This is a genomic window from Streptomyces sp. NPDC046727 (assembly GCF_040645635.1).
In the GTDB taxonomy this organism is placed as follows: domain Bacteria; phylum Actinomycetota; class Actinomycetes; order Streptomycetales; family Streptomycetaceae; genus Streptomyces.
In genome coordinates this window covers 57,672-115,342 of the sequence record NZ_JBEYYR010000020.1, presented here as the reverse complement: position 1 = coordinate 115,342, position 57,671 = coordinate 57,672, and the positions used below count along the sequence as shown (strand labels likewise).

Genomic DNA, 57,671 nt, shown 5'->3' with positions numbered 1-57,671 from the left:
GCCGCGCGCAGACCGCCGTCGGTGTACTCGATGTCCACCACCCGGTCGTCGAACGCCTTCGCGTACACCCCGCACTCGTCGTACTGCCCGCACTCCTCCGCCACCGCGAAGTCCAGCCCCGCCTCCTCGCGGCGCCCGGCCAGTTCCGCGGTGTTCTTCTGTCCGATGGCCAGGTGCCGGGCGTGCGCGTGCCGGGAGAGCAGGGTCATGAAGGCGGTCGCGTCGGCCGCGGTGAGCAGCCCCCGCGAGCGCGTGTAGCTGTCGTAGTTGTCCGGCTCGACGGCGTCGAAGCCCTTGTCCGCGCAGCCGTCGAGCCAGCGGTTCACCCGCTGCGCCACCCGGTCCCGCTTGGCCGGGGTACGGATGTCCAGCAGCGGCTCGTCCCAGTCCTCGTCGATGACGGTTCTGCCGCGCGCGTCGCGCAGCAGCAGGTCGGCCGGCCAGGAGGACCGCTCGGCGGGCTGGGCCTGGAAGGCGTTGACGTAGCAGATGTTGTACAGGCCCGGGGCGGGGGAGTCGGACCGGTCGCGGCTGACGATCCGCACGCCGGCGGGCGGGGGATAGGAGCCGCCGATCTGGTAGTCGAAGCCGGCGCCCCGCGGCGGCAGCCGCACCGCGGTGGGCTTCGGCGAACCGTCCTTCTCCCGCTCGCCGGACCCGCAGCCGGCCAGGGCGGACACCGCGACGATCAGGGCCGCCGACAAGGCGCCCAGGGCCGTACGCGACCCCGAGGCGCGGAGAACACCCGTGGGGGGCAAGTCCACTCCATCCTGCCCACGCCGGGCGGCGCGGCACGTGTCAGGATCAAATCGCCCGTGTGTTCCACTCGTCAAATCGGCCCGGAGTCAGGTCGTAGGCTCGCTCGTGACCATCGTCCCGAAGGCAGGAGCAGCAACGATGCAGTACGTGAAGCTCGGTTCGACGGGCCTGGACGTCTCGCGGATCTGTCTGGGCTGCATGACCTACGGGCTGCCGGACCGCGGTACGCACGAGTGGACCCTCGACGAGGAGGCGTCCCGCCCGCTCATCCGGCAGGCGCTGGAGGCGGGCATCAACTTCTTCGACACCGCGAACGTCTACTCCGACGGCACCAGCGAGGAGATCGTCGGCAAGGCCCTGCGGGACTTCGCCCACCGCGACGAGATCGTGCTGGCCACGAAGGTGAACGGCCGGATGCGCCCCGGCCCCAACGGCGCCGGCCTGTCCCGCAAGGCCATCATGAGCGAGATCGACCACAGCCTGCGCCGGCTCGGCACCGACTACGTCGACCTCTACCAGATCCACCGCTACGACCACGCGACCCCCGTCGAGGAGACGATGGAGGCGCTGCACGACCTGGTCAAGGCGGGCAAGGTGCGCTACATCGGGGCGAGTTCGATGTACGCGTGGGAGTTCTCCAAGGCGCAGTACACCGCCGAGCGGCACGGCTGGACGAAGTTCGTGTCCATGCAGAACCACTACAACCTGCTCTACCGGGAGGAGGAGCGGGAGATGCTGCCCCTCTGCGCGGACCAGGGCGTCGGCGTGCTGCCGTGGAGCCCGCTGGCCCGCGGCCGGCTCACCCGGGACTGGGGCACGGTCACCGAACGCAGCTCCGCCGACAACTTCGGCAGCCGGCTGTACCTGGAGGGCGACCGGGCGATCGTCGAGGCCGTCACCCGGATCGCGGAGGACCGGGGCGTGCCGCGCGCCCAGGTGGCCCTCGCCTGGCTGCTGCACCGGGACACGGTGGCCGCGCCCATCGTCGGCGCGGCCAAGCCGCACCACATCGAGGACGCGGTCGCCGCGGTCGAACTGGAGCTGAGCGAGAAGGAGATCGAGGAACTGGAGCAGCCCTACACCCCGCGGGCGATCAGCGGCCACTGACCGGTCGGTGCGGTCCGTTCAGTGCGGTCCGTGCGGTGCGAACTCCGTGCCGCACGGACCGGCGCCCTCGCTCTGTGCCAGCGCCACCCGCGCGCCCGACATCGTCAGCGTCCGGTAGTAGCCGCCGATGCGCCGGGCCGAACGGCCCACGTAGTGCCCGATGAAGGTGCGCCGGAAGCGGTCCGCGCTGCGGTTGGGGCCCGAGCCGTGCACCAGGCTGCCGTTGAAGAACAGCACGTCACCCGGCGCCAGATCCACCGGCACCGGCGTCAGCCCGGGCGGCGGCGGCACGTACTCCCGGGCGAACGACAGCTCCGCGTCCGCCGTCTCGGGGCAGAACAGGTCCATCCGGTGCGTACCCGGGACGACTTCGAGGCCGCCGTTGTCCCGGTCCACCGGCTCACACGCCACCCACGCGGCCACACAGGTGCCCGGCTCGACCCGCAGATAGAAGTTGTCCTGGTGCAGCGCCTGCCCGCGCGCACCCGGCGGCTTGAAGTAGAACATGCTCTGCGCGGCCAGCACCTCCTCCCCGAACAGCTCCTCCAGCACCGCCCGCAGCCGCGCGTCCAGCAGGAACTCCCGGGCCACGGCGCTGAACTCGTGCGGCTGCATCACCCGCGGGTGGCGGCGCAGCGGGTCGGGGTGGTCCGGCTCCGGCGCGAAGCGGCCCGGCACCGGACCGGCCGCGTGCAGCGCGGCGAACTCGGCACGCAGCCGCGCCATTTCGTCCTGCCCGAACAGGCCGGGTACGACGGTGAATCCGTCCTCCTCGAAGCCGCGCCGCAGTGCCTCGGGCAGGATGGGGGCACCGGCGGCGCCGTGATCCGTGGCTGTCATGATCCGCTCCTCGTGTCCGCTGGGAACCGCCGCCACGCTAGGCCGGTACGACGGAGGGAAGGATGCCTGTGCGTGCTGAGGAGCTGCCCGGGACGGCTGCCCCCGGTGACCCGTCCCCGCCGCCCGGCCTGGTGGTGACCGGCCGCTACGACCAGGGACCCGGCTACGGCGTCAACCGGCCGCGGGGATCGGCGAGCTGGCTGTTCACCTTCACCACGGACGGGTGCGGCCTGCTCCGCCAGGGCACCGCCCGCGCCCGGGCCGGCGCCGGGGACCTCGTGGTGCTCGCCCCCGGCGTCGGCCACCGCTACGCCGTCGCGCCGGACGCCGAGCGGTGGCGGTTCTGGTGGGTGCACTGCCAGGCCCGGCCGGCCTGGGCGCCCTGGCTCGGCCCGCACGCGATCGCCGACGGCCTGTACGCCGTCGCGTCCGTGCCGGACGCCCTCCGGGCCCGGATCGAGGCCGCGTTCACCCGCATGCTCACGGACTCCCTCGCGCCGACCGGGGGCGCACAGCCGGGAGTGGATCCGGTGGTCGCATCGCCTGGGCTGGATCCGGTGGTTGCGCCGCGCGGGCCGGATCCGGTGGTGGCACTGCGCGGGCCGGGATCGTGGGTCGCGTCGCGCGGGTCGGAGCCGGTGGTTGCGCCGCGCGGGCTGGATCCGGTGGCTGCGCCGCATGGGTCGGATCCGGTGGTTGCGTCGCACGGGCTGGATCCGGTGGCTGCACCGCATGGGTCGGAACCAGTGACCGTGGCGCACAGGCCGGAGCCCGTGGCGCACAGTCCGGAATCGGTGGTTGCGTCGCACGGGCCGGAATCCGTGACCGTGGCGGACAGTCCGGGGCTTGTGGCGCCCAGCCCGGAATCAGGGGGCGCGCCGCCCAGCCCGGAACCAGTGACCGTGGCGGACAGTCCGGGGCTTGTGGCGCCCAGCCCGGAATCAGGGGGCGCGCCGCCCAGCCCGGAACCAGTGACCGTGGCGGACAGTCCGGAGCCCGTGGCGCCCAGCCCGGAATCACGGGGCGCGCCGCACGGCCCGGAATCAGGGGGCGCGCCGCACGGCCCGGAATCGGCGACCCTGGCGCAGAACCCGGAGCCCGTGGCGCACAACCCCGAGCCGGTGGCGTACAGCCCCGAGCCGGTGGCCGTCGCGCACGGCAGTCTGGCCTGTGAACTGGCGCTGTGCGCCCTGGAGGAGGTCGTCCTGCTCGCCGTCGCCGGGGCCCGGGACCCGGCGGCCGACGCGGGGGCGGACGCCCGCGTGCGGCGCGCCGAGGAGCTGATCGCCGCCGACCCCGGCGCCCCCCACACCGTCCGCTCGCTCGCCGCGAGTGTCGCGCTGTCCCCGTCCCGCTTCGCCCACCTGTTCACGCTGCGGACCGGGTGGTCCCCGATGCGGGCCGTGCGCGAGGCCCGGCTGCGGCACGCGGCCCGGCTGCTCGAGGTCACCGACCTGACGGTGGAACGGGTGGCGGCCGCCTCCGGATTCCCGAGCCCCTTCCACTTCAGCCGCGTCTTCCGCGCGCGGTACGGGGTCCCGCCCGGCGCATACCGGGCGGGCGAACGGCAGTGAAAGGGAGAATCGGCCGCCATTGACGAAAAGTCAATGAAGAATCTTTCGCGGGGAATCCCGAGAATCGGGAGATCCCTTGTTCGGTCGTGTTCGGCTGTGCGAAAGTGTGCGCTGTCGGCGCGCAGGCAAATACATTCCCTCTGTATGCGCCAGGCCGCTCCCGTACACCCCCCACGCTTCAAAAGAGCCGCCTCAGGTGGACGTTCGAGCTGCCTCATGCCCTCCCCATACCGATTGGTATGGACTAATTCCCGTATTGCGTCTGGAGGAGTGCGGCCGTGACCGAGGCAGGCCCGTCGGACGAGCGACTGAGCGCCGAACTGAAGAAGTGGACGGGGGCGTCACCCGCGCTGCACCCCGTCGGCGAACTCCTCGACCGGCACTGGGCGGCGGCCTTCGCCTACGCCCGGCTGTGCACCGACGGACCGCGCGCCGCCGGCATGCTCACCACCGCCGCCTTCACCCGGCTCTTCGGCGCGTCCCTCCGGCAGTCCGGCCCGACCGCCGCCTGGCGGCCCCACGTGCTGGTCGCCGTCCGCCGGATCGCGGCCGAGTGGGACACCGACGGCCGCCAGGAACTCCTCCACCCCGAGCTGCGCTCCGGCGACGGCACCGGCGAGCGGGCCGCGGCCCGGATGCTCCCGCCGGACGACCGGCGGCTGCTGTCCCGCGCCTTCCAGCGGGTGCCCGAGACCTCCCGCGCCGTGCTGTGGCACATCGAGGTCGAGGCCGAACCGCCGGCCGTGCCCGCCGCGCTGCTCGGCCTGGGCGAGGAGGACATCGCCGTCGAACTCGACCGGGCCCGCGCGCGGCTGCGCGAGGAGTGCCTGCAGGCGCACCGCGAACTCGCCCCCGACGGCGAGTGCCGGCGCTATCTGCGCATGCTCGACGTCACCTTCCGGCGCGGCGGCACCGACATCGACCCGGATCTGCGGCAGCACCTGGCCGGCTGTGCCCACTGCGGCCGGACCGCGGGCCAACTCGCCCGGTTCAACGACGGCCTGGGCCTCGCGCTCGCCGAGGCGGTCCTGGGCTGGGGCGCCCGCGGCTACGTGGAGTCCCGGGCGGCCCGCGCGGAGGAGCCCGCCGCACCGGCCCCGGACGCCGCCGACATCGCGTTCGGGGGCCAGGACGCCGTCGTACCGGTGGGCGGGGAAGCCTTCGCACCGGCCGAACCCGCCGCCCCCGCCCCGTCGGGCACATCCCCCGCCGGCGCCGAGCCCGTCGCACCCGCACCCGTCTCCCGCCGTTCCGCCCAGCGCGCCGCCCGGCGGGTCCGGCGCCGCAATCTCGCCCTGGCCGTCGGCATCGTCAGCGGTCTGGTCGTCCTGCCGCTGGTGCTGTGGTCGGTGCTCAGCCCCGGCGACGCCCCGGCTCCCGGCGCCGCCGGCACGCCCTCCCGGACGCCGGGCGAGGACGCGGCCTCCCCGGGCGCGTCCTGGGCCGGGTCGAACGCCGCGGCCCAGGGCGGCGTCCTGCGCGGCAGACTGCGCAACCTGGCCTCCGGGCTGTGCGTCGGTGTCGTCGGCGAGAAGGCCGTCCAGGACGCCGAGACGGAACTCACCACCTGCGCCGCCACCGCGAGCCAGCAGTGGACGTACGAGACCGACGGGCTGCTGCGCAACGCCGCCGCCCCCGACCTGTGCCTCGACTCCCACCTCGGCTACTCGGTGCGTCTCGCCCCCTGCGCGGCCACCGGCGAGGCCGCCCGCGACATCCGCTACGACCTCACCCTCCAGGGCGCCCTGGTACCCCAGGCGAACCGGAAGCTGGCCCTCACCCCGGCCGCCACCGACGGCTCCGGCGCCCTCGTCCTCAAGAACCGTGCCGCGGGCACCGCCCAGCGCTGGGCCGTCGACACGGCCCACGCGGACCTGCGGATGGAGAACGTCAACTGGGACCGCGACACCGTCCCGGCGGCACCGGCCCCCAGCGCCCCCCTCGCGACGTCCGAGCCGGCCGCCCCCACGCCGTCCAGGACCCCGAAGCCGAGCCCGGAGCCGACGGAGAGCACCACCACCGGCCCGTCGCCCTCGCCGACCGTCACCGCCGACCCGTGCACGATGTACCCCGAGTACTGCGAATGGGGCGGCGGTGGGCGCACCGGGGGCGGCGGGCACCACCGGCACTGAGTCAGTGCGGCGGCGGGGGCGGGATCGTCCCCAGCGCCGGGGCCGGTTCCGGCCACACCAGCAGCACCGGGCAGGGCGCGTGGTCGACGGCGAACCGGACGTGCGGGCCGAGGCTCTTCGGCCCGAGCCGGGACCGGTCCCCGTCCCGGGCCAGCACCAGCAGCCCCGCCCCCTCGGCGGCGGCCACCACCTCCCGCTCGACCCGGCCCGACCGCTCCTCGCGGACACAGGGCCGGCCCAGCCGCCGGGCGGCGGCGTCCAGGAGAGCCGCCGCCGAACCGGTGCCCAGCTCCTCCAGCCGGTCACCCGGATCCCTCTCCGGGTGACCCCGTCCGAGCAGCCCGGCGAAGGCCCCGTGGGCCACCGCGGGCACCTCGGGTCCGCTCACATGGAGCAGCACCACCTCGGCGTCGTCCGGCGCATGGGCCCGTACGGCGTCCACACAGGCGGGCCAGGTGCCCTCCACGAGCCAGGCGATCACGCGCATCCCCGCCGCCTCCTTCCGTTCCGGCGCACCGCTACAGAACCTGCAGCGACCCCCACAGTGCCACCACCGCGACGGCCAGGGAGGACGGCACGGCGAGCAGACCGAGCCGGGTGAACTCCCCGAGGTCCACGTCGTGCTCGTGCTGGTGCACGATCCGCCGCCACAGCAGCGTGGCCAGCGACCCGGCGTAGGTGAGGTTCGGACCGATGTTCACGCCGAGCAGCACGGCGAGGACCGCACCCGGCCCGGCGGGCGCCGCCAGCGGCAGCAGGACCAGCACCGCCGGCAGGTTGTTGATCAGATTGGCCAGCAGGGCCGCCAGCGCGGCGGTGCCGAGCAGCGCGGGCAGCCCGGTGCCGTCCGGCATCACATGCCCGAGCACGTCCGCGAGCCCGTTGTCGACCACCGCCCGCACCACGATCCCCAGCGCCAGGACGAACGCGAGAAACGCCGGGGCCGCCGCCCGTACGACGGTCAGCGGGGTCGCCTTCCGCCGCGCCAGCGCCCGCCCGGCCAGCACCAGCGCGCCCGCGGCGGCCACCCAGGCCGGTTCCACGCCGAACGCCGACGCCACCACGAACCCGGCCAGTGTGCAGGCGACGGTCACCAGCGCGAACAGCGGCAGGCCGGGAGCCTCGCCGGTGTCCCCGCCGGCCGGGGCCGCCGCGGCGAGGTCCCGGGCGAAGAACCGCCGGAACACCAGGTACTCGACGCCGATCGCGGCCAGCCACGGCAGCGCCATGAGTGCCGCGAACCGGGTGAAGCTCAGCCCGCTCGCCGCGAACGCCAGCAGGTTCGTCAGGTTGGACACCGGCAGCAGCAGCGACGCCGTGTTCGACAGGTGCGTACAGGCGTAGACATGCGGTTTGGGCCGTACGCCCGTCCGTGCGGCCGTGGCGAAGACCACCGGGGTGAGCAGCACGATCGTCGCGTCCAGGCTGAGCACGGCGGTGATGGCCGACGCCAGCGCGAACACCGCCGTCAGCAGCCGCACCGGACGGCCCCCCGCCCACCGGGCCGTCCACGCCCCGCACGCCTGGAACAGCCCCTCCACGTCACAGAAGTGGGCGAGCACCAGCACCGCCGCCAGGAACCCGACCACCGGGCCGAGCCGCTCCGCCTCGGCCCGGGCGTGGTCGAGCGAGATCGCACCGGTGGCGACCGCGATCCCGGCGGCGGGCACGGCCAGCGCCGCCTCCGGCCACCCGAACGGCCGTACGACAGCCCAGGCCAGCACGGCCACCAGCAGGACGGCGGACAGGGCTTCGGCGAGCGGAGTGTTCAGGGCGGGTTCCTTCCGGAATCGATCACTGGGTTCCCGCCCATGAAAACACCCGCCCGGGAGAACGGACGACTTCTGGGCGTCCTGCTACGACCGGCTGCCCGCCGCGCCCAGGAACTCCGCCCAGCCGCCCGTGGGCGACTGCCCGGGCGAGAGCGTGCGCATCTTGCGCAGCACCGCCGGGTCCTGCGCCTCCAGCCAGGCCACGAGCTGCTTGAAGGACACGAAGCGCACGTCGTCGTACCCGGCCATCTTCCCGATCGCCTCCTCGACGGCGTCCATGTAGATGCCACCGTTCCAGCGTTCGAAGTGGTTGCCGACGAAGAAGGGGGCCCGGTTGGTCTCGTAGGCCCGGCGGAAGCCGGCCAGGTAGGTGTCGCGGGCCTGGGCGCGCCAGGCGTCGTACTGCGCGCGGTCGCCGAGCGGATTGCCGCCGGACTGGTTGTACATCATGTTGTAGTCCATCGAGAGCACTTGGAAGGAGTGCCCGGAGAAGGGTATGGACTGCAGCGGGAAGTCCCAGATCCGGCCGCCCTGCACCTTGCCCGGCCAGATCTGCAGGCCGCCGGAGGAGCTGGCGTCGTACTTCCAGCCGAGCGCGGCGGCGGTGGGCAGCAGGTTGGCCTGACCCTCCAGGCAGGGGGTACGGCCGCCGATCAGCTCCTTGCGGTAGTCGAAGGGGAGCGGTTCGAGGTCGGTGAAGCCGGTGTTGGTCTTCCACTTCGTGACGAAGTCCACCGCCTGGTCGATCTCGCTGCGCCACTCGGCGGGGGACCAGTTGCGCACCCCGGTCGCGCCGCAGAAGTGCCCGTTGAAGTGGGTGCCGATCTCGTGGCCCTCCAGCCAGGCAGCGCGCACCTGCTGGAGCGTGGCGTGGATGTGCCGGTCGGCGAGGTAGCCGATGTCGGACGCGCCGACCGGGTGCTGCGGCGGCCGGTAGAGGTGCTTCTTGGACTCGGGCAGGGTGTAGATGCCGCTCAGGAAGAACGTCATCCCGGCGCCGTGGTCGGCGGCCACCTTGCGGAACCGGGAGAACAGCTTGTTGCTCACCTCGCCCGCGCCGTCCCAGGAGAACACCACGAACTGCGGGGGCCGCTCGCCCGCCTTCAGCCGCTGCGGCTTCGGCTGGTGCGGCTGGGCGCCCGTGTCGGCGGTGGAGCCGTCGCCGATCGGCTTCACCGGCCGGGCCTGCGCGGTGCCCTCGCCGTCCGCCGCTTCCGGTCCGCCGACCGAGAGGCCGGTGCCGGAGGAGCAGGCGGCCAGCGTCCCGAGGGCACCCGCCGCCGCCCCCGCCGTCAGCACCCGCCTGCGTGAGATCCCGCTCATCTTCCGTCTCCCCGATTCCCTGGTCATGGCCCCCGCGGGGCCTGTTCGCCGTGCGGTCGACCGGGTTCGATGACCGAAGGCCGGGGAAAGATCGGGGCCGGCGGCGCCTGTTGCCGTCCTGTGACAGTTGTGGCGCCGACATGACGAACCCCGCTGCCTCGGGGGTGGTGGCAGCGGGGTTCGCGTGGAGGGGGCGCCGGTCAGGGACCGGTGCCGGGGCTGAGCACCGACAGCCGGACGGACGAGGAGTTCCCGGAGACCGGCACCTGTCCGCCGGACCAGGTCACCTTCAGCGGGTCCCGCTCGTCCGGCGGGGTGACCAGCAGCGCGGCCGGTGTGGCCGGCTTCGCCCCGCTGATCTCCGGGTTGGAGAAGGTCAGCCCGGCCCAGGCGCTCTGCCCGGGCCGGAGCGTGACGGTCACCGGGGAGCCCGGTTCCCGCTTGGGGTCGGCGCCGAGCTGGCCGCCGGAGGAGTTCACGAAGGCCGCGCCCGGATACCCGCGCAGGGTGCAGGTCCGGCCGGAGCCGTTGGTGAGGACCAACGGAAAGTTCTCCTGGCCGGCGCCCGGGTCGTTGCGGCCCACAAAGGCGCGCAGCTCGGAGGTGTGGCAGCGGGAACTCGCGGCGGCCGTGGTGGCCTTCGTCGCGCCGCCGCCCGCGGAGACGGTCGCCTCCGGGGCGGAGGACGAGGCGGCGCCGGCCGGCTCGGATTCCGTGGGGGACGCCGCGCCGCTCTTGCCGTCCTGTGCGGGCGCCGCCGTACCGGAGGCCGTGATCGGGGGGTTGCCGTGGACGTCGCTGCCGTTGCCGCAGGCGGTCAGGAGGCCCAGCACGGCGACCGTGCCGACGAGCAGGGCCCCGTGCCGCACGGACCGGGGTTCGTACACCATGTCGCTCAACACTCCTGGGGGGTCACGGCACGCGACCGGGACGCGTGCCTACGGCGCCGGGTGCGCCGTCATCACCGTCCGATGCGCGGATCGCCGGAAAAGTTCGGGACATGCCGGGTTCTTTTCCCCGACTTGACCCTCGGCAGGCGTCTTTCAGGTCACCCGCAGCGAACGGAGTACGCCGTCGGTGGCGTCGCCGTCGCCCTGCTGGCGCACCTGCACGTACACCTGAGGCTGTGCGGCGCCGCCCGCCGGGACCAGTGCGGACTCGGTGACCGAGCCGCCGTCCGGGCAGGCGTCCCAGGACCGGACCAGCCCGTGCCAGTCGGCGTCCGTGACGGTGCGGGAGCCCGCGTAGCGGCAGCCGGAGTGGGCGAGCGCCCTGACCTTCGCGGTGACGTCGCCGTGCGCGCTGACCCCGACGAACACCCCGTCCACGGCGGCCTTCAGATCGGACCAGCGGGACAGGTCGCCGGCCACCACGAGCCCCGGCTCGTGCCCCGCGGGCAGCCCGAGCGTGTGCGGGTCCCAGCCGGAGTCGCGCAGCTCGCGGCCCCAGCCGGCGGGCACCTTGAGCGTCACCCGCCCGGTGCTGTCCGCGACCCGCACCCCGTCGTCGTCCCCGCCGCCGTCCCGGTGCAGCGCCACGGTCACCGTGACCGCGGCGGCGGTGGCGGCGAGCACCGCGGCGAGGACCAGGGTCACGGTGTTGAGCCGGCCGCGCACCCCGTCCAGCCGCCGCCCGGTCGATGCCGACGGCCCCGCGGCCAGCCGGTCCAGCTCCCGCGCGAACGCCAGGGCGCCGGGCCAGCGGCGCGCCCGGTCCGGCTCCAGCGCGCGCAGCAGCGCCCGCTCCACGTCCTCGCCCAGCTCCGGCAGCAGCCGCCGGGGCGGTACCACCTTGCCCGGCGGGCCCGGCACGGTGCCGGTGAGCAGCTCGTAGCCGACCGCGCCCAGGCTGTAGACGTCGGCCCGCTCGTCGATGCCCTCGCCGGGCTCGGCCTGCTCGGGCGGCCGGTAGCCCGCCGAACCCGCCGCCAGGGTCAGCACGGAGGCCTCTGCGAGGCTCTTGGCCAGGCCCAGGTCGGCCAGCAGCACCCGCCGGGTGCCGTCCGGGGCGGTGTGCAGCAGTACGTTGGTCGGTTTGATGTCGCGGTGCACGATGCCCGCCTCGTGCAGCGCGGCGGCGCTGCGCGCGGCCTCGGCCGTCAGCGCCAGCGCGTCCCGCACCGGCAGCGGACCGCCCGCCAGCAGGTCGGCGAGGGTGCCGCCGCCCGCGTACTCCATCACGAAGTACGGCCTGCCGTCCGGGAGTTCCCCGATGTCGTAGACCTGCACCACCCGGCTGGAGCCGGCCCGGCGCAGCAGCCGCGCCTCGGACAGGAAGCGCTCCCTGATGTCGAGCCGGTGCGTCCAGTTCTCGGCGAGGACCTTCACCGCCACCGGGGCCTGAAGCTCAGGGTCGTGGGCGAGCCACACCGTGGCGAAGGCGCCGCTGCCCAGCGGCCGTTCGAGGCGGTAGCGGCCGATCCGCTCCAGGGAGTGCATACGACTATCATGCCTGGCCTGAGATCGACTCGAAGGGGGGCCTTCCGTGCAGGACCAGGCACCGATGGAGGACCTCGCCCGGCGTGCCGCCGCCGGCGACAGCACGGCCCTGGACCGGCTGCTGGCCGAGTTGCGGCCCGAGGTGGTGCGCCGCTGCGCGCGCTTCCTGCCGTGCCGGGAGGACGCCGAGGAGGCCGCCCAGGACGTGCTGCTCCAGGTGGCCCGGCACATCGGCGGCTTCGAGGGCCGCAGTCGCTTCGGCACCTGGCTGTACACCGTCGTCGCCAACTGCTGCCGGCAGAAGTACCGCGAGCTGAAGCGGCGCGCCGCCGAGCAGCCGGTCGTCATCGAGCCCGCGCACGCCGTCGACCCGCGCACCACCAGTGTCATCGCCGGCTCCCGGGTCGATCTGCTGGAGGCGCTGGACCGCCTGGAGCGGGAGCATCCGCACCTGGTCGCGCCGCTGGTCTACCGGGACATCTGCCAGTTGGACTACGCGGAGGCCGCCGAGCGCGCCGGCATCCCGCTCGGCACGCTCAAGTCCCGGCTGCACGAGGCCCGCAAGCAGGTACGGCCCTGGCTGACGGCCTCCTGAGACGCCGGGACTCACTCGCCTGAGGCCTGCTCGTCCGGTACCTGCTCGTCCGGGAGCTGCTCGTCCTCCTCGAACAGCGGCAGCTCCGCCCAGATCGTCTTGCCCTCCGAGGTGTGCCGGCTGCCCCAGCGCTGGGTGAGCTGGGCGACCAGCAGCAGGCCCCGGCCGCCCTCGTCGAAGATCTTGGCCCGGCGCAGGTGCGGGGCGGTGTGGCTGGTGTCGGAGACCTCGCAGATCAGCGTGGTCGCGTCGTGGATCAGGCGGAGCCGGATCGGGTGGGAGCCGTACCGGATGGCGTTGGTGACCAGCTCGCTGACCACCAGCTCCGCCGTGAACGACGCCTCGCTCAGCGACCAGGTGTCCAGCTGCTCCACGACCTGCTTGCGGACCGGCGCGACCAGCGCCGGGTCGGCCGGGACGTCCCAGGTCGCCACCTGCGCCGCGGGCAGGCCCTGGGTGCGGGCGAGCAGCAGCGCCACGTCGTCGGCGGCGCCCCCGGACGGGAGCAGGGCCTGCAGGACGCGGTCGCAGGTCGTGTCCAGCGAGTCGGTGTCCGCGCTGTCCCGCCCGAGCGTCCGGTACAGCAGCTCCCGGCCGGCGTCCCCGTCCCCGTCCCGGCACTGCACCAGGCCGTCCGTGTACAGGGCGAGGACGGTGCCCTCGGGCAGTTCCAGCTCGGCGGACTCGAACGGCAGCCCGCCGAGGCCCAGCGGGGGACCGGCGGGCAGGTCGAGCAGCTGCGGCCGGCCGCCCGGCCGCCGCAGCACGGGCGGCGGATGCCCGGCGCGGGCCAGCGTGCAGCGGCGGGACACCGGGTCGTACACGGCGTACAGACAGGTCGCGCCGACCTCGCCGGGGCTGCCGTCGCCGGACTCCTCCGACAGCCGGACCACCAGGTCGTCCAGGTGCGTCAGCAGCTCGTCCGGAGCCAGGTCGATGTCGGCGAGGGTGCGGACGGCGGTGCGCAGCCGGCCCATGGTGGCCGAGGCCTGGATGCCGTGCCCGACGACGTCCCCGACGACCATCGCGACCCGCATCCCGGACAGCGGGATCACATCGAACCAGTCCCCGCCCACCCCGGCCCGCGCGGCCGGCAGGTAGCGCGAGGAGGCCTCCAGCGCGGCCGTGCGCGGCAGCGAGCGGGGCAGCAGGCTGCGCTGGAGCGCGAGGGCGGTCTCCCGCTCGCGCGAGTAGCGGCGGGCGTTGTCGATGCAGACGGCGGCGCGGGCGGTGATCTCCTCGGCCAGCAGCACGTCGTCCGCGGTGAACGAGTCCGGCCGCCGGTGCCGGGTCAGCAGGGCGACACCGAGGGTCAGTCCGCGCGCCTGGATCGGCACCGCCATCGAGGAGTGGATGCCCACTTCCCGCACCCGCTCGGCGCGCGTCCCGTGCCAGTCCAGCCACCGGTCGATGTCGCCGGCGGCCACCGAGGCGGTGATCGTGCGGCCCGCGGTCAGCGCGTCGCTCTGCGGGGAGGAGGCCGGGTACTCCTCCGCCTGCCCGGGCTCGATCACCGCCTCCGGTACGCCGCGCAGCACCGACTGGTGGGCGGCGCGGCGCAGCCGCACCGGCGGGGTGACCCGGGCCGGGGGCTCGCCGCCGTACTCCTGCGGGTCCAGCAGGTCGATGGTGACGAAGTCGGCGAGCGCGGGCACGCACATGTCCGCCAGCTCCTGTGCCGTACGGGTCACGTCCAGCGTGGTCCCGATGCGCACGCTGGCCTCGTTGACCAGCTGCAGCCGCTGCCGGGCCCGGTGGCTGTCGGTGACGTCGTGGGCGGACATGCACACGCCCCGCACCCGGCCCGCCGGGTCCCGGACCGGCACGATCCGGGCGAGCCAGGCGTGTGCCCGGTCCTCGCCGCCGGTGCGCAGGAAGGTCTGCACGTCCAGCGGCCGGCCCGAGGCGAGCGCCTGGAGCATGCCCTGCTCCAGTTCGTCGCTCTGCGGCTTGCCGCCGATCTCCGGGAGCCGCAGCCCCCGTACCCGCTTCTCGGGCAGTCCGACGACGGTGGCCATCGCCTCGTTCATGCGGCGCAGCCGCAGCCGGTCGTCGTACACGGCGATCGCGCACGGCGACTGGAGCAGGGCCGCCTCGGCGAGCGGATCGTGCCCGGCGGGCGGCTCCGCGCCGGGGAGCGGGGTGACCACGACCCAGCCGCCCGGCTGCTCGTCGTGCGGGGGGCGGCGGTGGGCGAGCAGCCACACGGAGACCGTACGGCCGTCCAGGTGGCGCAATCCCACCGTTCCGTCCCAGCGGGATCCCGTGGGCGGGGCGGGGGCCGGCACACCGACGCCGGCCAGCAGCTCGGCGGCGGGACGGCCCAGGACGGCGTCGGCGGAGTGGCCGAGCAGGCGCCGGGCGCCCTCGTTCCACTCCGTCAGCGTCCCGTCGTCACCGATGACAGCGCGGGCCGTCGCCGCATCGTCGAACGGATAGACCCGGGTCATCGTCGCCGCTCCCAAGCGCACACTCACAGTGAACAGGTGGCACCACGTGTGTTCCAGCCTAGTGCGTCCGGCACGCCCGTGACGCCGACCCGGGCCCCGCCCGGCCGACCGGTCGAACGCGGCCGGGGGGCGGTCAAGGGGGAAATCCGGCCCATCTGCGACGGAGGGCAGCCGCGCGGTTCCGAACCCTTGACGATCGTGTGTGGCAGGCCGTCAGAATCTGTTTGTTCACGATCAGTTGTGAGTACTTCTGGGCCCTGATGAGGGAGAGCCGCCCATGACGGTCACACGGAGATCGGTTCTGGTCGCCGCCACGGCAGCGCCCGCGGCCGGATCGCTCCTGAGCATCCCGGCGGCCCCGGCCGCGCTCGCCGCCCAGGCGTCCGGTGCCGGGGGACGCCACACCGTGCCGCTGCGCGACGGCTGGCGCTTCGCGCTGGTCGACCCGGGCGGCATCACCGACCCGACCGGCGCCTACGGACAGGCCGCCGACCCCGGCTACGACGACTCAGCCTGGCGCGAGATCGCCGTACCGCACGACTGGAGCATCGAGCAGACCCCCACGACCGAGCACGGCACCACCAGCGGCACCGGCTTCTTCCCGGGCGGCCTCGGCTGGTACCGGCTCGCCTTCACGCTCCCGCGGTCCTGTGCCGGCCGGCGGGTCTCGGTGGAGTTCGACGGCGTCTACATGGACGCCTACGTCTACTGCAACGGCACCCAGGTGGGACACCACCCCTATGGGTACACCGGCTTCGCCCTCGACCTCACCGGTCTGGTGCACACCGACGGCAGCACGCCCAACGTCATCGCGGTCAAGGTGCAGAACCAGCTGCCGAGCAGCCGCTGGTACTCCGGCAGCGGCATCTACCGCGAGGCCCGCCTGGTGATCACCGAGCCGGTGCACGTGGCCCGCTGGGGCACGTACGTCACCACACCGGAGGTCTCCGCGGACCGGGCGCTGGTCCGGGTGCGGACGACCGCGCGGAACGAGTCCGGCACCGGCACGGACGTGGAGATCCGGTCCCGGATCACCGCCCCCGACGGCTGTACCGTTGCCCGTACGGCCACCACGGTCGCCGTCTCCGAGGAGGCCACCGAGACCCACGAACTGACCGTCCCGGCGCCCCTCCTGTGGGACTTCGCGACCCCGGAGCACCGCTACACGCTGCACACCGAGCTGCGCGTCGCGGGCCGCACCACCGACACCTGCCGCACGCCCTTCGGTATCCGCACCTTCCGCTTCGACCCCGACGAGGGCTTCTCCCTCAACGGCACCCACAGCAAGATCAAGGGCGTCGACCTCCACCACGACCAGGGTGCCCTCGGCGCCGCGATCAGCGTCGACGCCGTGCGCCGGCAGATGCGGATCATGAAGTCGATGGGCGTCAACGCCTTCCGCACCTCGCACAACCCGCCCTCGCCGGAGATGATCCAGGTCTGCGAGGAACTGGGCATCGTGATGATGGTGGAGGCCTTCGACTGCTGGAAGACCGGCAAGACGCGGTACGACTACGGCCGGTTCTTCGACGAGTGGTGCGAGAAGGACGCCACCGAGATGGTCCTGGCCGCCCGCAACTCGCCCGCCGTGGTGCTGTGGTCCATCGGCAACGAGATCCCCGACTCCACCTCCACCGCGGGGCTCGCCATGGCGGACCGGATCATCGGCGCGATCAAGGCCGCCGACGACACCCGGCCGGTGGTCATCGGCTCGAACAAATACCACGGCGTGCCCGCCGCCGGCTCCGCGGCCGACCGCATGCTCGCCAAGCTGGACGGCCTCGGCCTGAACTACAACACCGCCAAGTCGGTCGACGCCCTGCACGCCACGTACCCGCACCTGTTCCTCTTCGAGTCCGAGTCCTCCTCGGAGACCTCGACCCGGGGCACGTACCAGGAGCCGGAGCACCTGAACACCGGCGAGAACCACACGCCGGGCAGGCGGGAGGTCTCCTCCTACGACAACAACCTCGCCTCCTGGACGATGAGCGGCGAGTACGGGCACAAGAAGGACCGGGACCGGAAGTGGTTCGCGGGCCAGTTCCTGTGGTCCGGCATCGACTACATCGGCGAACCGACCCCGTACGACGTCTTCCCGGTCAAGGCGTCCTTCTTCGGCGCCGTCGACACGGCCGGCTTCCCGAAGGACATGTACCACCTCTTCAAGAGCCAGTGGACGACCGAGCCCATGGTCCATCTGCTGCCGATGACCTGGAACCACGAGGAGGGGGACACCGTCGAGGTGTGGGCGTACGCCAACGTGCCCTCCGTCGAGCTGTTCCTCAACGGGAAGTCCCTCGGCGTACGGGAGTTCGACGTCAAGCGGACCACCGACGGCCGCAGCTACCTGGAGACCACCGAGGCCACCGGCGACGACAAGACCTTCACCGACGGCCCCTACCCGGGCAGCTACACCAGCCCCAACGGCAGCGCGGGCAAGCTGCACCTGACCTGGAAAGTGCCTTACCGGCCGGGTGAGTTGAAGGCCGTGGCCCGGCGGGACGGCGAGGTCGTCGCCACCGATGTCCTGCGCACGGCCGGCGCCCCGCACGCCGTGCGCCTCACCGCCGACCGGGACTCCCTCGCCGCCGACGGCCGTTCGCTGGCCTTCGTCACCGCCGAGATCGTCGACGCGTACGGCGTGGTCGCGCCCGACGCCGAGCACCTCATCGCCTTCGATGTCACCGGCGGCTCCCTGGCCGGCGTCGACAACGGCCGCGAGGAGAGTGCCGAGCGCTACCAGGCGAGCACCCGCACCGCCTTCCACGGCAAGGCCCTCGCCATCGTCCGGTCCGGTCCGAAGGCCGGCACCCTGAAGGTCACCGCCCGGTCGGACGGCCTGCGCACGGACACCGTCCGCCTGCGCACCACCCCGGTCCGCTCCGCCGCCCGCACCGCGCCCGCCGACTTCCGCCCCGACCACCCGGCGCCGCCCGGCCACCCGTACGCGGACGCGAGTTACTCCGGCCGCCCGGACACCCTGCCCGCCGCCATGCTGGACGGCGACCCGGCCACCGGCTGGTCCAACGCCTTCGTCAAGTCGGCCACCGCACTGCTGCCCGCGTTCAGCGGGGCCCGCGCGAAGGACTGGGTGTCGGTCCACTTCGGGCGTACCCGGACCGTCGACCGGGTGGCGGTCTCCTTCACGGTCGACGCCGGCCACACGCTGCCCGCACAGGCCGACGTGGCGGTGTGGGACGGACATGCCTACGTCCCGGTGACCGGGGCGAAGGCGGACTGGGCCACCGCCTCCGACAGCCCGACGGTCATCACCTTCGACGCGGTCCGCGGCTCGCGGCTGCGGCTGACGCTGACCAGCGCCCACCCGGGTCAGTCGAAGGGAGCGGTGCGCATCAGCCGGCTGGACGTGTGACGGGGCCGCCGGTGCCCCTCTCACAGCAGCGTCGGCTGCAGCGCTCCCTCGTGCGTGAGCAGCCACCGCTTGCGCTCGACGCCACCCGCGTACCCGCGCAGTGAGCCGTCCGCGCCGATCACCCGGTGACACGGGCGGACCAGGAGCAGGGGATTCGCGCCGAGGGCACCGCCCACCGCGCGGATCTCCGACCGGGCCACCCCGATCCGGGCGGCCAGCTCGCCGTACGTGGCCGTCGTGCCGTACGGGACGTCGTCCAGCGCCTGCCACACGGCCTGCTGGAACGCGCTGCCGGCGGGGGAGAGCGGCAGGCCGAAACGGGTCCGGCGGCCCGCGAAGTACGCGTCCAGCTGCCGGTGCGCCTCGGTGAACGGCCCGTCGTCGCGGTCCTCCCCACGGACCGCGGGCGCGCCGCGCTGCCCGGGCAGGGACAGCGAGGTGAGGGTGGCGTCGCCGGCCGGGGACACGGATGCCGTCAGCAGCAGGTCGCCCAGCGGGCTCGGGTGGACGGTGTGCGCGGTGCGGTTCGTCATCGGGTCCTCCTCGGCTTGCTCCGTGCTGTCGAGTCTGCTGCGCCGGGCCCTGCGCCACCGGCGGGAATCGGACATGGCCCTTGAGCCTGGCCGGTACCGTGTCGAATATGGCCTGACCTGCGGGTATTTACGCGCGAGTACCCGCACGGTACCGTGAGGGGCATGCCAGCTCTCAATGTGGAGTTCAGCGAACGGGAACTAGAGGACCTGCGACAGATCGCCAAGGAGCGCGGTACGTCGATGAAGGCCCTCGTCCGTGAGGCCGCCGCCGCCGACATCGCCCGGCACCGGGCCCTGCAGGAGGGCGCCGAGGCGTTCCGCCGCTTCTTCGCCGGCCACGCCGAGGAGTTCGCCGCGGCCTTCCCCGACGACGAGCGTCCCGCCAAGGACGAGGCCGCCTGAGCGATGCCCTCCACGATCCATATCGACGTCCCGTGGCTGCTCCAGCGGCACGAGGAGGTCCTGCCCGACCAGCCCGCCGTGGACGACTTCTCCGCGCTGGTCGCCGCCGTCGCCCGGCACCGGGTGGACCCGCCCCGGCTCGGTGTGGACTCCGACGCGGCCTGGCGCGCCGCCGCGCTGCTGCACACCCTCGCCGTGCTCAAGCCGCTGCCCGCCGCCAACGCCCGCTTCGCCTGCGCCACCGCCGTGGCCTACATGTTCGTCAGCGGCGTCGGCATCGACCCGCCCTACGGCGCCCTCGTCGACCTGGCCCGCGACCTGATCTCCGGCAAGACCGACGTGTACGGCGCCGCCGACCGGCTGCGCTCCTGGCAGATCTGACGGGGCCGTACCGCCCCGGCCCGCCCCGGCCGGCGGGGGAAGCCGCCGGGGCCGCCGGCCGGGGACGGGCCTTCCGAGGAGGACCGGTTCCCAGTCCACTACCGGGCCGCGCACTCCGGGAGCGTGCGCGTCCGCCCGGTGCGTGCGCGCGCTTCACACGGGGCGCATGAGGAATCCGGCCGCTTTCGGACAAGTCCCGGCCGCCGCCCCGATTCTGACTTTCTTTCAAACCAGTCGATGTCGTCCGTACGCCTTGTTGCTCGTGCGGCACGTGTGCAAGGGTTCAAACGCGGTGAATTTCCGCTCGCACCACGCGCCAAAGGAATCCGCTCAGTGCCCACCCCCCGCCCCCCTCGTCCTCCCTATCCGCCGACCGGCGCCGATCCCGGGGAATCCGACGAATTCCTCGCCGGCCCGCTGCGGGCCGGCTCCGACGCGGAGGCATCCCGGTCCGCCGCGCTCCTGATGGCCCGGCACTGGCAGCCGGCCCACGAGTACGCGGTCATCTGCCTGGCCGCCCCCGGACCCCTCGCCCACATGGTCACCGCCACCGCCTTCCACCAGGTCCTCGGCCGGCTGGCGCTCGGCGAACCCGCCGACGCGCTGCGGCCACGCCTGCTGGTCACCGTCCGGGACACGGTCGTGAACTGGTCCGGCACGGACCGGATCACCGCCGTACTGCCCGGCCTCGGGATACCCGGCGGGGGCCGCGGGATGCGCGCCGCGCAGACCCTGATACCGGAGAACCGCGCCCTCTCCGACCGCGCGTTCCACGGCCTTTCCCGGCTGGAACAGGCATTGTTGTGGCACACCGAGGTCGAGGCCGAGCCGCTGGGTGTTCCCGTCGCGTTGCTCGGCATGGACATCGACAGCGCGCCGGCCCCGCTCGAACAGGCCCGGGAGAAATTCCGGGAAGGCCTGGTACGCGCCCACCGGGAACTCGCGCCCGGTAAGGAATGCCGTTACTACAACCGTCTGCTGGACGTCCCGATCCGCCGGGGCGGCGCTTTGCTGCCCGACGTCCAGGAGCATCTGGCCGGCTGTGCCCACTGCCGGCACGCGGCCGAGCAACTCGGTCATTCCGAAGCAGCCTTGGGCGTGCTGCTCGCCGAGGCCGTGCTCGGCTGGGGCGCCCGCCGCTACCTCGACTCGCGCCCCGGCCGCCGTCCGGACCCCGCCCGCACCCGCGGCGGCTCCCGGCGCTCCGGCGGGCGCCGGCGCGGCGGCGGATCCGGACTGCTGGCCCGTGTGACCGCGCCCGGCGGACGGCGCCGCGCCGAGGAGGGCGGCCCGGGGCCCGCGGACCGGTTCCTCGCCGCCGGCTCAGCGCGCCGCGCACCCGGCACCGCCTGGTCGTCCCGGACGCTGCTGACCGGTGTCGGCGTGGCCTCGGCCGGACTGCTCGCCACCGTCCTCGTGGTCAGCGTGTGGCCGGACGGCGACGACGGCACCGACCCGGCCGCCACCACTGCCGTCCCGGGCGCCTCGTCGTCGCCGGGAGCCTCCACGGCGCCGGGCACCGCGGGCCTGCCCGCCGCCGGCAGGCCGGGCCCGCTGCGCAACGCCGCCGGTCTGTGCCTGGACGTCAGGGGCACGCCCGGGGCCGGGGCGAGCGCCGTCCTCGCCGAATGCACCACCGCGGCCACGCAGCAGTGGACGTACGACACCGACGGGCTGCTGCGCAGCGCGGCCGGTACCGGCCTGTGCCTGGACTCGCACGCCGACGCCGGCGTGGTGCTCCTCGGCACGTGCGCCGACGCCGGGTCCGGGCGGCGCGACGACGTGCGCTACGACCTCACCGGGCAGGGCGAGTTGCTGCCCCGCTGGGACCGGACCCTCGCCCTCGCCGCCGACGGTGACCGGCCCGGCGCCGACCTCGTCGTCAAGGTCCGGGACGGCTCGGCCGGCCAGCGCTGGACGGCCCGCACGCCGACGGCGGATGGCGGAGGCACCCGCTCCCGGTGATCACTTCATGAACACAGGGAGTCATGAAGGGGCTCGGCGTGGTCAGAGCCGGAATGTTTCAGGACGATTAACGAAGCGCTGATTTTCGGCCATGCGACCGCTTGCTGCCCCTGGAAACGGCTCTGTTCCGGGGTCACGGCGTTCGAATTCCGTGACTTCACGCCACTGATTCAACACGAAAGGTTACCGAAACCCATGGGTTCGATGTGAGTTTCGCCCGTGGACTCGGCAGAGTGGCGCTCGCCGCTCCGGCACCCGACCGGACCGGAGCCGGCACCTCGTCTGTTCGAGCGGAAGGATGCACACAATGCGGAACACCGCGCGCTGGGCAGCGGCCTTCGGCCTCACGGCCACCGCCGTTTGCGGACCCCTGATCGGGGCCGCCGTCGCTGCACCGGGCGCCGCCCCGTCGTCGCTCTACGCCCCCTCGGCCGTGGTGCTCACCACCGGCCACGGCAGCGACGCGGCCACGGCCACTCCGGAGCGCGCCGTCACCCTGAACTGCGCTCCCACGGCCTCCGGCACCCACCCGGCAGCGCCCCAGGCATGCGCCGAACTGCGCGGCATCGGCGGCGAACTCGACGCCCTGAAGCCCGCCGACGACGTGATGTGCACCAAGGTCTACGACCCCGTCGTCGTCACGGTCCAGGGTGTCTGGCAGGGCAAGCGCGTCAACTACGAGCGCACCTTCGGCAACGCGTGCATGAGGGATGCCGTCGGCGGCAGCCTGTTCGCGTTCTAGAGACCGGGATCGCACGGGTCCTCGTGGACGCCGGATCAGGCCCGCAACTGGGGAGTGCGGCCCCTGCAGCGGGGAACCTGCGATCTCGCACCGGGGCAGGCGGGCGGAGTGGGGCCGCCCGCCGGCTCCGGGCACACAGCCGCTCCCCGGGCAGGTCCGTGGGGGACCTCCCGGGGAGCGGCGAAAAACCAGCGGTTTCAACCGGGAGTTCGGCCCTCGCGCCGGTGACTCGTGTCGCACCGGGGCCCCCGGCGACCGCGCCGACAGCCACGCAGAGCGACACGGAACCGGTCCGACGGCTGTGCTCCCGACCCCCGGTTCGATCTCCATGGGCCCTTCCGGCAGGAGGGGCCCGTCCTGTTGCCCGGACGTCAGTCGCCGTCCGCCTGCTGCTGTGCTTCGGTGTTCGGAGTGATGGCGTCTCCGGCCTCGCCCGACGCGGTCCTGTCCTCGTCGCGCCTCTCGGCCTCCTCGATCTCCCGGAGCACTTCCTCCAGGGCCGTCTCCGGCCGGTCCTCGCGGTCGTTCCCACCCGGCATGGCGCCTCCTTCCGTCGCCCTGCGAGTTACCCGCCGGTGACATCCCAAGCGTCCCGCCGGACAGGGCGAGGGGCCGCCGTCTCCCTGCCGACGGCGGCCCCTCGGGTCCGTGGGTGCGGTGGTCGTCACATGTGGACGACTGGTGCGGCGCCCGCGTCCTGCCGCGGTACCCCGCGCCGGTAGCAGAGGAAGGCGATGACCGCGCCGGCGCCGAAGAGGACCGCCGACCACCAGAAGGCGGTGGTGTAGCTCTCGATGGTGGCCTGGGCCCGCACCAGCTTGCTGGTGGCGTCCCGGCCGGACAGGTAGTCCGTGGCGGCGCTCGATGCGAGGGTGTTCAGCAGGGCCGTGCCGATCGATCCGCCCACCTGCTGCATGGCGTTGACGGTCGCGGAGGCCACGCCCGCGTCCTCGGCCGCGACCCCGCCGGTGGCCAGCTGCATGGCCGGCGGCATGACCAGGCCGAGGCCCACACCGATCACGATCAGCTGCGGCAGCACCGCGCTTGCGTAGGAGGAGCCGACGCCGATGCCGGTCAGCCAGGCCATGCCGGCCGTGGCGACGGCGAAGCCCAGCGGGATGACGGTCTTCGGGCCGAGCCGGGGCAGCAGCAGCGTGGTGCCGGCCTGCGCGGTCACCATCAGCGCGCCGACCATCGGCAGGAACGCCACACCGGTCTTCGTGGGGCTGAAGCCGAGGTTGAGCTGGAGGTAGTAGGTCAGGAAGAGGAACACGCCGAACATGCCCGCGCCGGTGATGAGCACCGCGAGGAAGGAGGCGGCGCGGTCGCGGTCGAGCAGGATGCGCAGCGGCAGCAGGGGGTGCGCCGCCCGGGTCTGCCACCAGGTGAAGGCCGTCAGCAGGAGACCGCCCGCGATCAGGAAGCCCCAGGTCAGCGGCGAGTCCCAGTCGTGGGTCTCGGCGTTGGAGAAGCCGTAGACCAGGGCGAACAGGCCGCCGGCGACCAGGACCGTGCCGGGCACGTCGAGCTTGGCGTTCGTAGCGTCGCGGTGGTTGCCCAGCAGCGTCCAGCCGCCGGCGAAGGCGACGACCGCGATGGCCACGTTCACGTACAGCGTCCAGCGCCAGTCCAGCGCGTCGGTCAGCACACCGCCGAGCAGCAGGCCGACCGCGCCGCCGGCACCGGCGATCGCGCCGTACACGCTGAACGCGCGCGCCCGCTCCCGGGCGTCGGTGAACGTGGTGTTGAGCAGCGACAGTGCGGCGGGGGCGAGGAGCGCGCCGAAGACGCCCTGCAGGGCGCGGGCCGCGACCAGCATGGTGAAGCCGTTCGCGGCGCCGCCGAGCGCGGAGGCCGCGGCGAAGCCGACGACGCCGACGAGGAAGGCGGGCTTGCGGCCGAACAGGTCGGCGATCCGGCCGCCGAGCAGCAGCAGGGAGGCGAAGGCCAGCGCGTAGGCGGTGACGATCCACTGCCGGTTGCCGTCGGAGAAGCCGAGGTCGGTCTGGGCGGACGGCAGGGCGATGTTCACGATGGTCGCGTCGAGGACCACCATCAGCTGGGCGATCGCGACGACCGCGAGGATCCACCACCGCTTGGGCGAGGCCGCGCCGCCGTGCTCTATCCCCACCGCTCCCGCGCGGGAGCCTTCGGCCAGGGTCTTCTCGGGCATGGAGCCGCTCCAGGGAGGTCGTTCGGGTGCGGAAGGCAAACAGCTCGTAAACGAAACTGTTTCGTACACATCGAGCCTACGGGAGAGCGAGCGAAACGGCAACGTTTCTTTATTCCGGAGGTGACGACGAACGGCGACGGCTACCTCTCCGCCGGAGTGCCCTCGGGCACCCCGGTGCCGGGCCTGGACCGACCGGCCCGGCCCGCCGGTCGCAGTCACCCGAGGTGACGCGAGGTGCGCGGTGTTTCAGTGTGTGGCGCCCTGGATACACCGCGAGGGTTCGGCCCCGGAGTTCGCGAGCCCGTGCACGCCGTCGCAGTGAGGTCGTCACCATGTCCCATGCCCCGTCCCCCGCAGGACCGTCGAACGGCACCCGGCCGGTGCCGGCCTCGGCCGGGGAGACGGACGCCGCCTCGCGCTCCGGCCGGGGAACGGCCGCGCGGGGCGGTGCCGCCCTGGTGACGGGCGCCTCCTCGGGCATCGGTGCCGCCGTGGCCCGCCGGCTGGCCGCCGAAGGGGGCTGGCGGCTGGCGCTGAACGGGCGCGATGTCACCCGACTGGAGCAAGTGGCCGCCCAGGCCGGTGCGCTCGCCCTGCCCGGGGACCTGACCCGGCCCGGCGCCGGCCACCGGCTCACCGGCCTCGCCCTGGACCACCTCGGAGGGCTGGACCTGCTGGTGGCGGGCGCCGGCGTGGGCTGGGCAGGAGACTTCACCGGCATGCCCGCCGCCCGCATCGACGAGGTCGTCGGCGTCGACCTGCTCGCCACCCTGCACCTGGTGCGCACGCTGCTGCCCCACATGGTCGCGGCCGGATCCGGACGCATCGTGCTCATCGGGTCCGTCGCCGGCAGCGTGGGCGTGCGCGGGGAAGCCGTCTACTCCGCGGCGAAGGCCGCCGTGGCCACGTTCGCCGACGCCCTCCGCTACGAGTTGCGCGACACCGGAGTGGGCGTCAGCCTGGTGGTTCCCGGCGTGGTCGACACGCCCTTCGTCGACCGGCGGGGCACCCCCTACACACGGACCTGGCCGCGCCCGATGCCCCCCGAGCGCGTCGCGGACGCCGTCTGCGCCGCCGTACTGCACGGCAGGGACGAGGTGTACGTCCCCGGGTGGCTACGCCTGCCCGCCCGGCTGCGCGGTGCCGCGCCCGGGCTCTACCGGCGGCTCGCCGCCCGCTTCGGATGAGCGGGCCATGACCGCCCTCACGGTGCTGCTCGCCCTGCTCGCGGCCCTGTCCAACGCGGCCGCCTCGGTGCTGCAGCGCCGGGCCGCCGTGCAGGAGCCGGACCAGGGGGGCGGGGCGGGGTCCGCCGTGCGCCGGCTCGCCCGGCTGTTGCGGCGCCCCTACTGGCTGGCGGGCGCCGGGCTGCTGGCACTGTCCAGCCTGCTGCAGGCCGGGGCGCTGGCCGTGGGCAGCCTGTCCCTGGTCCAGCCCCTGCTCGCCGCCGAGCTGCTGTTCACCCTGGCCGTGGGCAGCGTCGTGTTCCGGCGCCACCCCGACGCCCGGACCTGGCTGGCGTTCGTCGCCCTGGCCGGCGGGCTGGCCCTGTTCCTGCTGGCCGCCGCGCCGTCCCCCGGCCGGTCCACCGCGCGGCCGGGGGACTGGCTGCTGGGCGGCGGCGGGGCGCTCGGCGCCGTCGTCCTGCTCGTGCTGGCCGCGCGCCCGTCGGGGGGCGCGTGCCGGGCCGCGCTGCTCGGACTCGCCTCCGCGGTGTCCTTCGCCACGACGGCGGCGCTGCTCAAGGAGGCCGTGGGGCGGCTCGCGCACGGGCCCGGGGCGATGTTCGCGCACTGGTCGCTGTACGCCACCCTGGGCGCGGGGCTCGTCGCCTTCCTGCTGCTGCAGAGCGCGCTGGCCGCCGGCTCGCTGACGGCCTCCCAGCCCGCCCTCACCCTCGGCGACGCCCTCACCAGCGTCGTACTCGGCTGGGTGCTGTTCGCCGAGAGCATCCACCTGGGCCTGAGTCTGCTGCCGGAGGCGATCGGCGTCGCCCTGATCGGCACAGGCAGCATCGGCCTGGCCCACGCTCCGTCCGTCGGCGGGGAGTGGGACGCCGGGGAGCCGACGGTGTGCTCCCCCTCCGCCGCCGTCCCGCGCACACCGAGGAGGTAGGTCACCGATGCCCCCCGTGTCCCGCCGCCCCTGGCGCACCGCCGCCGTCCTGGTGCCGGCCGGTGTCGCCGCGGCCCACATCGGCCCGGCGGCCACCTGGCTCCCGGGCGTACGGCGGGCGCTCTTCCCCGGGCTCGCCGGGATCGGCCGCCGCCGGCACATCGCGCTCACCTTCGACGACGGTCCGGACCCCGTGTCGACCCCGCGCTTCCTCGACGCGCTGGACGGGCTCGGGGTGCGGGCCACCTTCTTCGTGGTCGGCGAACACGTGGTCCGCCATCCCGCCGTGGCCCGCGAGACCGTACGGCGCGGGCACGAGCTGGGGGTGCACGGCTGGCACCACGACCGGCCCTGGCGGCTCGCCCTCGCCCGCGACGCCGAGGAGGTCGCCCGGACCGTCCGCGCGGTGCACGACCTCACCGGCGAGCGCCCCCAGTGGTACCGCCCGCCGTACGGCATCCTCACCGCGAGCCGCCGCCGGGCCGCCCGGCGGGCCGCGCTGCGGACGGTCCTGTGGTCCGCGTGGGGCAGGGACTGGACACCTGACGCCACACCCGCGTCCGTACGCGTCCGCGTCGCCGCAGGCCTGCGGGCCGGCGGCACCGTGCTGCTGCACGACTCCGACCGCTACTCCGCCCCCGGCTGCTGGCACGCGACCCTGGACGCCCTGCCGGCCATCGTCCGGGACTGCCACGAGGCGGGCCTCACGCTCGGGCCACTGCGCGAGCACGGCCCGATCCGGGGCTGTGGGTGATCGACGGACGACGAAGGGGAGCGGGTGCCGCTTCCGTGTCACCCGCTGCGGTTCACAGCTTCGTCAGGTGCTCCGGCGCATTGCGTCGGCACCGTGCTGGACGGCTTCGACGGTTCCTCCGCTCCCGGCTGCCGGCACGCGACCCCGGACGTTCTGCCGGCCATCGTCCGGGATGGGTTGAGGAAGGGGCGCCGCAGTGGTGAGAGGGCGGAGTTGCCGCCGTGTCACCCGGTGCGGCTCACAGCTCCGGCTCACAGCTCCGTCACGTACTCCAGTGCATCGCGTCGGAACAGTGCCTGGCCGCGGCTCACCCGCTCCTCGCGTTCCCGGCTGCCCGGCGCGAGTCCGTTCAGGGCCGCCAGCAGCGCGGGGCCGTTGGGGGCGAGGTCGGACAGGCCCAGGTCGGCCATCCGGCGTACGCCGTCCGCGCCGTGGCCGGGCAGCGGGCGGTGGCCGATCACGGGCAGGCCCGTGGCGAGGGCCTGGACGGCGGTCTGGCCGGCGGCGTTGTCCACCAGGGCGTAGCACGAGGCCAGCAGCCCGGGCATGTCGTCGACCCAGCCCAGGGCCACCGCCGCCGGCTCCCCGGACATGCGAGCGAGCAGCCGCTCGTCACGGCCGCACAGCACCACCGGCAGCCAGCCGGCCGCCGCCAGCAGCCGGGCGGTCGCGGCCGGGCGGGACGCCGCGCCCCACGCGCCCGCGGAGAGCAGGACCGGCGCCCGCCCGGCGAACCGCTCCCGCCACCGGTCCGCTCCCGGGGCCGCTGCCCGGAAGGCGGGCGCGACCACCGGCCCGGTCGTGATCACCGGCGCGGCGACGGCCCGCCGCACCTCCTCCGCCGCCGGGTCCGTGAGGCACAGGTACCGGTCGTTGCCCGGGTGCAGCCACTGCCGGTGCACCGCGAAGTCGAGCAGGAAGACCGTGCTCGGCACCCGCAGCCTGCCCCGGGCCCGCAGATGGCCGGTCAGCTGCGCCGCCAGGTGGAAGACCGGCACCACCGCGTCGGCGCCCAGCCGCTCCACCAGTTCCGTCAGCCGGTCCCCGGCGAGCCGGGCCAGCGGGACCCCGCTCGGGCGCGGGCCGGGACCCTGGCGCAGGAACGCGCCGTAGATTCCGGCGTACACCCAGGGCAGCCGCCGCACCGCCGTCCGGTAGCCGCGGCGCAGCCCCGCCCCCAGGCCGTACGGCAGCAGCCGCAGCACATCGACCACATGGGCCTCGTGCCCCCGCGCCGCGGCCCGCCGCGCGAGTTCGGCGGCCACGGTGTCATGGCCGGCTCCCATGCTCGCGCTCACGATCAGCGTTCGCCGCCGGCCGCCCGGCGCCTCGTGGTCGGTGGTCTCCACGGGTTCCGATTGTCCGCCGGCAGGGCACGCGGACGGCGGACCGCCGGCCGTGTCGCGCGACCGGACGGTCACCCGGGCGCACCAGCCCGCCGTGCCGGTGCCCGCCCTCCGGCTGCGAGTCGCCCGGCGCGTGCCACGCTGGAGGAACCGGCACAGGACAGCGGGTGGGCGGCGAGCACGGGAGGAGCCGTGAAGCGGTTGCGGCGCGGCCTGCACCGCGCTTGGGAGTGGCTGCGGGTTCAGGCCCTGTTCGAGCACGGGCGGGAGCTGGAGCTGATGCACCGGGCCATGGGATTCGCCACCCTGGCCCTGGTGACGCTGGCGCCCCTGCTGATCGTCGTCGCCGCGGCCGACCCCCTGGCGCGGGGCGGCTTCGCCTCCTGGCTCACCGACGGCATGGGGCTGTCCGGCCGGTCCGCGCACGTCCTCACCGACGTCATCAGCCCGCCGCGCAAGGTCATCGGCGCTACCAGCGTCTGGGGCGGCGTGCTGCTCGCCGTGTTCGGCGTGGCCTTCGGCGGCAGCGTGCAGAACGCCTACGAGCGGATCTGGGGCCTGGCGGCCGGACCCTGGCACCGGGTGTGGCGGCAGGCGACCTGGCTGGTGGTGCTGACGGGCTACCTCTACCAGGAGGTGGCGACGAAGGAGGCGCTGCACGGCGGCCAGCGGATCGCGCTGTCCACGGCCAGCGCGGTGCTCTTCTTCTGGTGGGGGCAGCGCTTCCTGCTCGGCGGGCAGGTGCACTGGCGGTCCCTGCTGCCCGGCGCGCTGGCCACCGTCATCGGCCTGGCCGGCCTGCGGGCTTTCTCCTACCTCGTCTTCACCCCGCTGATCGTCACCAACGCCCTCAGCTACGGCGCCGTCGGCACCGTCCTCGTCGTCGAGTCCTGGCTCATCGGCGTCGGGTTCGTCATCTACGGCGGCGCCCTGTTCGGCCGCTGGTTCACCGAGCACCACTGGATGCCGTCCCACCACCGCGACGAGCCGGACGGGCCGGGGGACGAGGAGGAGCCCGCCTAGGCGAGCTGCCGGCGCACCAGCTCGTGCAGCCGGCCCCCGGTGTCCGCGAGGAGTTCGGCCGGTGAGCCCTGCTGGACGACCTTCCCGTCCTCCATCACGATCACCCGGTCGGCGTCCATGACGGTCGACAGCCGGTGCGCGATGACGATCCGGGTGGCGTTCAGCTTGCGGGTGCTGTCCATGACGATGCGCTGGGTGTCGTTGTCCAGGGCACTGGTCGCCTCGTCGAAGAACAGGATCCGCGGTCGCCGGATCAGGGCCTGGGCGATCATCAGGCGCTGCCGCTGGCCGCCGGAGATCGCGCCGCCCGCCGCGACGATCGTGTGCAGCCCCATCGGCATCCGCTTGATGTCCTCCGCGAGCCCCGCCAGCTCGGCCGCCGCCATCGCCTCCTCCGGCGTGTACGGCTCGGTACCGCAGATGACGTCCAGGATCGAGCCGGTGAACGGCTGCGCGTGCTGGAGCACCACCCCGCACTGGCGGCGCACCGCGGACTGGTCGAGCGCCCCGAGGTCCTGGCCGTCGTACAGGACGCTGCCGGAGACCGGCCGGTCGAAGCCGATGAGCAGGCGCAGCAGCGTGGACTTGCCGCAGCCGCTCGGGCCGACGACCGCCACGAACTCGCCCGGCCGTGCCGTGAAGGACACGTCGTCCAGGACGAGCGGGCCGTCGTCGGCGTACCGGAAGGAGAGCCGGCGGGCCTCCACGGCGCCCGACAGCGGACCGGGGCGGGTGCTCCCCGTCCGCACCTCCGGTGTGGCCTCCAGCACCGGCTTGATCTCCTCGAACAGCGGCAGCGCCGCCACCGCCGACACGAACGCGCCGGTCAGCTGGGTGACCGAGGTCAGCACCATGGTCACCGACGTGTTGAAGGTGAGGAAGTCCGCCGCCGACATCGCGCCCTTGGCCGGACCCGCCAGCAGCATGAACATCAGCAGGGTGCACACCGGCAGATAGACCGCGCCGAGGACCGTGGTGAGGTTCTTGATCCGGCCGACCCGCTGCTGGAGTTCCCGGCTGCGGGCGAACTCCCGCGCCCAGGCCGCGTACGCGTAGTTCTCCGCCGAGGCCACCCGCAGCTTGGGCAGCCCGCGCAGGGTCTGGAACGCCTGGTTGTTCAGCTTGTTGCCGAGCACCACGAGGCGCCGCTGCCAGCGCACCTGCCACAGCCCGAGCCCCGTGAACACGGCCCCGATGACGACGAGCATCCCGATCGCCGCGAGCGCCATCGGCACGCTGTACCACAGCAGCAGCCCCAGGTTCATCGCGCCGACGGTCACCGACTGGGCGACCACCGGGCCGACGCCCGCCAGCAGCCGGCGGATCGAGCTGATGCCCATGGCCGCACTGGCCAGTTCACCGGTCGAGCGCTGGGTGAAGAAACGGGTGGGCAGCCGCAGCAGCCGATCCCAGACGGCCGGCTGGAGCGCCGCCTCGATACGGCCCTCGAGGCGCAGGATAGACAGGTTCTCCAGCAGCGTGAACGCCGCCGCGACCACGCCGCTCACCATCACCGCCAGGCACACCTGGACGATCAGGCCCTCCTGCGCCCGCGGCACGTACTCGCCGAGCACCTTGCCGGTGGCGACCGGCACCAGCGCGCCGATCGCCACCGTCACCAGGCCGGCGAGCAGCAGGTTCAGCAGGTCGGCGCGGGTGCCGCGGAGGCTGAACCGCAGCAGCCCGAGCGGCCCGAGCCGCTTGTCGGGCAGCGGCCGGTAGAACATCACCGCGCGGGACTCGAACTCCTCCGCGTTCGCCTTCTCGACCGGCGTCTCGCGGCCGGTCGCCGGCTGTACGGCCACATAGCCGCCGCGCCGCCACAGCAGCGCGACCGGTGCTCCGGACAGCGCGCGGTGCCCGACCAGAGGGCCCACGTTCTCCCGCCACCAGTGCCCGTCCAGGCGGACGGCCCGGGTGCGCACCCGGGAGGCCAGCGCCACCCGCTCCACCGGGTCCAGCCGGTCGCTCTCGGTGCCGCTCTGCGCGGGCTCGGCCAGCGTGATCCCGGCCGCCTCGGCGACGAGTCGGCAGGCCGCGTAGCCGGCGTCGGCGTCGGCGGCCGTCGTACGGCGGGCCGAGCGCTTGCCGATGGCGGCGAGCAGGGTCTGGTCGGCCTGGGCGCGGACCGCCTCACCGGCCTTGATCCCGGCGGCCGTCCGTGTCTCGTGGGTGCGCTCCAGCTGCTCGATCCAGCGGTCCAGCGCGGTCAGCAGCCGGTACTGCTGGTCGACCAGGCTCTGCCACAGCGCCGGGTCCATCAGCAGATCGGCGGCGGCCTCCGCGCCGTACAGCGAGCCGTACTGCACACTGCCGGGCGGCACCTGCATCCAGAACACGTCGTCGTCGGCCGGGGCCGCGGCCCGCTCCTCGGCCATCGGCGCCTGGAACAGCACCGACAGGCCGCGGCCGACGCCGAGGGCGAGCGCGTACTCCAGCGGGCTCGACGTCGGCGGCACGTACTGCGGGTTGCCGTACTCGTCGTACGACCACGTCTGGGTGTGCGCCGGCTGGTACAGCTCGCGCAGGCTGACGCGGTGCACCACACAGTCCCGGACCGGGCGCGCCACCAGGGTGTGCTGGGGCCCGGCGACCGGGCCGAGCAGCAGCGTGCCCGCCTCCAGCCGGCCGAGGTGGTGCCAGTGGCCCTGCTGGGCTGCGTCCACCGCGAACAGGTCCAGGGCGCCGGCCGCGACCAGCCACAGCACCTGCGGACCCTCCAGGTCCAGCCGGCCCAGGCCGGCGCAGTCCAGCCGTGTGCCCAGCGAGCCGAGCGCGCCGAGGACGAGGTCCCCTTCGTGTACGGAGGTCATCTCATCGCTCCCTGACCAGCGCCGCGTACGCGCCACTGCGCGCCACCAGCTCCTCGTGCCGCCCGCGCTCCACGACCGTGCCGTGCTGGAGGACGACGATCTCGTCGCTGTCGCGGACCGTGCTCAGCCGGTGCGCGATCACCACACAGGCGCAGCCGCGCCGCCGCAGGTTGTCCATCACGACCTGCTCGGTCTCCGCGTCCAGCGCGCTGGTCACCTCGTCCAGGACGAGGATGCTGGGCCGGCGCACCAGCGCCCGCGCGATCTCCAGGCGCTGGCGCTGCCCGCCGGAGAAGTTCCGGCCGTCCTGCTCGACCTTGCTGTGGATGCCGCCGGGCCGGCGCATCACCACGTCGTACAGCGCCGCGTCGCGCAGCGCCTCCACCACGGCCTCGTCGGGGATCGACGGGTCCCACAGGGCGACGTTGTCGCGGATGGAGCCCTCGAAGAGGAAGACGTCCTGGTCGACGAAGGAGACGGAGGCGGCGAGCGCGCCGCGCGGGATGTCCTCCAGCCGGCGGCCGTCGATGCGGATCACCCCGTCCCACGGCGTGTAGAGGCCGGAGATGAGCCGGGAGACCGTGGACTTGCCGCTGCCCGAGCCGCCGACCAGGGCCACCTGCCGCCCCGGGCCGACGGTCAGGTCGAAGCCGGTCAGCAGCGGCTGGTCCAGCGGGCTGTAGCCGAAGGTGATGTTCTCCAGCTCGACGTGCCCGTGCAGCCGCCGGGTCGAGTCGCCGCCGCCGGGGCGGGCGTAGAGCGGGTCGGCCTGGAAGTTCTCCACGTCCTTCAGCCGGGCCACGTCGGCCGCGAAGTCCTGGATGCGGCCGGCCACGCCGTTGAGCCGGGTCAGCGGCGCGGTGAAGCGGGTGACCAGCGCCTGGAACGCCACCAGCAGACCGACCGAGATGTGCCCCTCGACCGCGCGCAGCCCGCCGATCCACAGGATGAGCGCGCTGTTGAAGGTGGCGAGCGTCGGCGCGACCACGCCGAGCCAGGCGCTCGGCACGCCGAGCCGCTGCTGCTCCTCCAGCGTGGTGGCGTGCTGCCCGGCCCACTTGCGGAAGTAGCCGTCCTCGCCGCCGGTCGCCTTCATGGTCTCGATCAGCTGCAGGCCGGTGTACGAGGTGTTGGTGAGCCGCGCGGTGTCCGCGCGCAGCTTCGCCGTCCGGGTCGCGCGCAGCCGTACGACGAGCCGCATGGCCACCACGTTCAGCAGGGCCACCGCGATGCCGAGGAAGGTCAGCTGCGGGTCGTAGGTGTAGAGGAGCACGGCGTACAGGACGACCACGATCGCGTCCACGCCGGCCGCCGCCAGGTCGCGGGCCAGGGTCTCGGCGACCTGGTCGTTGGACTGGAGGCGCTGCACCAGGTCGGCGGGGGAGCGCTGGGCGAAGAACGTCACCGGCAGCCGCAGCAGATGGCGCAGGAAGCGGGCGCTGGACAGGGTGGAGGAGATGATCCGGCCGTGCAGCAGGTTGGCCTGCTGGAGCCAGGTCAGCACCAGCGTGAGCAGCACACACACCGCCATCGACGTGAACAGCACGCTCAGCAGCGAGGTCTGCCCGCCGATGAGGAACATGTCGATGTAGGTGCGGCTGAGCGCGGGCACGGCCGCGCCGACCGCGACCAGCAGCAGGCTGGCGAGCACCGCCGCCGGGAGGGTGCCGGCGGTGCCGCGCAGCCGGGCCGGCATCGCGCCGAGCACACCGGGGCGACGCCCGCCCTTGGTGAAGCCCTCGCCGGGCTCCAGCACCAGCACGACACCGGTGAAGCTGCTGTCGAACTCCTCCATGGGCACGAAACGGCGGCCCTTGGCGGGGTCGTTGACGTACACCCCGCGCCGGCCGAAGCGGCGGCCCATGCCGTCGTAGACGACGTAGTGGTTGAACTCCCAGAAGAGGATGGCCGGTGCGCGCACCTCGGCGAGGGCGGCCAGATCCATCTGCATGCCCTTGGCGGTGAGGCCGTAACCACGGGCCGCCTTCAGCAGGTTGGAGGCGCGGGAGCCGTCGCGGGAGACACCGCAGGCGATGCGCAGCTCCTCCAGCGGGACGTGCCGGCCGTAGTGGCCGAGGACCATCGCGAGGGAGGCGGCGCCGCACTCCACGGCCTCCATCTGCAGCACGGTGGGCGTGCGGACCGTGCCGGTACGGGACTTGGGGGCCGGCCGCCTGGCGGGGGCCGCTCGTCTGCGGCCACGGGTCTCCTGGGCGGTGGTCACGGGAGCAGCCAATCGACGGGGTGCTGGTCGGCGAGCCGGACGGAACCGGTGGCGAGGGTCATGGAGTCGAGCCGGAACGGCGGCCCGCCGGCGGTGGACCACCGGTATCCGCTCTTCGTGGACGAGGCCTTGTCGAGTTCCACCAGCACGGCCACCGGGCGGCCCTTGCGGGTGAACTTCTCGCCGAGCTGGCTGTCGCCGAGGAACGCGGAGATCGACTGGGCGGACTGCGCGGTGCGGTCCACCGACTTCACCGTCCCGCGGAGCACTCCGTACCGCTGTGCCGGTACGGAGGACACGGTCAGGTCGACGGAGGCGTGCGCCGGGATGGCGGCCGCGTTCTCCGCGGGCACGTACACCGTCGCGTACAGCGGGTCGGAGGCGTGGGCGACCTTCTCGATCGACGCGACACCGGTGCCGGTCCGGATGATCTGCCCGATGCCGGCGGCCAGCGTGGTCACCCGGCCCGCGGCGACGGTACGGACCACGGAATCACCCGTGTCCGTACGGACCTTGAGGACGGGAGCGGCGGCGGGCAGCCGCTCGCCCTGCCGGGCCAGGACGGCCGTCACCTGCCCGGACACGGGGCTCTGCAGCAGGTAGCTGCCCTGGGCGTGGGTGAGGACGGCCGGCGCGCCGACCGTGGAGGCGACCGAGCCGGTCACCGCCCATACCGAGGCGGCGGCCATGACGACGACGGTGACGCCGAGCGCGAGCCAGCCCTGCGGGCGGGCGAGCCGCACCGGAAGGTCCAGCTCCTCCGGTGACTGGAGCTTGGCGAGGGCCTGTTGGCGGAACTGCACGGGACTTCCCTCACCTGTGGGAGAGACGCATGTGTGTCGAGACGCGGGTGCTTTCGGGCACCCGAGAGTCCCGGAGCCGAGGGACGGCTCCGGGACTTCGGTGGCACCGAGGTGCGATCAGAGACCGGCGACCAGGCCGTTGATCGGGGCGGTGTTCAGGCCGGTGACACCCTCGACCGTGCCGACGACCGTGTTGACCAGGCCGTTGACGCCCGGGGCGATCTCGTTCACGGTGCCCAGGGTGCTGTTGAGGGTGTTGGAGGACAGACCGCCGGAGACGTTGTCCAGCTCGGCGTCCGAGATCTCGACGGTCTCAACCTGGGGGGTGGAGTTCATGATGGAACTTCCCTTCGTATGGATATTTCACAAGGGGGAGAGCGGCCCCCTCTGGGGACAGACGGACGGCCGCGACCACGGGCGCCGGGCCCCCGTCTCCGGAGGCCCGCCGGACCCCCGCGGTGCGATGGATCAAAGCACGCACGCGGGGCGCGCTTCCAATCAACCAGGGGCTCTCACCTGGGAACTTGGCCTGTGAAGGGGTTCGTCCGTGCAGGTGTGCGCACGTCATGTCGGCGACTCCTTCACATGCCGCACGGCATCGTCGCCTCGGGTGCCTTGCCCGTGGGATCGCGAATCCGGCACTCCTCGCCAAAGGCGTCCCAGGGGGCGCGCGGATGTGCAGAACCGCGGGTGCCGGTGACGTGCCTGGGTAGTGGATGTGCAGATTCCCTGAAGAGGGGATTCCGCTTCCTGTTCGGAGCTGACCGTTACTGATCGGTAGCTGTGTGTGTCAGCCCAGGATCGCGTAGACCGTGCTCGCCCGGGCGGCGAGCGCACCCGAGGCGGCATCGCTCAACGTGACATCGGCGAACGCCATCCGTCGGCCCAGCTTCGTCAGGACCGCTTCGATCAGGACATCCGCCCCGGTCACCGCCCGCTGGAACGACGTCGACTGCTGCACCGTCGTCATCGGCACGAACCCGCCCCGGGCCGCCGACACCGCGATCACCGTCGCCGTGTCGGCCGCCGCCATCAGCGCCTGGCCCGACAGCCCGCCGCCCTCCCGGGCCAGCCGGTCCGACCAGGGCAGACGCAGCACGGCCCGGTCCTCGCCCACCGCCTCCACGGTCAGCCCGAGATCGAGCACCCAGGGGGCGAAGTTGGCGGAGAGGATCTTGTCGGCTTCGGCGGTGGTCATCGTCATATGGGGGATTGTTCCCGGCCGCCCGCCACGACACGCGGAGCATGGCCGATTCGCCACGCCGGTACCGCCGTTGGGAAACGGAATTGAACACACCACGCGGCCGGTGCGTACGTACGGCCATCCAGGCGCCCCGATACCCACCCCGATGCGAACTGCCCGCGAGCGGCAGACCCCCGTCCTCAGGAGGTCGAGAAGGTTGAGTCACAAGCGAATGCCCAAGCGCAAGGCCGCGATAGCGGTGGGCGGTGTCGCGGCGCTCGGGGCGGCGGCCCTGCTGCTGCCCAACGCCAACGCCTCCCAGGACCGCAACGACGCGGCCGCGGGCGGCACGGCGGACGCCAAGACCCTGAAGGCCGGTGACGCCTCGGACCTGGCCGCCCAGCTGCAGAAGATCCTCGGTGACGCCTTCGCCGGGTCCTACTACGACAGCGGCAAGCAGCAGCTCGTCGTCAACGTGGTCAGCGGCGACAACAACGTCATCGTCCAGGCGAAGAAGGCGGGCGCGGTCGTCCGCCAGGTCGAGAACAGCACCGCCGAACTGGCGTCCGCCGCGCGGACACTGAAGACCAAGGCGACCATCCCCGGCACCTCCTGGGCCGTCGACCCGCGCACCAACAAGGTCCTCGTCACCGCCGACTCCACCGTCACCGGCGCCAAGTGGAACCGGCTCCAGTCCACCGTGCAGAGCCTCGGCTCCGGCGTGGCCACCCTGAAGAAGTCCTCCGGCACCTTCAAGACCTTCGTCTCCGGCGGCGACGCCATCTTCTCCCAGGTGCAGGGCGGCAACGTCCGCTGCTCCCTCGGCTTCAACGTCACCGCCTCCGACGGCAGCCCCGCCTTCCTGACGGCCGGTCACTGCGGGGTCGCCGCCAAGGAGTGGTCCGACTCCGAGACCGGCCAGCCCATCGCCACCGTCGACCAGGCCACCTTCCCGGGCGAGGGCGACTTCTCCCTCGTCAAGTACAACGACCCGAACACCCAGGCGCCCAGCGACGTCAACACCGGCAACGGCCAGACCGTGCAGATCAACCAGGCCGCGGACGCCACCGTCGGCGAGACCGTGTTCCGCATGGGTTCCACCACCGGGCTGCACGACGGCCAGGTCACCGGACTCGACGCCACCGTCAACTTCCAGAGCGAGACCGACCCGAACGGCGTCGACACCGTCACCGGCCTCATCCAGACCAACGTGTGCGCCGAGCCCGGTGACAGCGGCGGCTCCCTGTTCACCCAGGACGGCAGCGCCCTCGGCCTCACCTCCGGCGGCAGCGGCGACTGCACCAGCGGCGGCGAGACCTTCTTCCAGCCCGTCACCACCGCCCTGCAGGCCACCGGCGCGACCCTCGGCGGCGGCGACCAGGCCGGTGCCGGTGGCGAGGCCGGTGCCGGTGCCGGTGACCAGGCGGGCGCCGGTGATCAGGCCGGTGCCGGTGATCAGGCCGGTGCGGGCGACCAGGCCGGTGCGGGCGACGAGGCGGGTGCGGGTGACCAGGCCGGTGCCGGCGGCGACCAGATCGGTGGCGGTGCCGACCCGTCCGGCGCGGCCGGGGACCAGTCCGGCGCCGGCGCGGCGGATGACGGATCGTCCGCGGCGGATGACGGATCGTCGGCCCAGACCGGCGGCCACTGAGCAGACGCGCAAGGTCTCGTAGGGCACTCACTGAGTCGCCCCTCGCCGGAACCCGCCCAGCGGACCGGCCCCCGTGCTCCCCGACGGCCTTCCCCCTCGGTCCGGTCGGCGGGGAGTGGTCCGGCCCTCCGGCGGGAGGGCCGGACTTCGGCGCGAAGGTCAGCCGTCGTCGCACGCCCGCAGCAGCAGCACCGCCACGTCGTCCACCCGCTCCCCGGCCGCCGCACTGTGCCGGACCACCGCGTCCGCCAGGCTCTCCAGCGGCTGGTCGCCCACCTCCGCGAGCAGCTCACCGAGGTCGACCAGCGCGTCCTCGATGTCGACGCCGGGGGACTCCACCAGACCGTCGGTGTAGAGGACGAGCACCGAACCCGGGGCCAGGGACACCTCGGTCGTCGGATACACGGCCGAGGCGTCGATCCCGAGGAGCGGACCCCCGGCCAGGTCCAGCACCCGCACCCGCCCGTCCGGCCGGCGCAGCAGCGGCGGCGGATGACCCGCCCGCGCCATGACGGCCTGCCCGTTCACCGGGTCCAGCCGCAGATACAGACAGCTGGCGAACAGGTCGGCACCGAGATCGATCATCAGCCGGTTGGCGCTGCCCATCACCTCGTGCGGCGCCTGCCCCACCGTGGTGTACGCGCGGACCCCGGTACGGATCTGCCCCATCAGGCCCGCCGCGGTCACGTTGTGCCCCTGGACGTCCCCGATCACCGCCGCCGCCAGCGGCCGGGTCGGCACCAGGTCGTAGAAGTCGCCGCCGATCTCCATGCCGTGCGTGGCCGGCAGATAGCGGGCCGCAGCCTCGATGCCGGGCACCGGGGCCAGTGAGTGCGGCAGCAGCGCCTGCTGCAGGCCGTGCGCCAGGCGGTGCTTGGCGTCATAGAGCAGGGCCCGCTCCAGGGCCTGCGCGATCAGCCCGCCGAGCGAGGTCAGCACCGCCCGCTCGTCCGCCGGGAAAGGATGCGGCTCGGCGTAGGCCAGCACACAGGTGCCGACCGGCCGGCCGGACGCGATCAGCGGCAGGTACGCCCAGGCCGCGAAGCCGTCCGAGGCCTCGTGCCGGCGCGGGTACAGCCGCTCCAGCTCCCCCCGCGAGTCGAAGAACGCCGGCACCCCGCTGTTCAGGGCCTGCGTGCCCGGGGTGCGTTCGGACAGCGGCAGCCCGTCGAACCGCTCCACGACGTGCGGGTCCGGATAGCCGCGGTGCCCCAGCACATGCAGCCGCCCGCCCTGTGAGCCGAGGATCACCAGCGCCTGGCTGTCGACGGCCGGCGCCACCTCGTCCCAGACCAGCTGCACCACGTCCTGCACCCCCACCGCCTCCGTCAGCGCGCTCGCCAGGCTCAGCACCTGGGAGATCGTCACCAGGCGGGACGGGCTCCGACCCGCCTGCGGCGTCCCGCGCGCCATGTCGGCCACCGCCCGGGCCCGGGTGATGCGCACACTCAGCCCGGTCGTGCTCGGATACAACCGGAACGACAGCCACTCGCCGGGCGGGCGCAGCGCCACGAACGACACCACCTGCTGGCTGAGCAGCGCCCCCCGGTAGCGGTCCTCGTACATCGGGTCGTTCAGCCACGGCACCGACACCCAGGGCAGCGTGCCCAGCAGCTCCCCGGCCGGTATGCCGACCAACTCGGCGGCTGCCGCGTTCGCGAAGGCGATCCGCCCGTGCAGATCCATCGAGACCAGTCCGTACGGCAGCCGGGACACCATCCGCACCGCCTCCACCGAGCCCAGCGTCTCCGCCGCGCCCGACACCTGCGTCGCCAGCACGTCGGCCTCCCGGTCGAGTGACCGGCCCTCCTCCGCGGCCCGCTCCAGCCGCAGCGCCAGCCGCTCGCCGGCCGCCCACAGCTGGTCGCGCTCCCGGTCCGACAGTTCCGGCGCATGCGTACCGGGCCAGGTGACGAACACCGCGCCGAAGAGCCGCCGCTCGCTCGCCACGGGCACCGCGGCCAGCGCGAACGGGTACGGCAGCACCACCGCGATCCGCGGATAGCAGCGGGCCATCTGCTCCTCCCCGCCCACCCACACCAGCCGTCTCTCGCGCGCCGCGTCCGCGACCGGGATCGGCGCGCTCAGCCCGACCCGCTCCCAGGGCGCCGCGAACGCCCGGGGCATGCCCGCGTGCACCGCCATCTCCAGGACCGGCTCGTCGGGCCTGAGCAGGTACACCGCGCCGGAGTGCGCGTTCACCTCGTGCATCAGCGAGACCAGCGCAAGCGACAGCACCGGCTCGACGGCCGGTACCCCGCCGGCCGCCGGTGCCGCTCCCGGCCCGTCGGACACGCCGACCACCTCCTCGCACGGCCGCGCGTCGCGCCTCGGGCACAAGACTCCCTCGGGGCGGCGCCCCGCGCACGGCGAACGATCCCGGGGATCCCTTCGCACTTCCGCGTGGTGGTGTCCCGCTGGGGGACCGTCACGTGCCCGTCGGCGTGTCGCCGCGGCCGGGCCGGCGCGGTGGGCCGCGGCGGGTCGGTCATGTCCGGCCGGGCCGGTGCCATGGGTGCGGCGCCGGTGACGTCGCATGCCCGCCGCACCCGCCCTCCCTCGGTGCCGTATTGCCTGGTCAGGCAGGCCGTGGCCGGCTGCCGCCCGGTGCCCGGCGGTGAGGGGGAAGCACGGGTGGTGTACGGGTTCCTCGTGTGCGCCCCTGTCGCGCCTGGATGGCTGATTCTGTGCCTTCGGCCGGGAGCCGTGGCTCCTCGGCCCGTGGAGCGGGTGGAGTCCCGGGGCGCGGGTGCGCGTGTCGGCCGGGGCGTGCGGGTGGTGGGCCGGAGCCGTCCACGGCGTGTCCCGCCGCCGTTGCGGGCGGTGGGCCGGGAGCGTCCGCTGGCCGAATCATCACCCCAGATCAGGGGCAGGTCCGGCCACTGTGCCGGACAGTGCGGCGGAGCACCGGCCCGGGACGGCAGGGGGACGGAAGGCCCGCCGGTCAGCGGTCCGGCGGCACTCTCTTCCCGTGCACGCGGTTTGCGGACGAGGTGCCGGGGCACACGCGGGGGCGACGATCTAGCCGCAACCTGATGCGCGCGAGGGGGCTGGCGAAGTGGCCGATCGGTGACGTAAAAGCACCGGCAGAGTACTCTCCGTTCAACTTCAGGGGGTTGCTTGTGCGTGACTCACCGTGAAGACTGTGGCCGAGTTCCATCGAAACGAAGGTGGCGGGGGATGCGTGTCATGCCAAACATGGGGCGGCATGCGCTGCGACTGCGTATTCTCACACCGCGTTTCCGACAGCCGGGGCCGCGGGTCCCGCTGTCCGTCCACGAGCCGGAGGGGTCCCGTGCGCGCGCCGCGCGGGAGGTGTCGCCGAGGGGATGGGTTATGTCGGGTTGGCGTGCCGCACGACCGGGCTCGCTGCGGGGCCGTGGCCGGCCGCGCAGCCGCCGCGCCCTGCACCGCATGTGTTGACGGCACCTCTGCGGTGAGGGCGTTCGACGCGCTCCGACACCGGACCGACGACGGCTGACCGGCCCGCCGCGCCCGAGGAAGCCGTACGAGGGAGCCTCGCGGATCACGTGGCCGCGGCCCTCCCGCCCGGCAGTGGTGGCACAGCCGTGCCCGGGAACCTCCCCGGCCGCGGCCGGTTCCGACATCCCCCGCGTGCGTGACTCCTCCTGCCGTACGCGCTAGCAAGGAGACAAGGTGATCAGCAACCGACCCACGGGCGAACGGCTTCTCCTGGAGGAGTTACCCGACCGCTGGCGCGGCTTACACAAGGCCGGGCCGGTGCGGTACGACGAGACGCAGGGCGTCTGGCAGGTGCTGGACCACGCGACCGTCGCGACCGTGCTCGCCGACCCGGCGACGTACTCCTCGGACCTCTCCTCCCTGGCTCCCACCCAGTCCGACTTCGAGACCTTCACCCAGGGCAACTTCGTCGGCATGGACCCGCCGGAGCACCGCAAACTGCGCACCCTGGTGAGCCAGGCGTTCACCCCGCGCGTCGTGCAGGGACTCGGACCCCGCATCGAGGCGATCTGCGCCCGGCTGCTGGACGACGTCGCCGACCGCGACCGGTTCGACCTGGTCGACGCGCTGGCCTATCCGCTGCCGATCATCGTGATCGCCGAACTGCTCGGCATCCCGGCCGAGGAGCACCGGCTCTTCCAGGAGTGGGCGAGCGTCCTGTTCGGCGGCGACCAGCTCGGCGAGGCGCCCGACATGGCCGACCTGGAACGGGCACTGGAAGCCATCGCCCCCACGGTGCGCGAGATGAACGGCTACATGCTGGACCACATCCGCGCTCGCCGTGCCGCCCCCGGCGACGATCTCACCAGCAGACTCATCGCCGCCGAGGTGGACGGCGTCCGCCTCGCGGACCAGGAGATGGTCGGCTTCGTGGCGCTGCTGCTGGTCGCCGGGCACATCACCACGACCGCGCTGCTGGGCAACGCCGTCGTCACCTTCGACCGGCACCCCGGCACGGACGCCGCGCTGCGCGCCGACCCCGACCGGATCCCGGCCGCCGTGGAGGAGGTGCTGCGCTGGCTGCCGCCCTTCCCGGAGCTGGGCCGCCGAGTGACCCGGCCCGTGGTCCTCGGCGGTCATGACATTCCGGCCGACACCCTGCTGATGGTGCACCTGGGAGCCGCCAACCGGGATCCCGCCCGCTTCGACACACCCGATGTCTTCGACGTGACCCGGAACCCGAATCCCCATCTCACCTTCGGGCACGGCATCCACTTCTGTTTCGGCGCACCGCTGGCCCGGCTGGAGGCGCGTATCGCCCTGCGCACGTTGCATGAACGATTCCGCATCCTGGCGATCCCCTCCTACGAGGACGTCGCCTACCAGAACCCGGCCGTCCTCATCGGCGTACGACATCTGCCCGTCGAGGTCGGCAGACCGTAGCCCCGAGCGCGCGCAGCGCTCCCGGCCGGCCCTCACACCGCTCGTTCAGGGCCCGACCGGCACACCCGCACATGAGACCCACCCAACGGGAGTCCCCTTCTCATGCCGTACATCATCCCCGCCGCTCCGCCCGCCTCCCGGACGCCGTCCCTGTTACGCCGGGAACTGCAGGACCGGCTCGACGCCCTCGCCCGGACCCACCGGGTGCCCGGCGCCCAACTGGCCCTGGACACCGGCACGGAGGTCATCGCCGTACACACCGGTACGGCCGACGTCACGACCGGCAGCCCCGTCAGCGCCGACACGGCGGTACCCCTCGGATCGCTCACGAAGCCCTACACCGCCGCGCTCGTCATGCTCCTGGCCGACGACGGTGACGTGGACCTGGACGAGCCGGCCGCCGAACACCTGCCGGAGCTGGCCGCGTTACCCGAAGTGACGATCCGCCATCTGCTCAGTCACACCGGCGGGCTGCCCACCGGCCCCGATTCGGACACCGCCGCCACGACCACCGCCGCCCGCTACCTCGCGGCCGTCTGCACCGCGCGCGACGCGCTGTTCACGCCGGGCACCGACTTCTCCTACTCCAACGCCGGCTACGTCGCGGCCGGCCGGCTGGTGGAGACCGTCACCGGCCTGCCGTGGGCCGAGGCGGTCCGGGCGCTGCTCCTCGAACCCCTCGGCGTCGTACCGGCGTTCGTCGGCGACACCGCGCCCGCCCGACCCGTGGCCTCCGGACACGCCGTCAACACCGCGACCGGAAAATCCCGTCCGGCCCGGCAGAACCTGGCACCGCTGGAGGCGCCGGCCGGTGCGCTGCTGGCCGGCGCCCAGGACCTGGCCGCGTTCGGCAACGCGCTGATCGGCCGCGCGGACCTGCTGCCGCCCGCCGTCGCGAAGGAGATGCGCCGCCCCGAGACCGCCGCCCGCCCCGGCGCGCTGGCCGACGGCTGGGGGCCCGGGCTCGCGCTGTACCAGCGGGACGACCGTGTCTGGTGCGGCCACGACGGCAACGCCCAGGGCACGTCCTGCCATCTGCGGGCCGACGCCGAGAGCGGGGTGGTGGTCGCCTTCACCGGCAACGCCGGCGGCGCCACCGCGCTCTGGCGCGACCTCACCGCGGAACTGGCCCGGCTGACCGGCATACATGTGCCCGCCGGCGCACACGCCGTGGACCGGGGCGGGCCCGTCGCCCTGCCCGACGACTGCATGGGCACCTATCGCAACGGCACCACGACCTATGCCGTCGCGCCCGGCCCTGTCCGTGGACGGCGACCAGCCCATCCCGCTGGTCTGCTACGCCGACCTGTCGTGCGATCTGCGCGATCCGGCCACCGGACGCCTTGAGCCCGGGGGCCGGTTCCACCGCGATCCGGCCACAGGGCGGGTCGACCGGGTGCAGATCTCCGGGCGCACGGGACGCCGTACGGACGACGGCTGAGCGTCGGGCGCCGTTCCCGGCAGTCCGGCGAGGCCGGTGCCGGTGCCGGTGGTTCAGTCGGCAGGCCGGGTGTCGGGTGCCCTTCGTGGTGGCTCCGACACCGGCCGGTCGACGCCGCCGCCCGGCCCCGGCCCGTCCCGGCGCCGGATCACCGTCCGACCCGCCGTACCGAATCCCTGCCCGGGCCCCCGCACCCGAGCTCCGCCGCCCCGTCGCGCACACCCGGCGTGCCATCGAACCGGCGCCCCGCCGCCGCGGTGCGGCTCGCGTCCGAGCGTGCCCGCAACGTTCCGCTCTCCAAAGGACTTCACCCATGACGGACCTGCACGACAAGCCCGCACCGGCGTCCTCCGTGCCGCAGGGCGCCGCGGTTCCGGCGTATCCGACGCTCGGCGAGCTGTTCACCGCCTGGGTGGCCCGCACCCCGGACGCACCGGCCCTCACCGACGGCCGGCGGACCTGGACGTACCGCGAACTGGCCGCCCGCGCCGACCGGTTGGCCGCGCACCTGGTACGGCGGGGAGCCGGGCCCGACCGGGTGGTCGCCCTGGTCCTGCCGCGCTCCATGGAGCTGATCGCGGCCGAGCTGGCCGTCGCCCGGGCGGGCGCCGCCTTCCTGCCCGTGGACCCCGCCTACCCCGCCGAGCGCCGCGCGCTGATGCTGGCCGACGCCGCGCCCGCCGTCACCCTGGACGATCCGCGCCGGGTGGCCGAGCTGCTGGAGACCGGGGACGGCGCGGGGCACACGGCCGTGGCCGAAGCCGACCACGCCGCCTACGTCATCTACACCTCCGGTTCCACCGGCACCCCCAAGGGCGTGACGGTCACCCACCGGGGCATCGGCGGCTTCACCTCGGCCGCCGCCGAGCGGTACGCGGTCGGCCCCGGCGACCGGGTGCTCCAGTTCTCCTCGCCCAGCTTCGACGCCTCGGTCCTGGAGCTGTTCATCTCCGTCCTGTGCGGCGCCACCCTCGTCGTACCGCCGCACGGCCCCTGGCTGGGTGACGAACTCGCCGCGGTCCTGGACGAGCACCGCGTCACCCACGCGCTCGTCCCGCCCGCCGCGCTGGCCACCCTGCCCGACCCCGCGCGGGGCACCGCGCGCCGCCTGCGCACGCTGATCGTGGGCGCCGAGGCCTGCCCGGCCGGGCTCGTCGACCGCTGGGCACCCGGCCGTCGCATGATCAACTCCTACGGCCCGACCGAGGCCACCATCGTCGCCACCTGGACCGGGCCGCTCACCGCCGGCCAGGGCACCCCGACGATCGGCGGCGCCCTGCCGCACACCCGGGTGTACGTCCTCGACGCCGCGATGCGCCCCGTAGCGCCAGGCGCGGACGGCGAGTTGTTCGTGGGCGGCGACGCGGTGGCCCGCGGCTACCTGGGCCGTCCGGGCCTGACCGCCGCCCGCTTCGTCGCCGACCCCTTCGGTCCGCCCGGCGCCCGCCTGTACCGCACCGGGGACCGGGCGCGCTGGACCGCCGACGGGGAGCTGGAGTTCCTGGGCCGGCTGGACCGGCAGGTGAAGCTGCGCGGCTTCCGGATCGAACCGGGCGAGATCGAGGCGGCCCTGCGCCGGGCCAGCACCGTCGGTGAGGCCGTGGTCGTGGTCCGCGAGGACGAACCGGGGCACCAGCGGCTCGTCGGGTACGTCACCCCGGCCGGACGGCCGACCTCCGCCGACCCGGCCGGCTCCGCCACCGGGAGCCGCCCCCTGGACCCGGCCGCCCTGCGCGCCGCCGTCGCCGCCGAGCTGCCCGCCCACATGGTGCCGTCCGCGGTCGTGGTCCTGGACCGGATGCCGCTCACCCCCCAGAACAAGATCGACCGACGGGCGCTGCCCGCCCCCGAGCGCGCGGTCACCGAGGGCCGGGTGGCGCCGCGTTCGGCGGCGGAGCGGACCCTCGCCGCGATCTGGGCGGACGTCCTCGGCGTCGACGCGGTCGGCGTGACGGACGACTTCTTCGACCTGGGCGGCGAATCGATCCTCGCCGCCCGCGCCCTGGCCCGGATCCGGGACGAGCTGGGCGTACGGCTGACCGTACGGGACGTCTTCACCGCGCGTACGATCGCCGCCCTCGCCCCCCTGCTCGCCGACCCGTCGGCCGCCGCGCCGGCGGACCCGATACCGCCGGCCCCGCGCGAGGGCACGCTGCCGCTGTCCAGCGCGCAGCGGCGGCTCTGGTACCTCGACGACCTCACCGAGGGCGGCACCGAGTACAACACCGGGGTCACCCTGCGGCTGCGCGGCGCCCTGGACGAGGACGCGCTGCGCCGGTCCCTGCGCCGCCTCGCGGCCCGCCACGCCTCCCTGCGCACCACGTTCACCACGGCCGACGGGCAGGGTGCGCAGCGGGTCGCGCCGGAACCGGAGCTGCCCCTGCGGACGGCCGATCTCACCGGCGTACCCGACGCGCGCCGGGCCGAGGCCGCCGAGGAGACGCTGACCGCGGAGCTGAGCCGCCCCTACGACCTGGCGGCCGGCCCGCTCACCCGGGCCCTGCTCGTCCGGCTCTCCGCCGAGGACCACCTGCTGCTGCTGGCCCAGCACCACATCGTCACCGACGGCTGGTCGGTGGGCATCCTGACCCGCGAACTCGCCGCCCTCTACCACGCGGAGACCACCGGCGAGTCCGACGGCCTCCCGCGACCCGCCGTCCAGTACCCGGACTTCGCGGTGTGGGAGCGGCGGCAGCGGGCCACCGACGAGGATGCCGCCGACCTCGTCTACTGGAAGCGGCACCTGGCGGGCATCCAGCAGCTGGAACTGCCCACGGACCGGCCCCGTCCCGCCGTGCGCACCACCGCCGGAGCGGCCCACCGGCACACGCTGCCGGCGGAGTTGGTGGGCCGGCTGCGGCAGCTGGCCGCGGGCCGCGGCACCACGCTGTTCACCCTGTTCGCGGGCGCCTCCGCGCTGCTGTTCTCCCGCTACTCGGGGCAGCGGGACGTCGCGTTCGGAACCGTCACCAACGGGCGCGGCCGGCGGGACCTGGAGGACGTGCCGGGCTTCTTCGCCAACACGGTGGTGCTGCGCGGCGAGGTGGACGAGCGGGCGACCGTGGACCGGTTCGTGGAGAGCGTGCGGGCGACGGTCCTCGACGCCTTCGCCCACGACGCGGTGCCGTTCGACCGGGTGGTGGAGGAGCTGGCCCCGCCCCGCGACCCCAGCCGCACCCCGCTGGTGCAGGTGCTCGTCGTACAGCAGTCCGCGCTTCCCGTGCCGCCGCGCTCCGGCGGGCTGCGCCTCACGGAGCATCCGCTGCCCCGGCCGGCGGCCCGCTTCGACCTCGTCCTGGAGTTCACCCCGGACGCGGACGGCGGCTGCGCGCTGACCGCCGAGTTCAACACGGACCTGTTCGAGGCGGCGACCGTGGCCCGGCTGACCGCTCATCTGCACCGCCTGCTGGAGGGCATGGCGGACGGCCCGGGCCGCACGCTGGCCGAGCTGCCCATGCTCTCGGCCGAGGAGCAGCGCACGCTGGTGGACACCTGGAACCCGCCCGCCCGCCGGGCCCGGGACACCGGGCACGCCACGCTGCCCGAGCTGTTCCGCGCCCAGGCGGCCCGGACCCCCGACCGTACCGCCGTGATCTGCGGCCCGGTCCGGCTGGACTACGCCGAGGTCGCGCGGCGCGCCGACCGGCTGGCCCGGCTGCTCGTCGCCCGTGGCGCGGGCCCGGAGACCCTGGTCGCGCTGTGCCTGCCGCGCTCCGCCGACCTCGTACCCGTGCTGTGGGCGGTGCTCACCTCGGGCGCGGGCTACCTCCCCGTCGACCCCGCCTACCCGGCCGAACGCGTCCGCCTCATGCTCACCGACGCCCGGCCCACCCTCGTCCTCGCCACCCACGAGACCGCGTCCGCCCTGCCCACGGACTGCACCCCGCTACTCCTGGAGGACTACGCCGAGCCGGTCGTCCCCGACGGCGAACCCGCCGCGCAGGACACGGAGCCGGCCGGCGTCGGCCGGCCCGGGCCGTTGCTGCCGGACCATCCCGCCTACGTCATCTACACCTCCGGCTCCACCGGTCGCCCCAAGGGTGTCGTGGTCACCCACCGGAGTGTCGCCGCGCTGGCCGCGTGGGCGCGGGAGCGGTTCGGGGACACGGGGCTGGCCCATGTGATCGCCTCCACCTCCCTCAACTTCGACGTGTCGGTGTTCGAACTGCTCTGTCCCCTGCTGGCCGGCGGCACCGTCGAGGTCGTCACCGACCTGCCCGCGCTCGCCGACGACACCGGCCGCCGGCGGGCCGGGCTGCTCAGCGGTGTGCCGTCCGTCGTCTCCCGGCTGATCGCGGGCGGTACGGCACCCGTGACCGCGGACACCGTCGTCCTGGCCGGCGAGGCCCTGCCCGCGCCGACGGTGCACGACCTGCGCGCCGCGATGCCCGGGTCCCGGGTCGCCAACATCTACGGCCCCACCGAGGCCACCGTGTACGCCACCGCCTGGTTCGCCGGCGACCGGCTGCCGGAGCAGGCCCCGCCCATCGGCGGCCCGGTGGCCCACACCCGGGCCTACGTCCTCGACCGCTCCCTGCGGCCCCAACCCCTGGGCATCACCGGTGAGTTGTACCTGGGCGGCGGCGGGCTGGCCCGCGGCTACCTGAACCGTGCCGGACTGACCGCCACCCGGTTCGTCGCCGATCCGTTCGGCGCGCCGGGGGAGCGCATGTACCGCACCGGAGATCTGGTGCGCCGGCGCCCCGACGGCCAGCTGGAGTACGTGGGCCGGATCGACCAGCAGGTCAAGGTGCGCGGCTTCCGTATCGAACTGGGCGAGGTGGAGGAGGCGTTGCGCGGCTGCGCGGGCGTGGCCGAGGCCGCGGCCACCACCGTCACCGACGGCGACGGCCACCGGCGCCTGGTCGGTCACGTCGTCCCGGCCCCCGGGGAGCGGGTGGAACCCGAGGCGGTACGCCGGGAACTGGGCCGTACGCTGCCCGCCTCCATGGTGCCGTCGGCCGTCGTCGTGCTGGACGGCCTGCCGCTCAGCCCGAACGGCAAGGTCGACCGCGGCCGGCTCCCCGACCCGGGCCCCGCCGCGCGCGCGGTACGGCACGTCGCGCCCCGCACGCCCACCGAGCGCGCGCTCGCCGCGATCTGGGCCGAGGTGCTGCGCGTCGAACGGATCGGCGTCGACGACAACTTCTTCGAACTCGGCGGCGACTCGATCCTGAGCATCCAGGTGGTGGCCCGCGCCCGGCAGGAGGGGCTGCCGCTGACCTCCCGGGACGTCTACCGGCACCAGACGGTCGCCGCCCTCGCCCGCTGCGCGGACGCCGCCGCGGGCCCGCGCGAGGCCGCCCCCGCACCGGAGGCGGCCACCGGCCCGGCCCCGCTGACACCCATCCAGCACTGGCTGTTCGGCACCGGCGCCGAGCGCGCCGGCCACTTCTCCCAGGCCCTGTCCGTGCAACTGCCCGACGACCTGGATCCGGCGGCCCTGGAGGACGCGCTCAACGACCTGGCCGCCCACCACGACGCCCTGCGCTCCCGCTTCGTCACCGACGACACGGCCCACGGCGTCGGCTGGGTCATCGGCGACCGCGTGCCCCGCATCCGTCTGGACCGTCACACCGGACCGGACACCGACACCCCCCACTTCGGCCCCTTCGACCTCGCCCGGGGACCGCTGCTGCGGGCCGTACTGCACGACCGCGGCTCCGGCCGGCCGCGCGTCCTGCACCTCGCCGTCCACCACCTGGTGGTCGACGGCGTCACCTGGCGGGTGCTGCTGGAGGACCTGGACCGCGCCTACCGGGCCCGCCGGACCGGTGCCGACGGCGCGGCGGCGCTGCCCGCGAAGTCCTCGCCGCTGCGGGAGTGGGCGCGCCGGCTGAACGCCCACGCGGCGGACGGCGGCTTCGACGACGAGCGGGAGTACTGGGCCGAGGCGGTCCCCGGCCCCGAACCCGCCCTCCCCGTCGACCTGGCCGGAGGCACCAACACCTACGCCTCGCAGCGCGCGGTCACCGTACGCCTGAGCCCCGAAGAGACCTCGGCCCTGCTGCGCACCCTGCCCGAGACCTACCGCACCCAGGCCAACGACGTCCTGCTCAGCGCCCTCGGCCGGGCGCTGTGCGCCTGGAGCGGACGGGACCGGGTGCTGGTCGACGTCGAGGGGCACGGCCGTGAGGAACTCTTCCCCGAGCTGGACATCAGCCGCACGGCCGGCTGGTTCACCACCCGTTACCCCGTCGCGCTCGCCGTCCCCGAGGACGCCGGCTGGGACACCGTACTGAAGCGGGTCAAGGAGCAGCTGCGCGCCGTACCCCGGCACGGCCTCGGCCATGACGCGCTGCGTCACCTCGCCGGACCCGGGGCGGCACCGCACACCCCGGACGCGCAGGTCAGCTTCAACTACCTGGGCCGGACGGCGCTCCCCGAGGACCCCGACGGCCTCTACCGGGGCATCGTACGGCCGCTGGAGCTGGACGCCGACCCGGCGGCCGGGCGCCCGCACGCGCTGGAGGTCGTCGGCCACCTCGTGGGCGAGAGCCTGGAGTTCAGCTGGTTCTACTCGGACCGGCTGCACCGCGAGGACACGGTCGCCGGTCTGGCCCGGCGGTTCGCCGACGCGCTCGCCGACCTGGCCCGGCACGCCGTCCGGCCCGGCGCCGCCGGGCGCACCCCCTCCGACTTCCCGCTGGCCCGGCTCGACCAGGCCACCGTGGACCGGATCGCCGGCGCGGACCCGGCTGCGGTGGCGGACGTCCTGCCGCTCACGCCCACCCAGGCGGGCATGCTCTTCCACGGCCTGTCCCAGGACGACCGCGGTGTCTACTTCCAGCAGCTGACGTTCGTCCTCGACGGCGTGCCCGACCCCGAGGCCCTCGCCGCCGCCTGGCAGCACGTGACCGACCGCACCGAGGTGCTGCGCGGCCGGGTCGTCTGGCGGGACGTACCCGAGGCGCTGCTGGTGGTGCAGCGCCACGCGGCCCTGCCGGTCACCCACCTGGACTGGCGCGACCTCACGGAGGAGGAGCGCCGCGCCCGGCTGGACGACGTGCTGGCCCGCGACCGCGCGGACGGCATCGACCTCGGCCGGGCCCCGCTCCAGCGCCTCCTCCTCGCCCGCGTCGGCGACACCGCCGTGCGCGTCGTGTGGTCCTTCCACCATCTGCTCCTGGACGGCTGGAGCCTGTTCCAGGTGCTCTCGGACGTCTTCGCCCTCCACGCCGGCACCGGCCCCGACGTGCTCCCGGACCGGCCGCCGCACCGCGACTACGTGGCCTGGCTGCGCCGGCGCGACGGCGCCGCGGCCGAACGGCACTGGCGGCGCCGCCTGTCCGGCCTGACCGAGGCCACCCCGCTGCCGTACGACCGTGAGCCGCGCGAGGCCCACCGTGCCGAGTCCACGCACGCCGCCCGGGTCACGCTGCCCGCGGCCGGCACCCGGACGCTGGAGGAGCTGGCGCGGACCTCCGGCCTGACCCTGAACACCCTGGTGCAGGGCGCCTGGGCCGTGCTCCTTGCCCGGCAGGCGGGCCGGGACGAGGTGGTGTTCGGCACCACCGTGTCCGGACGGCCGCCCGAGCTGCCCGGCGCCGAGGCCATGACCGGCCTGTTCATCACCACCCTGCCCGCCCGGGTCGCCGTCCCCGCCCACGGCACCCTGCTGGACTGGCTGCGCGCGCTCCAGCACGACCAGAGCGAGGACCGGCGCTTCGACCATCTGCCGCTCACCCGCATGAAGACGTTCACCGGACTCCCCGAGCGGGTGGGCCTGTTCGACAGCATCGTCGTCTTCGAGAACTACCCGGTGGACGACGACCTCGCCGCCGCCCACGGGCTGCGCCTGAGCGGCCTGGAGGGCATCGAGACCACCAACTACCCGCTCAGCCTCACCGCCTACCCGGGTGCGGAGCTGGCCCTGCGCCTCGGCTACGACCCCGAGCTGTTCGACGCCGGCACCGTCGAGCGGCTGGCCGAGTACCTGACCGTCCTGCTCACCGGCATGGCCACCGGTTCGCTACGCCCGCCCGCCCGGCTCCCGTTGCTCGCCCCCGACCGCCGCGAGCAGGTGCTGTACGCCTGGAACGACACCGCCACCGGCCTGCCCGACACCACCGTCGCCGACCTGTTCGCCGCGCAGGTGGACCGTACCCCGGGCGCCGTGGCCGTGGAGGCGGGGGACGAGCGCGTCACCTACCGCGAACTCGACGCGAGAGCCGCGCGGTTGGCGTCCCGCCTGGCCGGTCACGGGGTACGGCCCGAACGGCCGGTCGGGGTGCTGATGGACCGTTCCGTGGAGCTGGTCGTCGCCCAGCTGGCCCTCGTCCGCACCGGCGGCGTGTACGTGCCGCTGGACGGCAGGGCACCGGCCGAGCGGCTGCGCCGGATGCTGACCGAGGCCGGAGCCGACCTGCTGCTCACCGACGCCGGACGGGAGGAGACGGCCCGGCAGGTGCTGCCCGGCGACGGCGTCCTGCGCGTCGACGACACCTCCGCGGCGGACGCTCCCGCGCCCCACCGCGCCGTCCATCCCGACAACGTCCAGTACCTGATGTTCACCTCGGGCTCCACCGGCACCCCCAAGGGGGTCGCGGTGCGCCAGCGGGACGTGGCCGCCCTCGCCCGGGACCGGGCCTTCGCCGGGCACGACCGGGTCCTCGTGCACTCGCCGCACGCCTTCGACGCCGCCACCTACGAGGTGTGGGTGCCCCTGCTGCGCGGCGGCACCGCCGTCCTCGCCCCGCCGACCGACCTGGACGCCGCCCAGGTCCGGCACGCCGTCACCGAGCGGCGGGTGAGCTGCCTGTGGCTGACCGCCGGGCTCTTCCGCCTGCTGGCGCAGGAGGACCCCGGCTGCCTGCGCGGCGCCCGCGAGGTGTGGACGGGCGGCGAGGCCGTGCCGGGCGCGGTCGTACGCCGGGTGCTGGACGCCTGCCCCGGCCTGACCGTCGTGGACGGCTACGGCCCCACCGAGACCACCACCTTCGCCACCCGCCGCGTCTTCCGCTCCGGCGACCCGCTGCCCGCCGTGCTGCCCATCGGACGCCCGCTGGACAACACGCGCGCGTACGTCCTCGACGCCGCCCTCCAGCTCCAGCCGCCGGGCGTTCCGGGCGAGTTGTACATCGCGGGCGCGGGGCTGGCCCGGGGCTACGCGGGCCGGCCCGGGGCGACCGCCGCCCGCTACCTCGCCGACCCCTTCGGCCCGCCCGGCGCCCGCATGTACCGCACCGGCGACATCGTGCGCTGGAGCGCCGACGGCGAGCTGCACTTCGTCGGCCGCGCGGACGACCAGATCAAGATCCGCGGCTTCCGCGTCGAACCCGCCGAGATCGAGGCCCGCCTCACCGCCCACCCCGGCATCGCCGAGGCCGTCGTCTCCCTGTACGAGGACGCCGGACGCAAGCGGCTCGCCGCCCACCTGGTACCGGCCGACGGCGCGGCGATGCCGGCCGCCGCCGCACTGCGCGCCCACCTGGCGACCGGACTGCCCGACTACATGCTGCCCGCCGCGTTCGTCACCGTGCCGGAGCTGCCCCTGACCGCCAACGGCAAGGTCGACCGGCGGCGGCTGCCCGCCCCCGACTGGTCGGCGGGCGGCGAGCGGGCCCACCGGGCCCCGCGCACCGACACCGAACGGCTCCTCGCCGGGATCTGGGCCGAACTGCTCGGCGTCCCACGGCTCGGCGTGGACGACAACTTCTTCGAGCTGGGCGGCGATTCGATCCTCAGCATCCAGGTGGTCTCCCGGGCCCGCGCCGCGGGACTCGCACTCACCCCCCGCGATCTCTTCCGGCATCCCACGGTGGCCGAACTGGCCGCCGCCACCGCCGGTGCCGCGCCCGCCGTCGCCGGCACCGAACCGGTCGCCGGAGCGGCGGACCTGATGCCGATCCAGCGCTGGTTCCTGGACCCGCGCCCGGCGGACCCCGCGTTCTTCAACCAGTCCGTCGTCATCGAGACGGCCGGAGCCGTCGACCAGGACGCCCTGCGCCACGCCCTCACCGCGCTGTGGCGGCACCACGACGCCCTGCGCGCCCGGTTCGCCCTCCACGGCGTGTGGTCCCAGGACGTCGCCGCCGCCGACAGCCCGGCCCCGGAGCTGCTCCAGGTCCACGACCCGGCGGACGAGGAACGCGTCACCACCGCGACCCACACCGGACTCCGGCTGGAAGCGGGCCCGCTGCTCGCCGCCCGCCTGTTCACCGCCGACGGCACCCGGCCCGCCCGGCTGCTGCTCGTCGCCCACCACCTGGTGGTCGACGGCGTCTCCTGGCGCATCCTGCTGGAGGACCTGGAGACCGCCTACCGGCAGGCCGCCACCGGACAGCCCGTACGGCTGCCCGCCCGCACCACCTCCGTACGGGAGTGGGCCCGCCGGCTGCGCGACCACGCCGGCTTCACCGCACAGCTCACCCACTGGGAGCGGACCGCCCGGCACTGCGCCGACCCGCTGCCCGTGGACGGCACCGGCGGCAACACCATGGCCGACGTCCGCGAGGTGACCGTCCGGCTGGACCCCGAGCGCACCGCCGGCCTCCTGCGCCGCGTCCCCGGCGTCTACCGCACCCGCGTCGACGACGTCCTGCTCACCGCGCTGGGCCGGGTCCTCGCCGACTGGACCGGACGCGACACCGTGGCCGTCGGCCTGGAGGGGCACGGCCGCGAGGACCAGCTGTTCGAGGACGTCGACCTGTCCCGCACGGTCGGCTGGTTCACCTCGCTCTTCCCGGTCGCCCTGACCGTCCCCTCAGGGGACTGGGGCACCGCCCTGAAGTCGGTGAAGGAGCAGCTGAGGGCCGTACCCGACCGGGGACTCGGCTACGGCGTCCTGCGCCACCTCGCCCGCGACCCACGGCTCACCGGCGCGCCCGCGCCCGGCATCAGCTTCAACTACCTGGGCCGCTTCGACTGGTCCGCCGACGGCGGCGCCCTGATCGGGACGGTGCCCGGCGGTCTCGGCGGCGCGGAGGCGCCCGGCGGCGAACGGCCGCACCTGCTGGACGTCGTCGCCCGGGTCGAGGACGAACAGCTGGAGATCACCTGGCACTACAGTGCCGGACGGCACCACGAGGAGACCGTCACCGCGCTCGCCGAGGGCATGCTGCGGGCCCTGGGCGACATCGTCGCGCACTGCGCGCGCCCCGACGCGGGCGGACGTACCCCGTCGGACTTCCCGCTGGCCCGGCTGGACCAGGCCGCCGTGGACCGGATCGCCGGGGACGGCCGGGACGTCGCGGACATCTACCCGCTGACCCCGATGCAGGCGGGCATGCTCTTCCACAGCCTGCTCGACCCCGACGGCCGCACCTACGTCAACCAGGTGCAGCTGGTGCTGTCCGGCGTCACCGACCCGCACGCCCTCGCCGAGGCCTGGCAGCGGACCGCCGACGCCAACCCGGTGCTCCGCACCCGCCTGGTGTGGCAGGAGACCCCGGAACCGCTCCAGGTCGTGCAGCACCGGGCCACCGTGCCGGTCATCCACCACGACTGGTCCGGCGGCCCCGGGCACGACCTGGACCGGCTGCTCGCCGAGGACCGGGAGGCGGGCATCGACCTGGGCGCGGCGCCCCTGACGCGGCTGACGCTGATCCGGCTGGGCCCGGACCGGGTCCGCCTGCTGTGGACCTTCCATCACGTCCTGCTCGACGGCTGGAGCGCGGCCCAGCTCTTCGACGAGGTGTGCGAGCGGTACGCCGCCCTCACCTCCGGGCGCCGCCCGCAGGTGCCCGAGCGCCGGCCCTTCGCCGACTACCTGCGCTGGCTGGCCGGGCGGGACACCGACGGGGCCGAGCGGTTCTGGCGCGCCATCCTCGCCGGCTTCCAGGCCCCCACCGAACTGCCCCGCGACCGGCGGCCCGCCGAGGCCCACCGCGCCTCCTCCTCGGGCTCGGTGCGGACCACCCTCGGCCCCGAGGTCTCGGCACGGCTCCGGGAGACCGCCCAGCGGGCGGGACTGACCCTGAACACCGTCCTGCAGGGCGCGTGGGCGCTGCTGCTGTCCCGCTACGGCGGCGGCGACGACGTGGTGTTCGGTACGACCGTCTCCGGCCGGCCCGCCGAACTGCCGGGCGTCACCTCGATGGTCGGCCTGTTCATCAACACCCTGCCCACCCGGGCCCGCGTCGACGGGCGCCGCCCGCTGCTGGACTGGCTGCGCGAGCTGCAGGCCGCCCAGTCGGAGGCGCGGCGCCACGACTTCGTCTCGCTGGCGCAGGTGCAGTCGTGGAGCGAGGTGCCCGGCGGCACCGGCCTGTTCGACTCCCTCGTGGTCTTCGAGAACTACCCGTTCGACGAGGACGCGCCGGCCCGGCACGGCCTGGCCATGGAGCAGGAACGGGACGTCGAGCCGACGAACTACCCGCTCAGCGTGGTCGTCGCGCCCGGGGACGACCTGGCCGTGAACCTGGACTACGACCCGGCCGTCTTCGACCCCACCACGGTGGGGGCGCTCGGCGAGAGCCTGCGCACCCTCCTGACCGGCATGGCCACCGACCCGGACCGCCGCCTGGCCGACCTGCCCCTGCTGGACCCGGCCGAGGGGCGTGCCCTGGTGGACCGGTTCGGCGGGCGGGTGACGGAAGTGCCGCGCGACACCCTGCCCGAGACGTTCCGGCGGCAGGCCGAGCGCACCCCGGACGCCCCGGCCGTCCGCCACGGCGACCAGTGCCTCACCTACCGCGAACTCGACGCCCGCTCCAGCAGGCTGGCCCGGCTGCTCATCGCCGCCGGCGCCGGACCCGAGCGGTTCGTCGCCCTCTGCCTGCCCCGCACCGCCGACCTGATCGTGGCGCTCCTCGCGGTGCTCAAGAGCGGCGCCGGCTATCTGCCGGTCGACCCCCAGTACCCGGCCGAACGCGTCGCGTTCCTCTTCGAGGACGTACGGCCCGACGCCGTGATCACGACCGCGGAGACCGCGGGACGGCTGCCCGAGGGCC

General features: G+C 74.3%; 34 protein-coding genes and 2 pseudogenes (2 of these 36 cut by a window edge). 18 read left to right on the top strand and 18 right to left on the bottom strand.

Annotation, left to right across the window (positions count from 1 at the left end):
* Window positions 1-758: the 5' portion of an endo alpha-1,4 polygalactosaminidase gene (locus tag ABZ937_RS24295; protein ID WP_361695151.1), read on the bottom strand. The gene continues 94 nt to the left of window position 1, outside the view; only the first 758 of its 852 coding nucleotides appear in the window; its start codon is at window positions 756-758; its stop codon lies beyond the left edge, outside the window.
* Window positions 759-897: 139 nt separating this feature from the next.
* On the opposite strand from ABZ937_RS24295, the gene ABZ937_RS24290 reads away from it, so the two are divergent.
* The gene (locus ABZ937_RS24290) at window positions 898-1,866 is read left to right on the top strand and encodes an aldo/keto reductase (RefSeq protein ID WP_361695149.1); all 969 of its coding nucleotides are present in this window, start codon (window positions 898-900) and stop codon (window positions 1,864-1,866) included.
* Between the two features lie 18 nt (window positions 1,867-1,884).
* Here the strand turns inward: ABZ937_RS24290 and ABZ937_RS24285 are convergent, their stop codons facing one another.
* Window positions 1,885-2,706, bottom strand: a complete 822-nt coding sequence (locus ABZ937_RS24285; RefSeq protein WP_361695147.1) for a phytanoyl-CoA dioxygenase family protein — start codon at window positions 2,704-2,706, stop codon at window positions 1,885-1,887.
* A 62-nt stretch (window positions 2,707-2,768) separates the two neighbouring features.
* Here ABZ937_RS24285 and ABZ937_RS24280 point away from each other — a divergent pair.
* The 3 genes and pseudogenes from ABZ937_RS24280 to ABZ937_RS24270 form a co-directional block, all read left to right on the top strand.
* Window positions 2,769-3,104: pseudogene (locus tag ABZ937_RS24280) on the top strand (AraC family ligand binding domain-containing protein); the annotation flags it as partial.
* Between the two features lie 741 nt (window positions 3,105-3,845).
* Window positions 3,846-4,280: pseudogene (locus ABZ937_RS24275) on the top strand (AraC family transcriptional regulator); the annotation flags it as partial.
* Window positions 4,281-4,558: 278 nt separating this feature from the next.
* The gene (locus tag ABZ937_RS24270; protein ID WP_361695145.1) at window positions 4,559-6,412 is read left to right on the top strand and encodes a ricin-type beta-trefoil lectin domain protein; all 1,854 of its coding nucleotides are present in this window, start codon (window positions 4,559-4,561) and stop codon (window positions 6,410-6,412) included.
* Between the two features lies 1 nt (window position 6,413).
* Here ABZ937_RS24270 and ABZ937_RS24265 read toward each other — a convergent pair whose 3' ends face one another.
* The 5 genes from ABZ937_RS24265 to ABZ937_RS24245 form a co-directional block, all read right to left on the bottom strand.
* A complete protein-coding gene (locus ABZ937_RS24265; RefSeq protein WP_361695143.1) occupies window positions 6,414-6,899 on the bottom strand; it encodes a universal stress protein in 486 nt (161 codons plus the stop codon).
* A 31-nt stretch (window positions 6,900-6,930) separates the two neighbouring features.
* A complete protein-coding gene (locus tag ABZ937_RS24260) occupies window positions 6,931-8,184 on the bottom strand; it encodes an SLC13 family permease (RefSeq protein ID WP_361695238.1) in 1,254 nt (417 codons plus the stop codon).
* An 84-nt stretch (window positions 8,185-8,268) separates the two neighbouring features.
* On the bottom strand, window positions 8,269-9,507 hold the full coding sequence (locus ABZ937_RS24255; protein ID WP_361695141.1) for a hypothetical protein: 1,239 nt from the start codon (window positions 9,505-9,507) through the stop codon (window positions 8,269-8,271).
* 200 nt (window positions 9,508-9,707) lie between these two features.
* The gene (locus ABZ937_RS24250; RefSeq protein WP_361695139.1) at window positions 9,708-10,397 is read right to left on the bottom strand and encodes a DUF4232 domain-containing protein; all 690 of its coding nucleotides are present in this window, start codon (window positions 10,395-10,397) and stop codon (window positions 9,708-9,710) included.
* Between the two features lie 153 nt (window positions 10,398-10,550).
* Complete coding sequence (locus ABZ937_RS24245; RefSeq protein ID WP_361695137.1) at window positions 10,551-11,945, bottom strand: serine/threonine-protein kinase; 1,395 nt, start codon at window positions 11,943-11,945, stop codon at window positions 10,551-10,553.
* Between the two features lie 46 nt (window positions 11,946-11,991).
* Here ABZ937_RS24245 and ABZ937_RS24240 point away from each other — a divergent pair, with 46 nt between their 5' ends.
* On the top strand, window positions 11,992-12,540 hold the full coding sequence (locus tag ABZ937_RS24240) for an RNA polymerase sigma factor (RefSeq protein ID WP_361695135.1): 549 nt from the start codon (window positions 11,992-11,994) through the stop codon (window positions 12,538-12,540).
* 11 nt (window positions 12,541-12,551) lie between these two features.
* On the opposite strand, the gene ABZ937_RS24235 is transcribed toward ABZ937_RS24240, so the two are convergent.
* Window positions 12,552-14,990 (bottom strand): SpoIIE family protein phosphatase, encoded by a 2,439-nt coding sequence (locus tag ABZ937_RS24235; RefSeq protein ID WP_361695133.1) that lies wholly within the window; start codon window positions 14,988-14,990, stop codon window positions 12,552-12,554.
* Between the two features lie 277 nt (window positions 14,991-15,267).
* Between ABZ937_RS24235 and ABZ937_RS24230 the strand changes: the two genes are divergently transcribed.
* Window positions 15,268-18,363: a glycoside hydrolase family 2 TIM barrel-domain containing protein gene (locus tag ABZ937_RS24230; RefSeq protein ID WP_361695131.1), complete on the top strand. Its 3,096-nt coding sequence runs from the start codon at window positions 15,268-15,270 to the stop codon at window positions 18,361-18,363.
* 20 nt (window positions 18,364-18,383) lie between these two features.
* On the opposite strand, the gene ABZ937_RS24225 is transcribed toward ABZ937_RS24230, so the two are convergent.
* Complete coding sequence (locus tag ABZ937_RS24225) at window positions 18,384-18,896, bottom strand: methylated-DNA--[protein]-cysteine S-methyltransferase (RefSeq protein WP_361695129.1); 513 nt, start codon at window positions 18,894-18,896, stop codon at window positions 18,384-18,386.
* 162 nt (window positions 18,897-19,058) lie between these two features.
* On the opposite strand from ABZ937_RS24225, the gene ABZ937_RS24220 reads away from it, so the two are divergent.
* The 4 genes from ABZ937_RS24220 to ABZ937_RS24205 all read left to right on the top strand — a co-directional run bounded on the left by ABZ937_RS24220 (window position 19,059) and on the right by ABZ937_RS24205 (window position 22,386).
* The gene (locus tag ABZ937_RS24220; RefSeq protein ID WP_361695127.1) at window positions 19,059-19,298 is read left to right on the top strand and encodes a hypothetical protein; all 240 of its coding nucleotides are present in this window, start codon (window positions 19,059-19,061) and stop codon (window positions 19,296-19,298) included.
* Window positions 19,299-19,301: 3 nt separating this feature from the next.
* The gene (locus ABZ937_RS24215; RefSeq protein WP_361695125.1) at window positions 19,302-19,679 is read left to right on the top strand and encodes a toxin Doc; all 378 of its coding nucleotides are present in this window, start codon (window positions 19,302-19,304) and stop codon (window positions 19,677-19,679) included.
* Window positions 19,680-20,012: 333 nt separating this feature from the next.
* Window positions 20,013-21,644: an RICIN domain-containing protein gene (locus ABZ937_RS24210; protein ID WP_361695123.1), complete on the top strand. Its 1,632-nt coding sequence runs from the start codon at window positions 20,013-20,015 to the stop codon at window positions 21,642-21,644.
* Between the two features lie 307 nt (window positions 21,645-21,951).
* Window positions 21,952-22,386 carry a subtilase-type protease inhibitor gene (locus ABZ937_RS24205; RefSeq protein ID WP_361695121.1) on the top strand — a complete coding sequence of 145 codons (435 nt, stop codon included), beginning with the start codon at window positions 21,952-21,954 and terminating at the stop codon, window positions 22,384-22,386.
* A 371-nt stretch (window positions 22,387-22,757) separates the two neighbouring features.
* Here ABZ937_RS24205 and ABZ937_RS24200 read toward each other — a convergent pair whose 3' ends face one another.
* Together ABZ937_RS24200 and ABZ937_RS24195 are read right to left on the bottom strand one after the other, a co-directional pair.
* The gene (locus ABZ937_RS24200) at window positions 22,758-22,925 is read right to left on the bottom strand and encodes a hypothetical protein (protein ID WP_361695119.1); all 168 of its coding nucleotides are present in this window, start codon (window positions 22,923-22,925) and stop codon (window positions 22,758-22,760) included.
* Window positions 22,926-23,050: 125 nt separating this feature from the next.
* Window positions 23,051-24,559 carry an MFS transporter gene (locus ABZ937_RS24195; protein ID WP_361695117.1) on the bottom strand — a complete coding sequence of 503 codons (1,509 nt, stop codon included), beginning with the start codon at window positions 24,557-24,559 and terminating at the stop codon, window positions 23,051-23,053.
* 332 nt (window positions 24,560-24,891) lie between these two features.
* Here ABZ937_RS24195 and ABZ937_RS24190 point away from each other — a divergent pair, with 332 nt between their 5' ends.
* From ABZ937_RS24190 to ABZ937_RS24180, 3 genes are read left to right on the top strand one after another with little or no spacing between them, the layout of a single operon-like run.
* Window positions 24,892-25,746, top strand: a complete 855-nt coding sequence (locus tag ABZ937_RS24190; protein ID WP_361695115.1) for an SDR family NAD(P)-dependent oxidoreductase — start codon at window positions 24,892-24,894, stop codon at window positions 25,744-25,746.
* Between the two features lie 7 nt (window positions 25,747-25,753).
* Entirely contained in the window at window positions 25,754-26,674 is a 921-nt protein-coding gene (locus ABZ937_RS24185; protein WP_361695113.1) for a DMT family transporter, read from the top strand.
* A 7-nt stretch (window positions 26,675-26,681) separates the two neighbouring features.
* The gene (locus tag ABZ937_RS24180; RefSeq protein ID WP_361695111.1) at window positions 26,682-27,428 is read left to right on the top strand and encodes a polysaccharide deacetylase family protein; all 747 of its coding nucleotides are present in this window, start codon (window positions 26,682-26,684) and stop codon (window positions 27,426-27,428) included.
* Between the two features lie 251 nt (window positions 27,429-27,679).
* Here ABZ937_RS24180 and ABZ937_RS24175 read toward each other — a convergent pair whose 3' ends face one another.
* Window positions 27,680-28,714, bottom strand: coding sequence for a galactosyldiacylglycerol synthase (locus tag ABZ937_RS24175; RefSeq protein WP_361695236.1), 1,035 nt, complete (start codon window positions 28,712-28,714; stop codon window positions 27,680-27,682).
* A 252-nt stretch (window positions 28,715-28,966) separates the two neighbouring features.
* On the opposite strand from ABZ937_RS24175, the gene ABZ937_RS24170 reads away from it, so the two are divergent.
* Window positions 28,967-29,797 (top strand): ribonuclease BN, encoded by an 831-nt coding sequence (locus ABZ937_RS24170; protein ID WP_361695109.1) that lies wholly within the window; start codon window positions 28,967-28,969, stop codon window positions 29,795-29,797.
* Here ABZ937_RS24170 and ABZ937_RS24165 read toward each other — a convergent pair.
* The 5 genes from ABZ937_RS24165 to ABZ937_RS24145 all read right to left on the bottom strand — a co-directional run bounded on the left by ABZ937_RS24165 (window position 29,794) and on the right by ABZ937_RS24145 (window position 36,841).
* Entirely contained in the window at window positions 29,794-32,610 is a 2,817-nt protein-coding gene (locus tag ABZ937_RS24165) for an NHLP bacteriocin export ABC transporter permease/ATPase subunit (RefSeq protein WP_361695107.1), read from the bottom strand. The genes ABZ937_RS24170 and ABZ937_RS24165 overlap by 4 nt on opposite strands.
* A 1-nt stretch (window position 32,611) precedes the next feature.
* Window positions 32,612-34,834, bottom strand: coding sequence for an NHLP family bacteriocin export ABC transporter peptidase/permease/ATPase subunit (locus ABZ937_RS24160; RefSeq protein WP_361695105.1), 2,223 nt, complete (start codon window positions 34,832-34,834; stop codon window positions 32,612-32,614).
* Window positions 34,831-35,637: an HlyD family efflux transporter periplasmic adaptor subunit gene (locus ABZ937_RS24155; protein WP_361695103.1), complete on the bottom strand. Its 807-nt coding sequence runs from the start codon at window positions 35,635-35,637 to the stop codon at window positions 34,831-34,833. Before ABZ937_RS24155 ends, ABZ937_RS24160 begins: the two co-directional genes overlap by 4 nt.
* 117 nt (window positions 35,638-35,754) lie before the next feature.
* The gene (locus ABZ937_RS24150; RefSeq protein ID WP_361695101.1) at window positions 35,755-35,973 is read right to left on the bottom strand and encodes a type A2 lantipeptide; all 219 of its coding nucleotides are present in this window, start codon (window positions 35,971-35,973) and stop codon (window positions 35,755-35,757) included.
* A 454-nt stretch (window positions 35,974-36,427) separates the two neighbouring features.
* Window positions 36,428-36,841, bottom strand: coding sequence for a PaaI family thioesterase (locus tag ABZ937_RS24145; RefSeq protein WP_103816444.1), 414 nt, complete (start codon window positions 36,839-36,841; stop codon window positions 36,428-36,430).
* A gap of 211 nt (window positions 36,842-37,052) precedes the next feature.
* Between ABZ937_RS24145 and ABZ937_RS24140 the strand changes: the two genes are divergently transcribed.
* Window positions 37,053-38,471, top strand: coding sequence for a S1 family peptidase (locus tag ABZ937_RS24140; RefSeq protein ID WP_361695234.1), 1,419 nt, complete (start codon window positions 37,053-37,055; stop codon window positions 38,469-38,471).
* Between the two features lie 159 nt (window positions 38,472-38,630).
* On the opposite strand, the gene ABZ937_RS24135 is transcribed toward ABZ937_RS24140, so the two are convergent.
* Complete coding sequence (locus tag ABZ937_RS24135; protein ID WP_361695099.1) at window positions 38,631-40,766, bottom strand: GAF domain-containing SpoIIE family protein phosphatase; 2,136 nt, start codon at window positions 40,764-40,766, stop codon at window positions 38,631-38,633.
* 1,362 nt (window positions 40,767-42,128) lie between these two features.
* Between ABZ937_RS24135 and ABZ937_RS24130 the strand changes: the two genes are divergently transcribed.
* The 3 genes from ABZ937_RS24130 to ABZ937_RS24120 all read left to right on the top strand — a co-directional run.
* Window positions 42,129-43,337 (top strand): cytochrome P450, encoded by a 1,209-nt coding sequence (locus ABZ937_RS24130; RefSeq protein WP_361695097.1) that lies wholly within the window; start codon window positions 42,129-42,131, stop codon window positions 43,335-43,337.
* 102 nt (window positions 43,338-43,439) lie between these two features.
* A complete protein-coding gene (locus tag ABZ937_RS24125; RefSeq protein ID WP_361695095.1) occupies window positions 43,440-44,684 on the top strand; it encodes a serine hydrolase domain-containing protein in 1,245 nt (414 codons plus the stop codon).
* A 407-nt stretch (window positions 44,685-45,091) separates the two neighbouring features.
* On the top strand, window positions 45,092-57,671 hold the 5' portion of the coding sequence (locus ABZ937_RS24120; RefSeq protein WP_361695093.1) for a non-ribosomal peptide synthase/polyketide synthase. The gene runs 5,975 nt beyond the window's last position; 12,580 of the gene's 18,555 nt are visible here — the first part of the coding sequence; its start codon is at window positions 45,092-45,094; the stop codon falls past the right edge of the window.

Excerpts from the sequence above, each read along its gene's own strand:
- ABZ937_RS24265 (WP_361695143.1), bottom strand. The coding sequence starts at position 6,899 with ATGCGCGTGATCGCCTGGCTCGTGGAGGGCACCTGGCCCGCCTGTGTG.
- ABZ937_RS24220 (WP_361695127.1), top strand. The coding sequence starts at position 19,059 with ATGCCAGCTCTCAATGTGGAGTTCAGCGAACGGGAACTAGAGGACCTG.
- ABZ937_RS24250 (WP_361695139.1), bottom strand. The coding sequence starts at position 10,397 with ATGGTGTACGAACCCCGGTCCGTGCGGCACGGGGCCCTGCTCGTCGGC.
- ABZ937_RS24165 (WP_361695107.1), bottom strand. The coding sequence starts at position 32,610 with ATGACCTCCGTACACGAAGGGGACCTCGTCCTCGGCGCGCTCGGCTCG.
- ABZ937_RS24195 (WP_361695117.1), bottom strand. The coding sequence starts at position 24,559 with ATGCCCGAGAAGACCCTGGCCGAAGGCTCCCGCGCGGGAGCGGTGGGG.
- ABZ937_RS24215 (WP_361695125.1), top strand. The coding sequence starts at position 19,302 with ATGCCCTCCACGATCCATATCGACGTCCCGTGGCTGCTCCAGCGGCAC.
- ABZ937_RS24290 (WP_361695149.1), top strand. The coding sequence starts at position 898 with ATGCAGTACGTGAAGCTCGGTTCGACGGGCCTGGACGTCTCGCGGATC.
- ABZ937_RS24175 (WP_361695236.1), bottom strand. The coding sequence starts at position 28,714 with ATGGGAGCCGGCCATGACACCGTGGCCGCCGAACTCGCGCGGCGGGCC.
- ABZ937_RS24245 (WP_361695137.1), bottom strand. The coding sequence starts at position 11,945 with ATGCACTCCCTGGAGCGGATCGGCCGCTACCGCCTCGAACGGCCGCTG.
- ABZ937_RS24200 (WP_361695119.1), bottom strand. The coding sequence starts at position 22,925 with ATGCCGGGTGGGAACGACCGCGAGGACCGGCCGGAGACGGCCCTGGAG.
- ABZ937_RS24140 (WP_361695234.1), top strand. The coding sequence starts at position 37,053 with ATGCCCAAGCGCAAGGCCGCGATAGCGGTGGGCGGTGTCGCGGCGCTC.
- ABZ937_RS24180 (WP_361695111.1), top strand. The coding sequence starts at position 26,682 with ATGCCCCCCGTGTCCCGCCGCCCCTGGCGCACCGCCGCCGTCCTGGTG.
- ABZ937_RS24190 (WP_361695115.1), top strand. The coding sequence starts at position 24,892 with ATGTCCCATGCCCCGTCCCCCGCAGGACCGTCGAACGGCACCCGGCCG.
- ABZ937_RS24205 (WP_361695121.1), top strand. The coding sequence starts at position 21,952 with ATGCGGAACACCGCGCGCTGGGCAGCGGCCTTCGGCCTCACGGCCACC.
- ABZ937_RS24225 (WP_361695129.1), bottom strand. The coding sequence starts at position 18,896 with ATGACGAACCGCACCGCGCACACCGTCCACCCGAGCCCGCTGGGCGAC.
- ABZ937_RS24125 (WP_361695095.1), top strand. The coding sequence starts at position 43,440 with ATGCCGTACATCATCCCCGCCGCTCCGCCCGCCTCCCGGACGCCGTCC.
- ABZ937_RS24185 (WP_361695113.1), top strand. The coding sequence starts at position 25,754 with ATGACCGCCCTCACGGTGCTGCTCGCCCTGCTCGCGGCCCTGTCCAAC.
- ABZ937_RS24285 (WP_361695147.1), bottom strand. The coding sequence starts at position 2,706 with ATGACAGCCACGGATCACGGCGCCGCCGGTGCCCCCATCCTGCCCGAG.
- ABZ937_RS24255 (WP_361695141.1), bottom strand. The coding sequence starts at position 9,507 with ATGAGCGGGATCTCACGCAGGCGGGTGCTGACGGCGGGGGCGGCGGCG.
- ABZ937_RS24230 (WP_361695131.1), top strand. The coding sequence starts at position 15,268 with ATGACGGTCACACGGAGATCGGTTCTGGTCGCCGCCACGGCAGCGCCC.
- ABZ937_RS24150 (WP_361695101.1), bottom strand. The coding sequence starts at position 35,973 with ATGAACTCCACCCCCCAGGTTGAGACCGTCGAGATCTCGGACGCCGAG.
- ABZ937_RS24235 (WP_361695133.1), bottom strand. The coding sequence starts at position 14,990 with ATGACCCGGGTCTATCCGTTCGACGATGCGGCGACGGCCCGCGCTGTC.
- ABZ937_RS24145 (WP_103816444.1), bottom strand. The coding sequence starts at position 36,841 with ATGACGATGACCACCGCCGAAGCCGACAAGATCCTCTCCGCCAACTTC.